Origin of the sequence: Paenibacillus alkaliterrae, from assembly GCF_021532375.1 — a bacterium.
GTDB lineage: Bacteria > Bacillota > Bacilli > Paenibacillales > Paenibacillaceae > Pristimantibacillus > Pristimantibacillus alkaliterrae.
Genome location: NZ_JAKGAP010000040.1, coordinates 1 through 57,671 on the forward strand (window position 1 = coordinate 1; position 57,671 = coordinate 57,671).

63 protein-coding genes and 4 pseudogenes (1 of these 67 running past the window's edge) are annotated in these 57,671 nt (G+C 47.6%); 54 read left to right on the forward strand and 13 right to left on the reverse strand.

All coding sequences use genetic code 11. The features are described 5' to 3' along the window. The 16 genes and pseudogenes from L1N85_RS16510 to L1N85_RS16585 all read left to right on the forward strand — a co-directional run. Positions 1–375, forward strand: a pseudogene (locus tag L1N85_RS16510) (IS1634 family transposase); the annotation flags it as partial. 302 nt (positions 376–677) lie between these two features. Further along, the gene (locus L1N85_RS16515) at positions 678–1,532 is read left to right on the forward strand and encodes a PHP domain-containing protein (protein WP_235240239.1); all 855 of its coding nucleotides are present in this window, start codon (positions 678–680) and stop codon (positions 1,530–1,532) included. Beyond that, a complete protein-coding gene (locus L1N85_RS16520) occupies positions 1,532–1,675 on the forward strand; it encodes a hypothetical protein (RefSeq protein ID WP_235240173.1) in 144 nt (47 codons plus the stop codon). The genes L1N85_RS16515 and L1N85_RS16520 overlap by 1 nt, the downstream gene beginning before the upstream one ends. Positions 1,676–1,682: 7 nt before the next feature. Further along, the gene (locus L1N85_RS16525; RefSeq protein ID WP_235240174.1) at positions 1,683–2,387 is read left to right on the forward strand and encodes a GntR family transcriptional regulator; all 705 of its coding nucleotides are present in this window, start codon (positions 1,683–1,685) and stop codon (positions 2,385–2,387) included. Positions 2,388–2,412: 25 nt separating this feature from the next. Next, positions 2,413–2,841 (forward strand): phosphonate C-P lyase system protein PhnG, encoded by a 429-nt coding sequence (gene phnG, locus L1N85_RS16530; protein WP_235240175.1) that lies wholly within the window; start codon positions 2,413–2,415, stop codon positions 2,839–2,841. Between the two features lie 13 nt (positions 2,842–2,854). Beyond that, positions 2,855–3,451, forward strand: a complete 597-nt coding sequence (phnH, locus tag L1N85_RS16535; RefSeq protein ID WP_235240176.1) for a phosphonate C-P lyase system protein PhnH — start codon at positions 2,855–2,857, stop codon at positions 3,449–3,451. Then, positions 3,451–4,575 carry a carbon-phosphorus lyase complex subunit PhnI gene (locus tag L1N85_RS16540; RefSeq protein ID WP_235240177.1) on the forward strand — a complete coding sequence of 375 codons (1,125 nt, stop codon included), beginning with the start codon at positions 3,451–3,453 and terminating at the stop codon, positions 4,573–4,575. Before phnH ends, L1N85_RS16540 begins: the two co-directional genes overlap by 1 nt. After that, positions 4,572–5,441: an alpha-D-ribose 1-methylphosphonate 5-phosphate C-P-lyase PhnJ gene (locus L1N85_RS16545; RefSeq protein WP_235240178.1), complete on the forward strand. Its 870-nt coding sequence runs from the start codon at positions 4,572–4,574 to the stop codon at positions 5,439–5,441. Before L1N85_RS16540 ends, L1N85_RS16545 begins: the two co-directional genes overlap by 4 nt. Beyond that, a complete protein-coding gene (locus L1N85_RS16550) occupies positions 5,434–6,279 on the forward strand; it encodes an ATP-binding cassette domain-containing protein (protein ID WP_235240179.1) in 846 nt (281 codons plus the stop codon). The genes L1N85_RS16545 and L1N85_RS16550 overlap by 8 nt, the downstream gene beginning before the upstream one ends. A 32-nt stretch (positions 6,280–6,311) precedes the next feature. Continuing rightward, complete coding sequence (gene phnM, locus L1N85_RS16555) at positions 6,312–7,493, forward strand: phosphonate metabolism protein PhnM (protein WP_235240180.1); 1,182 nt, start codon at positions 6,312–6,314, stop codon at positions 7,491–7,493. Positions 7,494–7,511: 18 nt separating this feature from the next. Beyond that, positions 7,512–8,228 carry a phosphonate C-P lyase system protein PhnL gene (locus L1N85_RS16560; protein WP_235240181.1) on the forward strand — a complete coding sequence of 239 codons (717 nt, stop codon included), beginning with the start codon at positions 7,512–7,514 and terminating at the stop codon, positions 8,226–8,228. 97 nt (positions 8,229–8,325) lie between these two features. Then, entirely contained in the window at positions 8,326–9,414 is a 1,089-nt protein-coding gene (locus tag L1N85_RS16565) for a PhnD/SsuA/transferrin family substrate-binding protein (protein WP_235240182.1), read from the forward strand. A gap of 48 nt (positions 9,415–9,462) precedes the next feature. Next, a complete protein-coding gene (gene phnC / locus L1N85_RS16570; RefSeq protein ID WP_235240183.1) occupies positions 9,463–10,251 on the forward strand; it encodes a phosphonate ABC transporter ATP-binding protein in 789 nt (262 codons plus the stop codon). After that, on the forward strand, positions 10,241–11,026 hold the full coding sequence (locus L1N85_RS16575; RefSeq protein WP_235240184.1) for a PhnE/PtxC family ABC transporter permease: 786 nt from the start codon (positions 10,241–10,243) through the stop codon (positions 11,024–11,026). Before phnC ends, L1N85_RS16575 begins: the two co-directional genes overlap by 11 nt. Next, the gene (locus tag L1N85_RS16580) at positions 11,027–11,893 is read left to right on the forward strand and encodes a PhnE/PtxC family ABC transporter permease (RefSeq protein ID WP_235240185.1); all 867 of its coding nucleotides are present in this window, start codon (positions 11,027–11,029) and stop codon (positions 11,891–11,893) included. Positions 11,894–12,018: 125 nt separating this feature from the next. Beyond that, a pseudogene (locus L1N85_RS16585) lies at positions 12,019–12,234 on the forward strand (cytochrome P450); the annotation flags it as partial. Between the two features lie 258 nt (positions 12,235–12,492). On the opposite strand, the pseudogene L1N85_RS28180 reads toward L1N85_RS16585, so the two are convergent. The 8 genes and pseudogenes from L1N85_RS28180 to L1N85_RS16620 all read right to left on the reverse strand — a co-directional run. Beyond that, positions 12,493–13,148: pseudogene (locus L1N85_RS28180) on the reverse strand (IS91 family transposase); the annotation flags it as partial. Positions 13,149–13,269: 121 nt separating this feature from the next. Further along, positions 13,270–14,910, reverse strand: coding sequence for a mercury(II) reductase (gene merA / locus L1N85_RS16595; protein WP_235240186.1), 1,641 nt, complete (start codon positions 14,908–14,910; stop codon positions 13,270–13,272). 63 nt (positions 14,911–14,973) lie between these two features. After that, the gene (locus L1N85_RS16600) at positions 14,974–15,186 is read right to left on the reverse strand and encodes a hypothetical protein (protein WP_235240187.1); all 213 of its coding nucleotides are present in this window, start codon (positions 15,184–15,186) and stop codon (positions 14,974–14,976) included. Between the two features lie 14 nt (positions 15,187–15,200). Next, positions 15,201–15,509: a mercuric transport protein MerT gene (gene merT, locus L1N85_RS27965; protein ID WP_407946463.1), complete on the reverse strand. Its 309-nt coding sequence runs from the start codon at positions 15,507–15,509 to the stop codon at positions 15,201–15,203. 5 nt (positions 15,510–15,514) lie between these two features. After that, positions 15,515–15,763 carry a transporter gene (locus L1N85_RS16605; RefSeq protein ID WP_235240188.1) on the reverse strand — a complete coding sequence of 83 codons (249 nt, stop codon included), beginning with the start codon at positions 15,761–15,763 and terminating at the stop codon, positions 15,515–15,517. Continuing rightward, a complete protein-coding gene (gene merR / locus L1N85_RS16610) occupies positions 15,760–16,185 on the reverse strand; it encodes an Hg(II)-responsive transcriptional regulator (RefSeq protein WP_235240189.1) in 426 nt (141 codons plus the stop codon). Before merR ends, L1N85_RS16605 begins: the two co-directional genes overlap by 4 nt. Positions 16,186–16,299: 114 nt before the next feature. After that, positions 16,300–16,497, reverse strand: coding sequence for an ankyrin repeat domain-containing protein (locus L1N85_RS27655; RefSeq protein WP_235240190.1), 198 nt, complete (start codon positions 16,495–16,497; stop codon positions 16,300–16,302). A 143-nt stretch (positions 16,498–16,640) separates the two neighbouring features. Beyond that, on the reverse strand, positions 16,641–17,474 hold the full coding sequence (locus L1N85_RS16620; protein WP_235240191.1) for a tyrosine-type recombinase/integrase: 834 nt from the start codon (positions 17,472–17,474) through the stop codon (positions 16,641–16,643). A 282-nt stretch (positions 17,475–17,756) separates the two neighbouring features. Here L1N85_RS16620 and L1N85_RS27970 point away from each other — a divergent pair, with 282 nt between their 5' ends. The 15 genes and pseudogenes from L1N85_RS27970 to L1N85_RS16690 all read left to right on the forward strand — a co-directional run bounded on the left by L1N85_RS27970 (position 17,757) and on the right by L1N85_RS16690 (position 28,144). After that, on the forward strand, positions 17,757–18,143 hold the full coding sequence (locus L1N85_RS27970) for an ATP-binding protein (protein WP_407946464.1): 387 nt from the start codon (positions 17,757–17,759) through the stop codon (positions 18,141–18,143). Between the two features lie 85 nt (positions 18,144–18,228). Further along, positions 18,229–18,591, forward strand: coding sequence for a hypothetical protein (locus L1N85_RS16630; protein ID WP_235240192.1), 363 nt, complete (start codon positions 18,229–18,231; stop codon positions 18,589–18,591). An 82-nt stretch (positions 18,592–18,673) separates the two neighbouring features. Beyond that, positions 18,674–19,507, forward strand: coding sequence for an electron transfer flavoprotein subunit beta/FixA family protein (locus L1N85_RS16635; RefSeq protein WP_235240193.1), 834 nt, complete (start codon positions 18,674–18,676; stop codon positions 19,505–19,507). A gap of 19 nt (positions 19,508–19,526) precedes the next feature. Next, positions 19,527–20,600 carry an electron transfer flavoprotein subunit alpha/FixB family protein gene (locus L1N85_RS16640; RefSeq protein WP_235240194.1) on the forward strand — a complete coding sequence of 358 codons (1,074 nt, stop codon included), beginning with the start codon at positions 19,527–19,529 and terminating at the stop codon, positions 20,598–20,600. Further along, complete coding sequence (locus L1N85_RS16645) at positions 20,584–21,894, forward strand: FAD-dependent oxidoreductase (RefSeq protein ID WP_235240195.1); 1,311 nt, start codon at positions 20,584–20,586, stop codon at positions 21,892–21,894. The genes L1N85_RS16640 and L1N85_RS16645 overlap by 17 nt, the downstream gene beginning before the upstream one ends. Then, entirely contained in the window at positions 21,891–22,175 is a 285-nt protein-coding gene (locus L1N85_RS16650) for a ferredoxin family protein (RefSeq protein WP_235240196.1), read from the forward strand. The genes L1N85_RS16645 and L1N85_RS16650 overlap by 4 nt, the downstream gene beginning before the upstream one ends. Positions 22,176–22,377: 202 nt before the next feature. Continuing rightward, positions 22,378–22,938, forward strand: a pseudogene (gene sigK, locus L1N85_RS16655) (RNA polymerase sporulation sigma factor SigK); the annotation flags it as partial. Between the two features lie 746 nt (positions 22,939–23,684). Next, positions 23,685–23,990, forward strand: a complete 306-nt coding sequence (locus L1N85_RS16660) for a DUF4145 domain-containing protein (RefSeq protein ID WP_235240197.1) — start codon at positions 23,685–23,687, stop codon at positions 23,988–23,990. Positions 23,991–24,040: 50 nt separating this feature from the next. Continuing rightward, a complete protein-coding gene (locus L1N85_RS27660; protein WP_328285233.1) occupies positions 24,041–24,142 on the forward strand; it encodes a hypothetical protein in 102 nt (33 codons plus the stop codon). Further along, positions 24,123–24,551, forward strand: coding sequence for a hypothetical protein (locus L1N85_RS16665; RefSeq protein WP_235240198.1), 429 nt, complete (start codon positions 24,123–24,125; stop codon positions 24,549–24,551). Before L1N85_RS27660 ends, L1N85_RS16665 begins: the two co-directional genes overlap by 20 nt. A gap of 97 nt (positions 24,552–24,648) precedes the next feature. After that, positions 24,649–24,903 carry a type I restriction-modification enzyme R subunit C-terminal domain-containing protein gene (locus tag L1N85_RS16670; RefSeq protein ID WP_235240240.1) on the forward strand — a complete coding sequence of 85 codons (255 nt, stop codon included), beginning with the start codon at positions 24,649–24,651 and terminating at the stop codon, positions 24,901–24,903. Positions 24,904–25,138: 235 nt separating this feature from the next. Continuing rightward, positions 25,139–25,402 (forward strand): type II toxin-antitoxin system prevent-host-death family antitoxin, encoded by a 264-nt coding sequence (locus tag L1N85_RS16675; RefSeq protein WP_235240199.1) that lies wholly within the window; start codon positions 25,139–25,141, stop codon positions 25,400–25,402. Further along, on the forward strand, positions 25,399–25,731 hold the full coding sequence (locus L1N85_RS16680; protein ID WP_235240200.1) for a type II toxin-antitoxin system RelE/ParE family toxin: 333 nt from the start codon (positions 25,399–25,401) through the stop codon (positions 25,729–25,731). The genes L1N85_RS16675 and L1N85_RS16680 overlap by 4 nt, the downstream gene beginning before the upstream one ends. A gap of 128 nt (positions 25,732–25,859) precedes the next feature. Then, on the forward strand, positions 25,860–26,996 hold the full coding sequence (locus L1N85_RS16685) for a DNA sulfur modification protein DndB (protein WP_235240201.1): 1,137 nt from the start codon (positions 25,860–25,862) through the stop codon (positions 26,994–26,996). Continuing rightward, positions 26,996–28,144, forward strand: coding sequence for a DNA sulfur modification protein DndB (locus L1N85_RS16690; protein ID WP_235240202.1), 1,149 nt, complete (start codon positions 26,996–26,998; stop codon positions 28,142–28,144). Before L1N85_RS16685 ends, L1N85_RS16690 begins: the two co-directional genes overlap by 1 nt. A gap of 209 nt (positions 28,145–28,353) precedes the next feature. On the opposite strand, the gene L1N85_RS16695 is transcribed toward L1N85_RS16690, so the two are convergent. Continuing rightward, the gene (locus L1N85_RS16695; RefSeq protein WP_328285229.1) at positions 28,354–29,217 is read right to left on the reverse strand and encodes an ROK family protein; all 864 of its coding nucleotides are present in this window, start codon (positions 29,215–29,217) and stop codon (positions 28,354–28,356) included. A 634-nt stretch (positions 29,218–29,851) separates the two neighbouring features. On the opposite strand from L1N85_RS16695, the gene L1N85_RS16700 reads away from it, so the two are divergent. The 18 genes from L1N85_RS16700 (at position 29,852) to L1N85_RS16780 (ending at position 49,922) form a co-directional block, all read left to right on the forward strand. Continuing rightward, positions 29,852–30,460, forward strand: coding sequence for a chromate transporter (locus L1N85_RS16700; RefSeq protein WP_235240204.1), 609 nt, complete (start codon positions 29,852–29,854; stop codon positions 30,458–30,460). Positions 30,461–30,473: 13 nt separating this feature from the next. Beyond that, complete coding sequence (locus L1N85_RS16705; RefSeq protein ID WP_235240205.1) at positions 30,474–31,016, forward strand: chromate transporter; 543 nt, start codon at positions 30,474–30,476, stop codon at positions 31,014–31,016. A gap of 148 nt (positions 31,017–31,164) precedes the next feature. After that, on the forward strand, positions 31,165–32,004 hold the full coding sequence (locus L1N85_RS16710; RefSeq protein WP_235240241.1) for a formylglycine-generating enzyme family protein: 840 nt from the start codon (positions 31,165–31,167) through the stop codon (positions 32,002–32,004). A 141-nt stretch (positions 32,005–32,145) separates the two neighbouring features. Beyond that, the gene (locus tag L1N85_RS16715) at positions 32,146–33,045 is read left to right on the forward strand and encodes a hypothetical protein (RefSeq protein WP_235240206.1); all 900 of its coding nucleotides are present in this window, start codon (positions 32,146–32,148) and stop codon (positions 33,043–33,045) included. Between the two features lie 217 nt (positions 33,046–33,262). Then, complete coding sequence (locus L1N85_RS16720; RefSeq protein ID WP_235240207.1) at positions 33,263–35,488, forward strand: helix-turn-helix domain-containing protein; 2,226 nt, start codon at positions 33,263–33,265, stop codon at positions 35,486–35,488. Positions 35,489–35,704: 216 nt separating this feature from the next. Beyond that, entirely contained in the window at positions 35,705–36,652 is a 948-nt protein-coding gene (locus L1N85_RS16725; protein WP_407946465.1) for an ABC transporter permease, read from the forward strand. A 12-nt stretch (positions 36,653–36,664) separates the two neighbouring features. After that, positions 36,665–37,540: a carbohydrate ABC transporter permease gene (locus L1N85_RS16730; protein ID WP_235240208.1), complete on the forward strand. Its 876-nt coding sequence runs from the start codon at positions 36,665–36,667 to the stop codon at positions 37,538–37,540. Positions 37,541–37,640: 100 nt separating this feature from the next. After that, positions 37,641–39,230: an extracellular solute-binding protein gene (locus L1N85_RS16735; RefSeq protein ID WP_235240209.1), complete on the forward strand. Its 1,590-nt coding sequence runs from the start codon at positions 37,641–37,643 to the stop codon at positions 39,228–39,230. 156 nt (positions 39,231–39,386) lie between these two features. Then, positions 39,387–39,776, forward strand: coding sequence for a PmoA family protein (locus L1N85_RS16740; RefSeq protein ID WP_235240210.1), 390 nt, complete (start codon positions 39,387–39,389; stop codon positions 39,774–39,776). 12 nt (positions 39,777–39,788) lie between these two features. Then, positions 39,789–40,112: a hypothetical protein gene (locus tag L1N85_RS27975; protein WP_407946466.1), complete on the forward strand. Its 324-nt coding sequence runs from the start codon at positions 39,789–39,791 to the stop codon at positions 40,110–40,112. A 154-nt stretch (positions 40,113–40,266) separates the two neighbouring features. Then, positions 40,267–41,016, forward strand: a complete 750-nt coding sequence (locus tag L1N85_RS16745) for an IclR family transcriptional regulator (protein WP_235240211.1) — start codon at positions 40,267–40,269, stop codon at positions 41,014–41,016. A 159-nt stretch (positions 41,017–41,175) separates the two neighbouring features. Beyond that, positions 41,176–41,949 (forward strand): SDR family NAD(P)-dependent oxidoreductase, encoded by a 774-nt coding sequence (locus tag L1N85_RS16750; protein WP_235240212.1) that lies wholly within the window; start codon positions 41,176–41,178, stop codon positions 41,947–41,949. Between the two features lie 25 nt (positions 41,950–41,974). Beyond that, positions 41,975–42,907: a fumarylacetoacetate hydrolase family protein gene (locus L1N85_RS16755; protein WP_235240213.1), complete on the forward strand. Its 933-nt coding sequence runs from the start codon at positions 41,975–41,977 to the stop codon at positions 42,905–42,907. 73 nt (positions 42,908–42,980) lie between these two features. Further along, positions 42,981–43,712 carry a phytanoyl-CoA dioxygenase family protein gene (locus L1N85_RS16760; RefSeq protein ID WP_235240214.1) on the forward strand — a complete coding sequence of 244 codons (732 nt, stop codon included), beginning with the start codon at positions 42,981–42,983 and terminating at the stop codon, positions 43,710–43,712. A 1,196-nt stretch (positions 43,713–44,908) separates the two neighbouring features. Continuing rightward, the gene (locus tag L1N85_RS16765) at positions 44,909–46,063 is read left to right on the forward strand and encodes a sugar phosphate nucleotidyltransferase (RefSeq protein WP_328285231.1); all 1,155 of its coding nucleotides are present in this window, start codon (positions 44,909–44,911) and stop codon (positions 46,061–46,063) included. Positions 46,064–46,223: 160 nt separating this feature from the next. Beyond that, entirely contained in the window at positions 46,224–46,679 is a 456-nt protein-coding gene (locus tag L1N85_RS16770; RefSeq protein ID WP_235240215.1) for a MarR family winged helix-turn-helix transcriptional regulator, read from the forward strand. A 93-nt stretch (positions 46,680–46,772) separates the two neighbouring features. Further along, entirely contained in the window at positions 46,773–48,164 is a 1,392-nt protein-coding gene (locus L1N85_RS16775) for an MFS transporter (protein ID WP_235240244.1), read from the forward strand. A gap of 129 nt (positions 48,165–48,293) precedes the next feature. Continuing rightward, positions 48,294–49,922, forward strand: coding sequence for an MDR family MFS transporter (locus tag L1N85_RS16780; RefSeq protein ID WP_235240216.1), 1,629 nt, complete (start codon positions 48,294–48,296; stop codon positions 49,920–49,922). Between the two features lie 25 nt (positions 49,923–49,947). Here L1N85_RS16780 and L1N85_RS16785 read toward each other — a convergent pair whose 3' ends face one another. Further along, positions 49,948–50,412, reverse strand: coding sequence for a MarR family winged helix-turn-helix transcriptional regulator (locus tag L1N85_RS16785; protein WP_235240217.1), 465 nt, complete (start codon positions 50,410–50,412; stop codon positions 49,948–49,950). A 185-nt stretch (positions 50,413–50,597) separates the two neighbouring features. Between L1N85_RS16785 and L1N85_RS16790 the strand changes: the two genes are divergently transcribed. From L1N85_RS16790 to dgoD, 4 genes are all read left to right on the forward strand, one after another. Next, positions 50,598–51,077, forward strand: a complete 480-nt coding sequence (locus tag L1N85_RS16790; RefSeq protein ID WP_235240218.1) for a hypothetical protein — start codon at positions 50,598–50,600, stop codon at positions 51,075–51,077. A 103-nt stretch (positions 51,078–51,180) separates the two neighbouring features. Further along, positions 51,181–51,357, forward strand: a complete 177-nt coding sequence (locus L1N85_RS16795) for a hypothetical protein (RefSeq protein WP_235240219.1) — start codon at positions 51,181–51,183, stop codon at positions 51,355–51,357. A gap of 154 nt (positions 51,358–51,511) precedes the next feature. Next, positions 51,512–52,216, forward strand: a complete 705-nt coding sequence (locus tag L1N85_RS16800; protein ID WP_235240220.1) for a FadR/GntR family transcriptional regulator — start codon at positions 51,512–51,514, stop codon at positions 52,214–52,216. 115 nt (positions 52,217–52,331) lie between these two features. Then, positions 52,332–53,480, forward strand: coding sequence for a galactonate dehydratase (gene dgoD / locus L1N85_RS16805; protein WP_235240221.1), 1,149 nt, complete (start codon positions 52,332–52,334; stop codon positions 53,478–53,480). 131 nt (positions 53,481–53,611) lie between these two features. On the opposite strand, the gene L1N85_RS16810 is transcribed toward dgoD, so the two are convergent. From L1N85_RS16810 to L1N85_RS16820, 3 genes are all read right to left on the reverse strand, one after another. Continuing rightward, a complete protein-coding gene (locus tag L1N85_RS16810; RefSeq protein ID WP_235240222.1) occupies positions 53,612–54,691 on the reverse strand; it encodes a Gfo/Idh/MocA family protein in 1,080 nt (359 codons plus the stop codon). Positions 54,692–54,828: 137 nt separating this feature from the next. Next, positions 54,829–55,848, reverse strand: a complete 1,020-nt coding sequence (locus L1N85_RS16815) for a CobW family GTP-binding protein (protein WP_235240223.1) — start codon at positions 55,846–55,848, stop codon at positions 54,829–54,831. Between the two features lie 130 nt (positions 55,849–55,978). After that, positions 55,979–56,815: a helix-turn-helix transcriptional regulator gene (locus tag L1N85_RS16820; RefSeq protein WP_235240224.1), complete on the reverse strand. Its 837-nt coding sequence runs from the start codon at positions 56,813–56,815 to the stop codon at positions 55,979–55,981. A 119-nt stretch (positions 56,816–56,934) separates the two neighbouring features. Here L1N85_RS16820 and L1N85_RS16825 point away from each other — a divergent pair, with 119 nt between their 5' ends. Further along, positions 56,935–57,671: the 5' portion of a Gfo/Idh/MocA family protein gene (locus L1N85_RS16825; protein WP_235240225.1), read on the forward strand. 265 nt of this gene lie beyond the right edge of the window; the window shows 737 of its 1,002 coding nt (coding positions 1–737); it begins with the start codon at positions 56,935–56,937; its stop codon lies off the right edge, out of view.

A 57,671-nucleotide genomic window follows, 5' to 3' on the forward strand; every position in this document is an offset into this window, starting at 1 on the left:
CGCTTCCGCTTGCTCAAGGATCCCACGATTCTGGATGCCATCTATTTGAAGCAACCCAAGCGGATCGAGGCGCTAGGAACGGTGTTTATCATGGCGTTGCTTCTCAACGGTCTTCTGGAATGGCGTGTTCGGGAGAATATGAAGCAAGAAACGGAGCCTCTCATTCTGCCGGGTAAACGCAAAAGCTTCAACCCAACGGCAGAGATGCTGCTTGCGATGCTGAAAAGTATTCAAGTCATTAGGGTACAGATAGATGGTCACACGATTCGAACCGTATCTGCCCATGTAAATGACAATGTGAAGCGAGTCGTACGGCTGGCCGGCTACGATATGGCTATCTACACCGCGCAATCTGTCGAAACAGCCGGTAGATAGAATCGCAGCAGGGCGGATTCCGCCCTGGCCCTGTCGAATTCAATCGCCATGTGTTGAAAAAACGCTAGAAATGACGATGGTGCGTGAATTCACGAATTTCATAAAAAATATTGGTTATTATATCTCGTCATGTCATATTTTTTCATGCGAAAAGTGAGCTGTAAGCGGAAAATCCGCTTGAGGCATCTCTTTCTTTTTTTGAAATTTACACGATCTTAATACTGGTTTTACACTGCCATAACCCTCAATACTTGGCACCAAGTTACGATAACAAAAAAATGTTCTTGGAGCGTGGGCCATTGATGAAAGTCGATTTGCATTGCCATACAAACATATCGGACTGTTCCTTGTCCTTCTGCGAGATTATAGATCTGGCCAAGCTGGAAGGCGTCGGTTGTTTAGCGATTACTAACCACGACACAACGCAAGGTTTGGAAGAAATGGCCGAAGCGGGAAAGAGAGAAGGAGTGGAGATCATTCCCGGAATCGAGATATCCGCCTACGATTTCAGCAGAAACAGGAGAGTACACATTCTCGGCTATTTTGTAGAACCGGGGCACCCCGCACTCGAGGAGTTGTGCGCTCCTCTGTTGGACATGCGCCATCATGCGTCTTATGTCATGGTAAACCGCTTGATCGAAGCCGGTTACAACATCACTTGGGAGCAAATCGCGAAGTATGCCTCCGGCGGAACGGGAGTTTACAAGCAGCACATTATGCACGCCTTGATTGACAGCGGCTACACAAGCTCGATTTATGGAGATGTGTATAGAAAGCTGTTCTCGCGCGGGCAGAATGGGGAAGCGCCGGGTATCGCATTCGTCCCTATGAAGTATGTGGATGCGCGGTCGGCGATTCGGGCGATTATACAAGCTGGAGGAATTCCGGTTCTCGCCCATCCCGGGCAATACGGCAATTTCGATGCCGTGCCGGAACTGGTTGAGAGCGGGTTGGCGGGCATTGAAGTATGGCATCCGTTGCACGGGTCCGAAGACGAAGCAAGAGCTAGGGAATACGCGGAGCAATACGGGCTGATTATGACGGGCGGCAGTGATTTTCACGGATTTTACGGCGAAACGGACGCTGCTCTCGGCTGCAAGGATCCGGGAATCGAATGTGTGATCGCCCTAAAAGCCAAGAAAGGAGTTGTCGTTTGATGCAGCATATTCATCTTCCCCGTGCGGAAGTCATGCTTTCGGCCGAGCCTCTCATTCATGAGACGAGCACTGTGTATAACAGCCGTATCTGCGAATGGACGTCCATCGGCGCTTTCAACAAAATTACGATGTCCGGGGAGTGATACGCCGATGCAGGACGAAGTCCAGGATATTGTCGATAAATTCATATTCGATATTCGTGCCGGAATTTATGAGCCCGACGATAAGCTTCCTTCCGAGAATGAGCTGGCGGATCTGTTCAAGGTGCCGCGGATGACGGCGCGCAAAGCTTATGCCACCTTGCAAGAGTTAGGATATATCTATTCCAAGCAAGGCAAAGGGAGCTATGTCAAGAACCGAAGGCAGCAAATCCCTCTTGTGCTCTCGGGGAATATGAGCTTCAGCAAAAAAATGACGGAGTTCGGTTATAACTATCAATCCCGCAACATTTTCTGCGAAAAGGTTCCGTATAACAAGAAGATCTACCAGGAGCTTGAAGTCGGCGAGGAGACCTGGGTTTACCGGATCGGAAGATTGAGGTTGATCGAACAGCGGCCCATCGCGCTTCATACCTCGTATGTGGCGGTAAGCAGTTTCGGCGATATTGCCGAAGCGGGCAGACACATTACATCGATGTTCGATTATTACAACAGCAAGGGCTATACCGAGCTCGAATCCAAAACAACCGAACTAAGCGTTGCGTTTCCTTCGAAGAACGAACGTGAGCTGCTGGAGTGTTCGAGCTTGGTACCTCTGTTAATGCTGGAATCCGGCTGCGTGGACAAGCGAACAGGCAAAATATTGGAGCATACAAAAACGTTATACAGAAGTGACTACTTTACCTATGTCATTTAGACCGGCTTATGAGGAGGAACTGGGAATGCAACGGAAGAGGCGGACCGAGATTTTAATTAACGGCTCCAGAGAGATCCCCGCGCGATTGGCGCAGCAAATCGCCGGCCGATACGAAGTGAACACGATCGAAGAGCCCAATAACGGTCTGGTCATGATCAAGGCAAGAGAAACGGCGAAGAAAAGCTTGTTCTATTTGGGAGAAGTGTTCGTCACGGAATGCAAAGTGCAAATCGGCGGCGCAATCGGTTTAGGGATCGTAAAAGGGCATGAGCCTGAATTGGCTTACCAGCTTGCCGTCATCGACGCAGCCTATCAGGCGGGGCTGGATGAAACCGGGCACTGGCAGGAAGTGTTGACAGCGAAAGAGCATGAGATCGATCAAAGGAGAAAGGCGCGACAAAGCAAGATTTTGCAAACGAAAGTGATTTTCGAAACGATGGACGACGGCGAGTAAAGGAGAGCTGCGGATGCAACTGAATATAGTTCATGACACACAGATCGCGTACAGGAAATTAGTCGACTCGATGTCCAGGCCCGGAACCATCTCCCATTTCGGAGAGCAGGCAAACCTTATCGGAATGGAAGCGGGCTGCTATGGTACGACGGTTCTTCTGGCAATGGTGCTGTTGGATACGGAAGTGACGTTCAAGATATGTTCGGAACGGGAAGAAGAGCTCGCGAAGCTGTTTAACCGGTTAACGTATGCGAGAGAGGCGGAGGCGGCGGCCGCCGATTTCATCTTCGTGCTTAACGATACAAAGCCTGATCAATTGGAACAGGCGCTTCATGCGGCCAAAACAGGAGATCTGGTCAATCCTCACGTATCGGCGACACTAATTGTGGAAGCGGAGACGCTCACGAATGATACGGACTTAGTGCTGACAGGGCCAGGCATTAAAGAAGCGAACGGGCTGCGGATCGTAACGGACGGATGCTGGCTGGAGCTTCGAAATGAGAAGAATAGCGAATATCCGACGGGCATCGATATGATCTTTGTCGACCGGGACAACCAAGCGGTATGTCTTCCGCGGACGACTCAAATTAGAAAGCGGGTGAACGATTAATGGGTTATGTTGCCGTCAAAGGCGGAACGCTCGCCATCGAAGAATCGATCCGGCGCTTGAAATACGAGAGAGTGAAAAAAGGCAAGGTGCTGGATGTCGAGTCGGTAGAGTGCGGGATGAGAGGGTTGATCGACCAGGTCATGTCGGAGAGCAGTTTATACGGTGAAACGCTTGCGGCGATCGCCATTAAGCAAGCTGAAGGCAACCCCGAAGAAGCCGTGTTTCTGATGAGGGCCTACCGGTCTACCTTGCCCAGAAAGCATTATTCCAGAACGGTTCATACCGGCGAAATGCGGGTCGAAAGAAGAATTTCAGCAAGCTTCAAGGATATTCCGGGAGGTCAGATATTAGGCGCAACGACCGATTTCATACACAGGCTGATCGATTTCGAGCTCATGAATGAAACGGAAGAAGAAGCGAAGATTTGGCTTTCGGCATTCGAGCGGCAGGTTGAATATGAAGCGGATGATACGGATCTGAACCGTTTGCCCAAAGTGTCGGATTATTTGCGCGCGGAAGGTCTGATCGCCGACTGCGGGAACGACGATCAAGAGCCGGATGATGTGACGAGAACAAGCTTGAAATTTCCCGCCAGCCGCAGCGAAATTCTGCAAGTGCTGACCAGAGGGCAAACCGGCGCCGTCACGGCTTTCGCATATGCCGTCATTCGGGGGTACGGGCAATTGCATCCGACCGTCGGCGAACTGCGCGTCGGAGACTTGCCGGTATGCATCGACGACCCGATCGGCCGGTCCGACCCGGATGACGCTTATTATATAGGCGATGTCAAAGTGACCGAGGTCGAAATGCTCATTCCGGTCACGGTCGAGAAGGAACACGGGAAGAAAGAGCTCGAGTTTGATATCGGATACGGCGTCTGTTTCGGACAGAATGAAACCAAAGCGATTGCAATGGGAATTTTGGACAACAGCTTGAGCGCGAAGCATCCCGAGTATCCGAGCCAAAACCAGGAGTTCGTCCTTTATCATATCGATTCCGTTGAAGCGACCGGTTTCGTGTCCCACCTGAAAATGCCGCATTACGTCACCTTTCAGTCGAAACTGGACAGTGTCCGCAAGACGAGGAAGAGTAAAACAGAGAGACAAGAGGTGGGGAGTCCGTGAAAATCGCTTACAACTTTGCGTTTTTTGATGAAGGGTCGAAGCGGGAAATCAGGCGTGCCACGTTAAAAGCGATCGCCATTCCGGGTTACCAGGTGCCGTTCGCCTCAAGAGAGATGCCGATCGCCCGCGGCTGGGGCACCGGCGGTTTGCAGCTGACGCTTTCTCTCATCGGTAAGAACGACGTGCTGAAAGTGATCGACCAAGGGGCCGATGAGTCGGTGAACGCGGTCAATATCAAGAAGCTCGTGACCGGAACGACAGGCGTGAAAACCGTGGAGGTCACGGCTGAAGCCACCTTGATTCAATCCAGGCACCGCATTCCGGAAATTCCGCTGAAGGAACATCAGATTCTGGTACTGCAGGTCCCGCTGCCGGAACCGCTGAGATACTATGAGCCGAGCGAATTCGTCACCAAGAGATTGCACGCGGAGAAGGAATACAGCGGTGCGTGGCTGATGCTGTTCGAGCAAATTATGAAGTACGGCAACATGTCTTCCGGCGCCGACCATCCCGTTATGGTGCACGACAGGTATGTCATGGCGCCGAGCCCGATTCCCCGGTTCGACAATCCGAAGATGAACTATTCGAATGCCTTGATTTTGCTTGGAGCGGGCCGTGAGAAGAAGGTGTATGCCGTGCCTCCGTATACGAAGGTGGTGTCCTTGGCTTTTGACGATTATCCGTTCGAGGCGGAGCGGTTTGACGGCATGAGCTGCCGGTTGTGCGGAGCCGCGGGCGTGTTCCTGGATGAATTGATTCATGAGGAGACGGGGGAGACGTACCATCAATGCAATGACACCAGCTTCTGTTTATCCCGGTTAAACTCAGTCTCCGCAAAATACCAGGAGGTGCCGCTGAATGAATGATTTTGAATCGCCGATTTTATCGGTCAAAAATCTGAATAAGCAATATGGCGCCGGATGCGGTCATTGCCGAACGGGTGATGAGGAACGCTTGATGAAAAATTACTGCCCGAAATGCGGCACCGTATACGCATGCCGGCACATCTCGTTCGATCTATATCCCGGCGAGGTGTTCGGTATCGTAGGGGAAAGCGGGAGCGGCAAATCGACGTTGATGCAATGCTTGTATTTCGATCAGGACGTCACCGGTGGAGAAGCGTATATCCGCACCTACAAGAACGGGGAAGTGAATTTGTTCGGGGAGTCCTCCCAGCAAAAGCGGCACATCCGCAATCATCAGATGGGCAAGGTGTACCAAAACCCCGTTCTCGGATTAAGGATGGGCTTCTCCTCGATCGGCAATATCGCGGAAAAATTGATTGCGGCCGGAAGCAGGAACGTCGGAGCTATGGAAGGGAGGGGACGCACGCTTCTCGAGCACGTGAATATCCCTGTCCGCCGAATGAAAGAACCGCCGAAAAATTTCTCGGGAGGCATGCAGCAGCGCGTTCAAATTGCGAAGGCGTTGTCGAACAACCCGCCGATTCTTCTGCTCGATGAAGTGACAACCGGACTGGACCTTTCCGTTCAAGCCAGCGTATTGGATTTGATCAAAAAGCTCCAGAGGCAGCTCAATATCAGCATCATCATCGTTTCGCACGATTTGGGAGTGATCCGGATGCTGGCGGACCGGACGATGGTCATGCTGGACGGCAGGGTCATCGAATACGGCTTGACGGACCAAATTTTGGAGGATCCTCAGCACCGCTACACGCAGCAGCTGGTTCATTCGCTGCTATGATTCACAGATGATCGAGGAAAGAGGGGGAGAACGTGTATCTCATAACGGGCGGACGAATCATTACGGAGGAAGCGGTATTGGACGGCTATGATTTGTTGATCGACGGCAATCAAATTTCCAGAATCGCCAGTCGGGGAGAGTTGGAGCTTGACGGCGGCGTGGAGGTCATCAACGCGGAAGGCGGGTACGTCTCGCCGGGATTCATCGATTTGCATTCCGATTATATTGAGCATATGGCCGCGCCGAGGCCCACATCGCTGATGGACTTCAACCTCAGCATCAGGGAGACGGAGAAGGAATTAATCACCCACGGCATTACCACCATGTATCATTCGCTCTCTTTATTCAAGGGCTCCGAATACGCTTATAAGCCGATTCGGGAGCCGGAGAACGTGAAACGGTTAATTGACATTATCGACCGGACCCACCGGAGCAAGCATCTGGTCCGCCACCGTTTCCATGCCCGGTTCGAAATCGACAATGTCGAAGAAATCGCCAACTTGAAATCTTTTATGGCGGAGAAGAAAGTACACCTCGTTTCCTTTATGGATCATACCCCGGGCCAAGGGCAATATCGCTGTCTGGAAGTGTTCCGCGCTACGGTCAAAGGGTATGACAATCTGGATGATGAAGAAATCGAGCGGATTATCGACAGGCATCAACGGAAGGAGAAGCTGACCATTGACGGGATCAGGGAGCTGGCGCAATTTGCCCGGGAGCATCAAATTGCGGTCGCCTCTCACGACGACGATTCCATTGACAAATTGGAGCTTGTGCAAAGCTTCGGGGCGGTTATCAGCGAATTTCCGATTACATTGGAGATTGCGATGAAAGCCAAAGAGAAAGGAATGCACACCGTCGCCGGCGCTCCGAACGTGCTCTTGGGCGGTTCCCACAGCGGCAATTTATCGGCGGCGGAAGCGATCCGAAAGGGCAGCATCGATATATTGTGCAGCGATTATTACCCGGCCGCCATGCTTCACGCCGTCTTTGAACTGCACCGGAATCACGGCATGGATCTTGCCGAAATGTTTAAGCTGGTGACGGTCAATCCTGCCAAGGCCGTAAAACTGGACCATGAAATCGGATCGATCCGGGAAGGCAAGAAGGCGGATTTGTTAATTATCGAAAAAATCGAGCCGGATTTTCCGGTGGTCACTTCGGTCTTTGTCGATGGAAGGCTCATACAAAAAACGAATTACCGAGTCGGTTGACGGAAAGCGGGAAGATCAATGAAATCCATACTGACGATAGAGAACTTGTCGAAGTCGTTCACGCTTCATAACTTGAATAAACATATCCGCGCCTTGGACCGCATCGATTTGGATGTGAAGGAAGGCGAATTTGTCGGTATTACCGGAAAGAGCGGCAGCGGAAAATCCACGATATTGAAGAGCATTTACCGCACATATGCGATCAAAGGGGGGGATATATGGTACGCGTCGAAAAAATTCGACCGGATCAATTTGGCGGAAGCGTCGGAGCGGCAAATCGTTTATTTGCGCAAGCATGAAATCGGCTGCGTTTCCCAATTTTTGAATGTTATGCCGCGCACAACCGCAAGAGAGTTGGTCGAACAAGCGATCGCGGAGATGGGGAGCAGCGAGGACGCCGCCATGCGGGAAGCGGAAAAAATGCTGGCGCATTTTGAACTGGACGAGGAATTGTGGGACAGCTACCCTGCGACATTCTCGGGGGGCGAGAAGCTCCGGTTGAATATTGCCATAGCGATGGCGAAGCGTCCGAGATTGCTGCTGCTGGATGAACCGACGGCAAGTCTCGATAATTCTTCAAAGATAAAAGTTAAGATTTTGATTGAGCAGCTGATGAAAGAAGGAACAACGATGCTGGGGATTTTTCATGATCTTGAATTTATGAAAAACTTGTGCACCCGGGAATACCGTATCCAGGATGGCAAATTTTTACCTGGCGGCAATGTTGTATCTTAAATAAAAATTTATATCCTACTAACAATGTGTTGATATAAGGCTTGTATATTTATTTTGTACAAAGAAATCGGTTGAAATAGGAGAGAGGAGATTTACTATGAAGAAATTGCATTTCCTTGCCATTGTTATTGCCTTATCCCTTACAGCAGTTATTACAGGTTGCGCCAGCGGTCAGAATTCTACAGATTCCGGGACTCCGTCCGAGGCTGCTCCTGCGCCTGCTCCTGTAGAAACCAAGGACACTATTACTATGGTATGGTATCCCAATGAATCCGGCGCAGATTTGAAAGATGCCCGGGAAGAGCTTGGAAAAGTTGTGGAGAACGCTACCGGCAAGAAAGTAGAGCACCAGACGACAACGGATTATATTATCGCCATTGAGGCTATCGCCAATGGGAATGCCGACTTAGCGTTCATGGGAGCTCAAGGCTATATTGAAGCAAATATCAAAAATAATACGATTCAACCGCTTGTCGTAAATTCCGGCGCTTCGGGCACATTGGATGATGCCATATACTACAGCTGGTTAAGCGTTAAAAAAGGAGAAGAAGATGCCTATAAAAGCGGCAGCGATTTTTCCATTGACAACATTGCCGGCAAAAAGTTCTCTTTCGTTTCCAACAACTCCACTTCCGGATTTAAAGTACCGTCTACGGGTATTGTAACCTATTTCAGCGCAAAAGATAAATTCAAGAGTTTAACGGCGGACGATTTGCTTCAAGGAGGCAATGACAAGTTTTTCACGGAAGTTTTGTTCGGGGGAACGCACCAAGGCTCTGCAGTGAACCTGCTGACGGGTAAAGCGGATGTTGCCGCGTTCTGCGATACATGTGTCAGCAACTATGTGGAATTGTCATCCGGAACGGCAAATAGAGCGGGAGCGGTCTACAAAGTTAAGCAAGACGCCGCCGAGCCGTTTAATACGCTTACCGGGAAAGAATTTGTACTCATTTCCGTAACGCCGGTTCTCAATGGACCTTTTGCCATCAACACTGGCACAATTAGCGCGGAAGACCAGCAGAAGCTTAAAGATGCTTTTACTTCCGAGGAAGTAAAAAACAATCCGAAGATTTTCCTGCCTGCAGACTCTGAAGACGCCGGTTTGTTTAAACAGAAGTCCGGGGATGAAACTTTCGTTACGGTGGAAGATGCTTGGTACAATCCGATCAGAGAGTTGTCTAAATAATAAAAATTCAAAAGCTATTCCTCAAAAATCAGACTATAGGAGTTAACCATGGCAACGTTATTGGAATTCAAAAATGTATCCAAGCAATACAGTAAGGATACCAAAGCGTTATCAGATGTTAACTTCGCTGTTAACGAAGGAGAGTTTGTTTCCATCATCGGACCCTCGGGAGCGGGGAAATCGACTCTCCTTCGATGCATTAACCGAATGATTGAAGCATCCAGCGGAGAGATCATATTTGATGGCGCCAATGTCACAGAGTTTAAAATAAGAGAATTAAAGAGGTTGCGAACCCGGATCGGGATGATCTTTCAACATTATAATTTGGTAAACAGGTTGAGCGTCATAGAGAATGTCCTGCACGGCCGGCTTGGTTACAAGTCCACCTTGGCGGGTGTATTAGGCATTTACAACGAAGAAGAAAAAAGACAGGCCTACAGCATACTTCGGATTCTGGGATTGGAAGATCATATTTACAAGAGATGCGACCAGCTAAGCGGCGGACAAAAACAAAGGGTAGGCATCGCCAGAGCTCTGGTGCAAGACCCGAAAATGCTGTTGTGCGATGAACCTATCGCTTCCCTGGATCCGAATGCGTCCAAAATAATTATGGATCATCTCAGAAATATTTCCTCTTCCATGGGAATTACCGTCCTTATTAATTTGCATCAGGTAGACGTGGCAATAAAGTACTCCGACCGAATCATCGGTGTCAATAAGGGAACGGTCGTGTATGACGGTCCACCAGAGGAAATTAAGGCGAATGAACTCCGCAGCATCTACGGTATTGAAGCTGAAGAACTCCTGGTGAATCAGGGGGCAAACCATGCTGGATAAATACTTTGCGAAAAAAAGAAGAGACTCGCTCATTTTCTGCGCAATCATGATTTCGTTGACTTTAGGCGCAATAATCATTACAGAATATGACGTGGTCAAAGGATTTACTTCGATAGTCAAAGCGGCAGAATGGACATCTTCCAACTTTTATCCTGATGAGAAAGCCATGAATAGACTCCCGGATATATTAGACTCGCTGACGGAAACCGTGCTGGTGTCGATTGCTGCTACAACCGTTGCTGCTTTGTTTGCCCTTCTCTTTGCGATGCTAGGGTCCAGTACTACCGGTGTGAGTGGAGTGTTCAGCTCTTTAAGCAGAGGCGTCGCGAGCCTGTTCCGGAACATCGATGTCGCGGCTTGGTCTATGATTTTGCTATTTTCTTTCGGACAAAATGTATTGACTGGTTATTTCGCGTTGTTTTTCGGATCCTTCGGTTTTCTGACCCGCGCATTTATGGAAGCGATCGATGAAGTGAGCAGCAGCTCGGTTGAGGCTTTAAGAGCTACGGGGGCAAGCTATTTCTCGATTATTTTCCAGTCCGTCATCCCTACAAGTGTTCCTCTGCTCCTTAGCTGGATACTGTTCATGGTTGAAACGAATATTCGGCATGCTACTATAGTAGGAATTTTGACGGGAACGGGCATCGGATTTTTATTCAGTTTGTATTACAAGAGCCTGAATTACAGCTCGGCCAGCTTGCTCGTGATCGTCATTGTCATCACCATTCTATTAATTGAGTACATTTCGAATTATATAAGAAGGGTGATTTTGTAAATGAGACCTGAAGAATCCGTCAGTTATGACAAATCCGGATATAAGGAAGCGTCGGCTGACAACATAACTGTCAAGACGAAGCCCTTCAATAAAGCGTCTTTTGTTATACAAATGACTTTGATCGCGCTGGCGGCATTGACCCTGTACGGCTTCAGCAGCTTCGATTACAAGGACATCAATATATTCGAAGCAATCAGCTCGAGTTTCAGCACGGTCAAAACGATGTTTCTTGAACCGCATTTTAATCACTTCACTTTTGGAGAGGCGCTAATGCAAGTCTCCATTACTCTCGGGCTTGCATTTTTAACTACCTTGTTCGGTGCTGTCATCGCGTTGTTTCTTGGACTGTTGGCAGCCCGAAACTTATCGTCGAACACGGTTTCCTACATCATCAAAGGACTGGTCGCCTTTATCAGGGCCGTACCGACGGTGTTATGGGTTCTCATATTTGCCGTAGCAGCCGGGCTCGGGAGCGTTGCCGCCGTCATCGGCATGACCTTTCACTCCGTGAGTTATTTGGTCAAAGCCTACTCGGAGTCTTTCGAAGAATTGGATAAGGGAGTTATAGAAGCGCTCAGGGCAAGCGGCGCGAATTGGTGGCAGATTGCTTTTCAAGCCGTCATACCTACTTCTATCACCTATATGATTTCCTGGACGTTCATGCGGTTTGAGATTAACTTTGCCGTATCGGTCGCCATGGGGGCTGCTGCAGGTGCCGGCGGGATCGGGTATGATATGTTTATGGCAAGCGCGTTTTATTATGACCTGAGAGAAGTGGGGGTAATTACCTACTTAATTTTAGCATTTGCCGTCGCCTTGGAGATCTTCGCCGGCAGACTAAAACGGAAATTAAAAGTAACCGTATAACGTACCGTTTCGACCAACGTGACGCTACAAGGTGCTTGATTGAAAATAGCGGAACTGCAGGGACTTATTGATAGGATTCCGGGTATTTCCCCCTGAAACATTTAGCTGTTCGCAGAGCCGGATGCTTTGATATTACCCGGAAGGCCAATACCAATATCGCCTTCGGCAAAGGGGTTCATTATTGCCTTGGTGCGCCTTTGGCCCGATTGGAGGGTGAAATTGCAATCGGCACGCTGCTTCGCCGAATGCCCGATCTGCGATTGAAGACAAGCAGAGGTAACCTGGAGTGGCGTCAGGGGATGATTATCCGGGGACTAAAAGAGTTGCCTGTCTTATTCTAACAAGGAAATCATAATGCCCGATCGTACATGAGTTTTTTAACATACATCGCGAGTAACTACAAGAAAAAGTAAAAGCCCACCCCAAGGTTGTCGCCAAAGGTGGGCTCTTATTCATTCCTGACTATAGAAGGGATAAATAACTTCAGCGTATTTTCAGACATATCCATTGAAACGCAGGGTTAAGTCTCACTCCGAGGCATACTTTCCCCCTCCCCAACACGGGCCTGTATGCAGTCAGTATCCTGTGTTCGTACGCTATCATCCCGAAAGCGGCGCGATTGAAAGCACCTGACACCAATTGCCCCCACAGGAGGGACACTTCGAAATATCTTTGCCCGTAAGCTTCATAATAAGCTCCTTCGCGGAAAGCTTCACCTTCGGCTTGATGGCCGTATGGGTCAGGCGCAGGCATGTTTGAAGCTTGGTTTTTCGGTTGCGGTTGCTAAGAAAGCCGTAATAACGGATCCTCTGAAAACCCGAGGGAAGCACGTGCTGGATGAATCGGCGTATAAACTCCATTGCATCCAGCGTCAAGGGCTTCACCTTGCCATTATCCTTGTAATCCCGGTACTGGAACGTGACGGAGTCCTATCCATCACCGCCAACCGGTTATTGGAAATCGCGGTCTTGTGGGTGTGCCGGCTCAAGTATTTGACCACATGGTAGGGGCTCTTAAACGACTTTTTGCAGTAGACCACCCAATCAATCGCGTACAGAGTGCTAAGCAATGCAGTAAAAGCTTCTTCCTCCGCAAAGGGCAAGGAAGTGCCGGCAAATGTCAATGCTTGCTTGGCGTATGCTTTTTTCAACAAAGCAAGCAGCTTGCCGCGGAACACTCTGGACAGAACCTTAACCGGGATGAAGAACTTTTTCCTCGAACGCACAAAGGAGCACCCGTCCGAAGGCTTAGCCCCAAAATCACAAGGACAAAGCTAAAAGACCAGCATGAATTCCCGTTGATGGTTTGTTGCTCCCTTTTTTAGTTTCATCAACATAGGGGATCACAGTTCATTGTTTGTCACGCTTTCACTTCCTTTAGCCAGCACAACAGGATAATTTGGATACATCCTTATCAAATGTAAGAGCGGCCAATTTTAATCCTTCGGCCATCGTTAGATATGGTGCAAGGCTTTCCCGTAAATCTTGAACTGTCAGCCCATATTTCACCACCAATGTTGCCGCGTATATGACATCGCCTGCATTTTCAGCAACAATATGAACCCCTAGTACCTTTAACGACTTAGAATCAGCAACTATTTTAAAAACGCCTGTTGTTTCGCGATTCACAAGTGCTCTAGGCACCGCATCCAAAGGGAGAACGGAAGTTTTAACTTCATACCCCTTTGCCATGGCTTGCTCTTCCGTAAGTCCTACGGTAGCAACGGAGGGAGAAGTGAATGTCACGCCAGGAACAGCTTCAAGATTCACTTTCCGCTCTAATCCTCCAATTGCATTATCCGCCGCGATACCGCCTTCATACGCTGCCACATACACAAATTGCGGACCCATCGTTACATCGCCTGCGGCATATATTCCAGGGTTTGATGTTTTTAAGAAATCATCGACCATGATTTCGCCCTTAGCACCTAAATTTACGTTTGCGGCAGGTAGATTGAGTACTTCGGTATTCGGTTTTCTTCCGGTAGCAATAAGCAGTTGCTCGGCTTCGATGACTTTCTTTTCACCGTTTACCAAAATATAAACTTGTTTCAGGTTGCCGCTTGTTTCAATGCGATCATAGGATACACCTGTAATCAGATTCATTCCTTGCTCGGTTACTGCTTTTGTAACGGCTTCGGAAATTTCAGGGTCATATTCTTTTAAAACCCGAGGACTTCTTTGCATTAGCGTAACTTCTGTACCCAAATGATGAAACAGCTGCCCCAATTCCAATGCAATATACCCGGAACCGATAACGGCAAGGCTTTTGGGCAATTGTTTAAGATCCAGGAGTGACGTGCTTGTTAAATAGTCGGAGTCTTTTAATCCTTGAATATCCGGAATAGAAGGAGAAGCCCCGGTGGCAATTAAAAATCTTTTCGCGGTAAGCTTTCGCCCATCGACTTCAATGGTTTTTTCATCAAGAAACTTTGCTTCTCCGCGAATGAGTTCAAATCCATACTCACCAATTAAATCGATATACTTTTGTTCACGCAGCTGAATGACTAGCTCATCTTTTTGCTTCACCAACTCAGCCAAATCCACCGTTCCTGCGGATGTAGTTAGCCCCAAGAAAGGGTTGTTTTTGGCTAAGTGATTGATTTCAGCGGCACGAAGCAGTGTTTTGGATGGCACGCAGCCAATGTTTACGCAAGTTCCGCCAACGGTTCCTCGCTCGATGATCGCCACTTTTGCCCCATACTCAACCCCTTTAATCGCGGCGGAAAAAGCTGCCCCTCCGGAGCCGATAATCAATAAATCATAATCACCTTCATCGCCAAGAACCGGAACGTCATGAGATTCAAGAACTTCCGCATCTCCGGATTGATATTTTGCCTCGTTGATGGCTTTTTGGGCTGTTTCAATCTCCACGTCATCCTGTAATTCAAACGTGGCTTCTTTGCGGAGGAAGCTCGCCTCAATATTTACGGCTCCGATATTTTCAAGTGCTGTTGCAACGTGTTCTTCACAACCCGAGCAAGTCATTCCTTGTACATGTATTCGGTATTTTTTCATTATTCAACGAACACCTACTTTCTTAATATATGATTTGCAAATTATTGGACACCATACCCCAAATCAAGAACATTCTACACGCTGAATAGCAGTTTTTACAACAAAAGGGCAGCTTGCACAATACATGCCAGTTACTTTAAACGATGCTCTTTCCATGTTTTCTGAAATTATAGTGCTGACAGCGTTTGCGCTTTTCTCCTGACTGGCACAAGCGGAAATCATCAACGCAAAGGACAATATCATTACGAAAAATAAAGTCATTTTGCTTTTTTTCATTGCGATCACCTGCCTTAAAAGTATCCATTAGCTAAAAGTGTATAAGAAAACATGCCCAAAACCAAAACGGTCGATATCCATAACGTGATGACGGTGCTTTTCTTTTTACATCTTCGTCCATACACCAAATAAAACGAAACACCAAGAAATAATAACGTCATGATCATAAGAAACAGTTGGTACTTTATTGAAAAAATCGCGAGTGTTCCTGCAAATCCCGATAATCCAAGGGGGATGAGAATTAAGGGTCCGAGGCAACAGCCGGACATAAGAAAAGCGGATAATACCGTTGCCAGGCTAGTCATTTTTTCTCTCAAATTCATTCACCTCATTTTCGTTGCGGAACCGAGCAGCAATCATGCTTTGCATCCGTTTTTGCTTGTTTGACTCGATTGAAAATCATCAAAATGGAAATCACAAAAACGATTCCCAAAATAACACTAGCGGTTGTTTGATGGGCAGTAAAAAACGCACCAAGCGTGGTTCCTGCAAGCAAAGGGAGAATCAAAACGAGATGACAAGGACAGGCAAGCAGAGCTAAAAAGCCCCATCCCAATTTTTTCGCATTTTCTTTCACAGGATTTCCTCCTTTTCCTTTTGATTGTTGTCAATCAACGCTTCGATGATCGGACATTCATGTATCGCTTTTTCGTCAGGACAACGATCTTTTAAATCCTTTAGCATACATTCGATTCGTTGAAGATCTCTAATTTTTAACTGAACATCTTCAAGCTTTTGAACAACGAAATCATTCATATCGGCACATCTCACATCGTCCTTATCAACGACACCAAGTAATTTATCAATTTCGGATAAAGTGAAACCAAGCTCCTGTACGCGTTTAATAAACAAAATCCGGGTTACCGTATCTTCCGGATAAAGCCTGTAGCCCGAATCCGATCTTACCGGTTCATGAATCAGACTTTTTCGTTCGTAATATCTCAATGTTTCTTTATTAACGTTACACAATTTAGAAATATCTCCAGAACGATACTCCATTTCGTCACCTCCAATTAAAGTATAAACCCTGTACCAAGGTACAGGGTCAAGGAGATTTATATTATTTTTTTCCTTTAGCAAGTTTATACATTATTGCCGGTTGCTTAGTCGTCGTTACTGGCAGTCAAACCATATTTTACAGTCTATTACACCACCGCATAGTATAAAGGCGTGCCACAGGCAATGACCGCAACCGTGCTTCTCGATGTCGGCACCGGCATCGAGAAGCACGTCAAGCATTTCGAGATCATCGCTGCTTGCGGCCCAATGAAGCGGCGTTTCGGTGTGCGGACCGTTGAAACGAGCGTTCACCTCGGCACCGGTCTCAATAAGTGCCTAGTTTGATTAGATAATACGTTTCATATTTTCAACAGGGCTGAATTTTTTGTGCTGTTGCTTAATATCACTGCTGAACAGCTCGATATAGTATTCTACCATGTCCAGCGTGGCGTGACCTAAAATACGTCGCAGGGTGAAGGGGTCACCGCCGTTGAGAATATAAAATTTGCAAAGGTATGGCGAAACGTATGACAGGAACATTGAACACCTTGGATTTCTGCCGCTTTGCAATACCGGGAGATCATCACACGGATACCTGAATCTTCAAAAGGCTGGTTGTCCAAATTCACCCAAAGGCGGTCGTGTTCCAACTTTCCTCGTTCCTGCAAGTAGTGATTTAATTGCAAGACGCAGGTATGTTGAATGGGCACGATACGATGTTTTCGTCCTTTGCCCTGTAGAATGCGGATCGTTTGCTCTTCAAAGTCATTATCCGTCACCCGAAGGTTCGTAAGTTTCTTCAAACGGATGCCGGTATCGAATAAAACTAGCATCATGACGTAATTGCGGTATCCGGTGAAGATGGAACGATTTGGCTGTGCAAATAAGCGTTGCAGGTGTCCATCCGTGAAGGTATGTGTCGAAGATTGCAGAACTTTAAACGGTCTCAAATCGGCTACTATATTAGTTTCCATCCAGCCTTCAGTTGCTAGAAATTTAAAAAACTCTTTCAGAATGCAAATGTTGCAGTTCACCGTTCGAAGCGACAATCCTTCATCGAACATGCCAGGAATGATGCTGTGGGTTAAGTCCAACGCAGTTAGAGTAGTCATATCCTTATTGCTTGCTTCGAGAACGTGATGGAACTTTTTAAGCCCGTTGCGATAACGGCGGAGGGTCTCTTTCGTTAAGTTACGGACTTTGCAATCTTGCAAAAAGTGGTTGACGGCATCGTTAAATGAAACAGTTGGATGGTTGTCTTCGTTTAGCTGATTTGGATTGCTGATCATAGTGCATTGCCTCCCTTGGAGGCAATGCGCGGAACAAAGTTATGCGATGGAGTGATGGGGGGCGCGTATTACTTTCCGATATACGATTACGTATTACTCTGCAAAAAAAACGGGTTATTTGCGCCTTGTCGGATAGGTTCTTCAAACCCTTGAAACCCTTGGTGTATAAGGATTCGCGGCATTTCGGAGGTTTTTTATTTCCTCCTTTCACTACGTATAATACCGTATTCGCGCATTGGGCCATATGGCCTTCGGTCCGGCAGATGAATTTCGAGGAACTGGATGCAGCCGGACACATCCGACTGTCGTCGGCTCTCGATTATCACCGAAAGGAATGGGGATAAAATAACCATCAAGGTGAATGATACGGGGAAAGGCATGCCGCCGGAAATGCTGAAGCAATTGTTCACGCCTTTTTTTACGATGAAGGAAAACGGGACAGGATTAGGCCTCGTCGTATGCAAAAGTCTATGGCAGGCTATGGCGGAGAATTACATATTGAGAGTCAGGCGGGCATCGGCGCGGAAGCAATCATTCAGATGCCGCGCCTTCAGGAAGTCTTGGGATTGCATGCATAGTTTTTGCGGAAGACACCTTTGCGGGTGTCTTTTTTGCGTTATGGAAGAACGAAAGAAAGATTTCCCCGGTCCCGCATATAATGAACTGTAACCTTTACCACGCCAAGGTAAATATGAAAGCGGTTAATAGCCTTAATCGTTAAGCTCGGAATAAAAATGGCGAGGGGGCTGTAAGCATGGGCCAGTTCCTGAATCTGGAGAGCTTTTTCCAAAGGCCGCATATTCCGATCGGGCAGCGCGACATGGAACAGTTGGGCGAGATCTACATCCGCAATGACGGGAAGCGCCATGCATTCGCGAACTGGCTTATCGCCTTGATATGGGAAGAGGATGAAATCGACGCCGGCTGGAAAACGATCGTTTACCCGGTGGCGAAAGGGAGGGTCTTTTGGCTCGTTCCTCCGCTCTTCTATACGACGGTCCCCTCAACCTTTGACAAAGCATGGAGACTTTCGGAAGCGATCAAAGCAAGCTCCCGTAACGATGAGCTGATCGAGAAGTACGTTCATCCGTACTGGGACGACTGGGCGAAGATTTGACTTATGCTTCCGAAGCGAGTTTTTGCTCGTTCATGGAAGTCGATTCAGTGAAGCCGAAAAACTTTTAGGAGGTGTGCGACGAGTGCTGCATATTATCGTTTGCATCAAGCAGGTTCCCGACAGCCGGGAAATCCGGATCGATCCCGTCAACAATACGTTAATCCGCCAGGGCGTGCCGAGCATCGTCAATTTCTACGATCTGCACGGCCTGGAAGAGGCGCTGCGCATCAAGGATGAGCATGACGCCAGAGTCACGGTCGTCACCATGGGGCCGCCTCCTGCCGAGAAGGCGCTGAAGGAATGCATTTCGCTCGGCGCGGACGAGGCCGTTCTCGTCACCGACCGGAAGTTTGCAGGCGCGGATACGCTTGCGACTTCTTACGTGGTGGCGCGGACGATCCGCAAGGTAGAGGAGCTGTGGGGGAAAGCGGACATCGTGTTTTGCGGCAAGCAAACGCTGGACGGGGATACCGGGCAGGTCGGCCCCGGCATTGCGTGCCGGTTGGACCTGGAGCAGCTGACGTATGTGGGAAAGGTCGCCGATGTGAACCCCATCAGTCGGAAAGTAACCGTTCACCGGTATTTGGAGGACGGGCTTGAGGTCGTCGAGTCTTCCATGCCGCTGCTTATTACCGCGCTTAAGGAGCTGAACAAAGTCCGCAGAGCTTCGCTGCCGGGCATGATCCGGGCTGCCGGTTACAAGCCGTACATATGGACGACCGCCGATTTCCCCGATCTGGACAACGCTAAGATCGGCTTGAAAGGATCGCCGACGATCGTCAGCAAAACCTGGGTGCCCGAAGTCAGAAAAATAAACGGCCAAATCGTAAGCGGCGATACTCCCGAGCAAGTGGCCGGGGAGCTGGTAGGTAAGCTGTGGGAGAGCGATCTGCCGGAAAGATTCGGGTGGGCGTAACCTTTAGGAGGGGATGCAGATGACTGCTGCAAGAGATGCGGAACAAACGTCCGATTGGTCCGATTACCGGGGCGTGCTCGTTGTCGTGGAGCAGCGGGACGGGGAAGCCAAGAAGGTTTCCTGGCAGCTGCTGGGGGAGGGGAAAAGGCTCGCGGAGAAGCTGGAGGTTCAACTGATGGCGCTCGTCATCGGGCACGAGGTGGGGCATTTGGCGCAGGAAGCGATTTATTACGGTGCGGACAAAGTATTTTTGAGCGAGGCGCCCGAGCTGAAAGCGTACCGGACGAGGCCTTATAGCCGTGTCGCGATGAAGGTCATCGGAGAGGCCAAGCCTGAAATTTGTCTGTTCGGCGCGACGGGCACCGGCAGGGATTTAGCCGGCGCGATCGCCACCCGCCTGCCGACCGGACTGACTGCGGATACGACCGAATTGGATGTCGAGCCGCCGCCGTCGCGGCTGCTGCTCGCTAGCCGCCCCGCCTTTTCGGAGAAAATGATGGCTACGATCTTGTGCAAGCAGTATCGGCCTCAGATGGCTACGGCCCGCGCGGGCGTGTTCCAGGCGCTGCCGCGCGATGCCACCCGCGAAGGCGAGGTCATCCGCATCGCGAACGCGATGACCGAGGAGCAAATTGCGACGCGGGTGCTGGATTTCATCCAGGAACGCGACAAAATCAATCTGGAGGAAGCGGAAATCATCGTCGCCGGCGGCCGGGGGCTGGGAGGACCGGAGCCTTTCGCCATGCTGAAGGAGCTGGCCGACGCTCTCGGGGGAATCGTCGGCGCTTCCCGGGCGGCCGTCGATGCGGGCTGGATCAAGCATGAGCATCAGGTCGGGCAAACCGGCTGCACCGTAAGACCGAAGCTTTATTTCGCCATCGGCATATCCGGAGCGGTACAGCACATCGTCGGAATGGCGGGTTCGGACGTGATCGTGGCGATTAATAAAGATCCGGAAGCGCCTATTTTCCACACCGCTCATTACCGCATCGTCGGGGATTTATTCAAAATCGTCCCTGCCATCACGGCCGAAGTGAAGAAGAAACGAGCGCTTTCGCGGGAAGAGGTGAAGGATTATGAACGAAAAGTTTGATGCTGTCGTCGTCGGCGCCGGACCGGCCGGCGCAGCCGCCGCGCTGACGATGGCCCGGGCAGGGCTGCGCGTCGTGCTGCTGGAGCGGGGCGAGTTTCCCGGCGCGAAAAATATTTTCGGCGGCGTGCTGTACCGGAAGCAGCTGGAGGACATGATCCCCGAATTTTGGACGGAAAAAGGGTTCCCGATGGAGCGTTACATCGTCGAGCAGCGGGTATGGATGATGGGCAAGGAATCTGTGACTACGTTCGGCCACCGGAACGAAGCCTACAAGGAGCCTTATAACTGCTTCACGGGACTCAGGGTGAAGTTCGACCAGTGGTTTGCCAACAAGGCGGTCCAGGCCGGGGCTATCCCGGTCTATCAAACGGTCGCGGTAGATTTGCTTAGAAAAGACGACCGCGTCGTCGGCGTGAAGACGGATCGGGACGACGGCGATCTGTACGCCGACGTCGTCGTCATTGCGGACGGCGTCAATTCCTTGCTCGGCAAATCGCTCGGCGTGCATAAGGAATGGCGGCCCGACGAGGTATCGCTCGCGGTGAAGGAGGTGATCGCCCTTCCGAAGGAGAAAATTCAGGACCGGTTCAATCTGGAAGGCGACGAGGGCGTCACGATCGAGTTTATCGGTGAAACCTCTTTAGGGATGGCGGGGATGGGATTTTTGTATACGAACAAAGAAACGCTCTCGCTGGGCGTCGGCGTCATGGTCGATCAGCTGAGGGAGAAGCGGATCAAGCCGTACGCCGTGCTGGAGGCGGCGAAACAGCATCCGATGATCCGCAAATTGATTCAGGGCGGGGAGGTACTGGAATATTCGGGGCATCTCATCCCCGAAGGCGGCTATCATTCGATGCCTCCGCTGTCCGGAGACGGCTGGGTAATCACAGGGGATGCGGCGCAGATGGTCAATCTCGTTCACCGGGAGGGCACGAACCTTGCCATGACATCGGGGAGGCTGGCAGGCGAGGCCATCGTGGAGGCCAAACTGAAGAACGATTTTTCACGGGAAACGCTGCAGCTGTACGACCGGAAGATCCGAAGCTCGTTTATCGAGAAGGATTTGAAGAAATATAAAGGGATGCACGAGCTGCTGAAGGAACAAGATCCGGAGCTGCTGTTCGACAAGCTGCCGTCGGCGCTCAATGAAGCCGCTTATCAGATGTTTCTGGTTGACGGGGTCTCCAAGGCACAAAAACAAAAAATGGCCGTAAAATTAATTAAGGACGCTGCCGGCGGGACGATGAATTTACTGAAATTGGGCTACAAAGGCTGGAGGGGGATGAACGGATGAGTGATTCGATTTCCGACAAGCTGTTTACGATCCGCTACAAGTGCGACGACGTATCCCATCTAATCATTAAGGAACGGGACAACTGTCTGAAATGCGCCAAGAAGGACTGCAATTATTTTTGCCCGTCCGATGTGTACGATTGGGACAAAAAGCAGAAGCTGACGACCGTCGCGTATGAAAACTGCATCGAATGCGGCACGTGCCGGATCGCATGCCCCTACGACAACATCGATTGGGTTTACCCAAAAGGGGGGTACGGCATCACCTATAAATACGGCTGACTGCAGCATTTCCAGCCCGCACCGGACCTGTATCCGGGCGGGCTTTTTGCATGGATGGCAACAAATGAGGTTTGGCCATTTTGCGGGGTAGTGTTTGGCTCTTTTAGTTGTTAGAAGGACAAGGGTTCTTCACTCTTGGAAGCATAAGCTTGTCAAAGCGGCAAACATATGAGTTAAGTGACATTTGTACTGATAAACTTTTATGAAGTGTAAGGTTACCCATCATGGAACCAAAACTTTTACATCGGGTTGTGTCCACAACGTCAAAAAATTTGACAATACGGGTGAGGATCTCGAGGACCTGATTTCGATCGGAACGATTGGATTGATAAAGGCAATCGAAAGCTTTCAAACTGGTAAAGGCACGAAGCTCGCGACGTTTGCTGCTCGTTGTATCGACAACGAAATACTTATGCATTTGAGATCGTTGAAGAAGACTCGGAAGGATGTTTCCCTTCACGATCCGATTGGAACCGATAAGGAAGGCAACGAAATTACACTAATAGATATCCTCGGCACGGAGGCCGATGATATTGTCGATAAGGTGCAGCTGAAAATTGAGAAGAGCAAGATATATAAGAATCTTGATATATTGGATGACCGGGAGAAGGAAGTCGTCATCGGCCGCTTCGGACTGGAGCATGGCGGGGATGAGCGGACGCAGCGGGAAATTGCGAAGAAGCTTGGAATATCGCGGAGCTACGTGTCGCGGATTGAGAAGAGAGCGCTGATGAAGCTTTATCATGAGTTTTATAAGGCGAAGAGATTACTTAAGGATCTGACCTCATCTCTAGCAGCGATGAGGTCAGGGGTTCGATCCCCCTAGGCTCCACCAAACACAAAAAACACGCCGAATTCAGGCGTGTTTTTTGTGTTTGGTCGAGCCCAACAGGGGGCGAACCCCGGGGCTTCCGTCCACGCGGACGGAGTGTTTGGGATGATTTCAATGAAATACTACAACGTAGGAGCACGGCGTCTGAATCTACCGCTAAAAGTCCTCGTCGAATGCTACGTCAGCTATTCAATCAAAGATTCGGACATCCCAATGATTTGACGAGTTAAGCGATTCTCTGAATCATGGGCAACGGACACAGCGTACGCTATTACAACAGAAACGTCTCTTTTCTAATTTTAAAGGACACCATCGCACTTATTCACCTTGGATTGTCGTTTTAGGTGGATAATTATCGTAAATAGCAGCACGTATGTCCATTAGAAATCTTTGCGGCAAGTTATAGTAAATCTGTCATCGCATTGCCAAGTGTAAACAAAATAGATTTGTTTCGTAGTGTTGCCGGAAAATTACCATTGTCAGACCCATTTATCAAAGAAGTTCTGCATTCAAGAATGAATGAAGAGGACCGAGATACATAAAGATTAGGTTGTCGTTGCGTACTTCCTTGTGCCAGTTTTATACGAGTATTAAGAATAATGAGCCATTTTCCAAACTGAGAGGTGAACCTAATGCCTGCAAACTTTGATTTTTTATAGGGTCAAACGGAATATACTTTGTTTGCGACCGCCTGCATTGAGGCGGAGCGGGTGCTTGCCACCTTTCCCGCCATGGCGGCGGTGGGCAGCCGGAAGGCCTTTGAGCTTGCAGTAAAATGGGTGTATGCTGCGGATAACACGATCACGATGCCCTATAAGGACAATTTGCAGTCATTCATTCACGAGCCATCCTTCCGATTCGCAATGGAGAACCAGACATGGGGCAAGCTGCCCTATATCATCAAGCTTGGAAATCTCGCGGTACATACCGATAAAGCAATTAGCCGCACGTGCTTTACGGAAAAGACGGTTTGCGTTTATTAAGCAATAAGGATGATAAGACTGCTTGTATTGTATTTTCAACTTATCCGACGATGCTTAACGCCATTGACAAGGCTAAGAGTGATGACGGCAAACGTCTGTTTACTCCGGCCCATTTCGACCTGATTGTGGTGGATGAAGCGCACAGCAGATAAGGAACGTTTTGAAGAGGATTTTACGGACGAGGATGGCGATATGCCTGATTTTATTCCCTCACCTGCGGTTAATGAATTTATTTTTAACCAAGCTACCGTTGATCGGGTACTGGAAGATTTAATGACCAAGGAATTGAAGGTGACAGGCGGCGACAGGCTGGGAAAGACGATCATCTTCGCGCAAAATAAAAAACATGCGCAATATGTCATCGAACGGTTTAATAAGCTGTATCCGCAGTATAACGGCAGTTTTGCGAAGCGAATCGTCTCTGATGTCAGTTATGCTCAGAGTATTCTTGATGACTTTAAGGTTGCTGGCAAAGAACCTCATATCGCCGTATCCGTGGATATGCTGGACACGGGCATTGACGTGCCGGAGATGCCTATGACTTTGAGGATTATAAGCTGAAGGTCAACCGCTATATTGAATAAAACCGCGACACTCTTGTTATTCACAAGCTTCGCAACAATATTCCGCCGCTCTCGACTACGAAGGCTTAGAAAAGATTTTTACAGGGGAGCTTGGTACAGCAGAGGATTATAAACGGGAATTTCAGGATACACCGTTCGGCTTGCTGGTTCGCAAAATTGCCAAACTGGAATATGAAGCGGCGATTGTTGCGTTCTCTGAATTTATCAATGACCAATCGCTCAGTCAGGTGCAAATCGTTTTTGTCAAAAAGGTAATTGATTACATTGTGCAGAACAGTTATATCGCCAATATATCTGAACTCACGAAGCTGCCTTTCGATAAACCATAGAGCTTTATCAAGCTGTTTGACGGTACGAAACAAAGGCGGCTTGTAGAGACGATTGCACAGATTAAAGAGAATGCGGTTAAGATCATAGGATAACTATGGAATCGATGAGATAGAAGAAATCCAGCTTCGGAATGTACATATTTGTATGCCAATAAGTGTTGGGGATGTATAGGGGATTGAACTTATATCGTTATTTCGATAAAATAATGATACATTGATGCTAAGGAGGATTGACATGCCTACTATTCGACCTAGCTCTGACTTGAGAAATAAGTACAACGAGATATCCGAGATTTGCCATAAATACGACGAGCCTGTCTATATCACGAAAAACGGACAGGGTGATCTGGCTGTCATGAGTATTGAAACGTATGAGAAGTTGGTTGGCAAATTTGAGTTGTATAAGTTACTGGATGAAGGTATGGAAGCGGCGCAAAAACACAAGGTGAGACCTTTTCGAGATGCGTTATCAGACATCGAGAAGGGGATTCAGGAGTGAACAAAGCCTATCGCCTCGTGATGACAGAACCAGCAGAAAAGGATTTGCGGGATATCGCAGATTATATCTCTAACGAATTATTGGAGCCGGCGATGGCTAGAAAAATGGTTACCAAAATTGCGGATGCCATTTTTGAATGGGAACAAATATCTTTTAGGAATGGTCTGGTTCATGATGAACGATTGGCCAGGCAAGGTATACGTAAATTGCTGGTGGATTCGTACATTGTGTTTTATGCGATTTCGGATCGTGAAGAATCGGTCACCATTATCCGGATTCTTTACGGAAAAAGGCATTGGAGCAGCTTGCTTGATAGCACTAAACTGTAAGCGAAGACCTCAGTTGCCAATGAGCACCAAGGACTTCGCTTTTTCGGATTCGTGGGTTTACAGCTTGAATTTAAGTATATATATAGTAGAATTATGGTATGAAGTGATCATAGATGAGGAGGAACTCCATGGAACCGGTTCAATCGTTATCAGACTTATTTACTAATCATCGAAGTACATCTCATGTTGAAATTGGAGGAAGCTTATCCAGAACGTTTGGACAATCGACATTTATTACAACGCTTCCGATAGGCAAGCTGATTGGCCTCTATGAGGTAGATTTGGAGGTTCAGCGTAATATTATCCCGCAAAATTTGTCCAAATTGATTGACTATATTCTGCTGAATTTGGATCATGGGCAAAGCATTTATTTCCCCGGCATTATTTTGTCGGCCAGAGGAGCAGGCGAATACGACCTTGAAAGTCTGACATACCGTATGTCTCCGATGGAGAAATGTTATGTCGTGGACGGACAGCATCGCCTGGCCGCATTCCGCCGTGTCATAGAGACGCTGCAAAGCAACATGGCCCGTGCCAAGGATCGCCGAGAATATGAGAGAATGGAGGAAATAACGAGCAAGCTGCGCCGCGTCTATGATTTTCCGATGTCGGTCATGATCTATTTGGACATCGATGCGAAACAGGAGCGCCAGTTATTCTCGGACATTAACAAGCTGCCGCGTAAAATCGGCGGCAACCTGACCGCACTTCGAGATCAGCGCCGATTCTACCATGTTCTCGCTTCGCGGTTGGTGGAACAAGCATCAGTAATGAAAGCGCTGCCGGTCGATAGATTTACCGAGCGGGGCAAAGGGCCTGAGTATTTGTTTTCCTACCATTTAGTCATCGAGATTCTGTCCGCTCTCTTCGAGGGCCGGTTGAAATCGGCTGCGCGGAACAACGGTTATTATTTTGCTGACAGCGTTGTGGAAGAGCATTTGGCGCAAGCGTCGTTTTATTTCGAGAGGCTTCTTCATTATTTGCCGGAGCCCTCTAAGGATGAGTTGTGCTGGTCAGAAAATTTACAGATCGCCTTGGCGCTGTTCTTCCACGAGGAGGCGTACAAATCACTCCAATTCAATAAATATAATATAGAATATGCGATGAAAATATTGCAGCATATCGATTGGAAGGCCATTTATCAGGGCGATGAGAAGGACCGGTTGCCTCGGCGTTCGCGCATAATGAAGGCGTACAATTTCGTCCGCGAGTTTTTCAAAGAGCAGAACGTTTTGCTCATTGTAGATAAGGAGGATGTTGGCTAATGGACGGATTGCGATTGCATATGGAGATTCATACGTACTGCGACCGGTACGGTCTGTCGACTCTGCCGCTCCGGGTACAGGATTTACTGAACTATACGGCTATCGATCCGATGGTGCAACGGAAGCTATCGGGCGGACAGCGCCGAAAAATAGCTAATTATTTGCAGGAAAGGGAGCTGGATCGCGTATTCTTCGGTCCGGTGACATTGTCACTCCGCGACGTTACGCAGCTGTACAAGGAACAAAGCGGGTTTGTGCTCCGGCATGGCTCGAAGCTTAGTATTCTGGATGGTCAGCACCGGATACTCGCACTCGGCTATGTAAACGAACAGTTGATGAAAGAAGTGAAGAAAATCGAGAAGAAAACCGCTGCACTCAAAGTCAAATGCCGCAGGTACCCTGAAGATTCAGGTCTGTCAGAGGAGTTGCAGCAATTGGAAGGGCTGATGGAGCAGATTGAGGCGCGTCGGCTGGACTTGTTGGAAAGCGAGCTTTCCGTGCAGTTGTACATTGGGCTCAGAGAAGAAGAAGAGAAGCAGTTGTTCGGCGATATCAATTCCAAGGTCCAGCTTGTCAGCAAGGAGCTGGGTCATTCGTTCGACTCAACGGATCCCATCAACCTTCTGCTGCAGCAAGTTACCGACCATAATTCGTACTTGAAGACAGCGGGGGTAGAACGACGAAACAATTTGACTGCATATAACAAAAACTTTACCTGCTTTAGTTGGCTTTATACTATGGTGTCGCTGTTACTATCCGGAACGATGCAGCCTTCTTATGAATTGATGCGCCGTGTCCGGAGTGATGTATCGGCACATGTGGAAATTTTGCATCAATTTCTCAATGCCGTTCTTCCTCATATGCCGGAACAGCCAGGTATATCGCAGTTTGTATCAGCTAACCGGATGGTGCAGGAGGCGATTGCCTTGTATGCTCATGAGTTTTTGTACTTAGATGGCAAATACAATCCGCAATGGGCGGATTGTATTCAAGTGCTCGAGGGCTTAGATTGGACACATGACAATGCGGAATGGATTGAACTGTTCGGTACGCTTGATAATGGCAAGCTGAACCTGGTCCACGAGAAATCGCTGCGCAAGCATTCGAAGCTGGTGGAGTATTTGCGCGAACGGCAAGCGGTCTCATAGATTTGTATTTTTTCTAGTGGAAGGAGGCCTGCCCGGGCCTCCTTTTCTTAGAGATTATATAACTAAAGCTTTTGTTAAAGCCCACTGTACTTGGTTTTAGATTTACAATCTCATTCTGCATGCTTGGGTATTTGCTTACAGCCTGTTACGTATCATCGTTCACCGATCACTCGGCGGTCCCTAGTTTATATGAAACACCTGGATAAAAGCTATATATCCATCGCTTTCCATACCATTAGCGCCGCGCCTGTCGCAACAGCATCCTCTTTAAGCAGCCCCTTGGAAAATAAAGGAACATACTCCGGATAGTAGTACGTATTTTTCTGGGCAACCTCAATGGCTGTCTGGAAAAAACGCTCATGCGAATTGACCAGCGTGCCGCCAAGAATAATCGTTTCGGGGTGAAATACATTGATTAGATTGGCTAGACCGATGCCGAAATGCCTTGCAGCCCGAAGGAATAGCTCTAATGCGTAAGGGCTATCCTGTGATAATTCTCTCAGCAGCATGTCGTACTGAATCTTATCGGGAGCGGCATGGTAACGCGATACAAGCTCATCTCTTCCCATTTTGGCCTCAGAACGCGCTTGCTTCTCGAGCGCCTGTACAGAAACAAAAGCCTCCAATGCGCCATAGTTTCCTTGCTCCTGCAATCTTGGGCCATCTGTTTGTATAATCATTTGACCGATAGAACCTTCCATATCGACCGTTCCGTGAACGATTTGTCCGTATGACATCATAGCCGATCGCAGGCTGACTCCTGCGTGTACGTAAAGCATATGCTGTAATTGCTCATGGCGCATGGCCCAATGCTCGCCCAAGAGAGCTGTATTCGCGCCGTTGTCCAAATAAGAGGGAATGCCGGTCGCCTCTCTCATGAGGCTGCAAATCGATATGTCCGTCCAACCTTTAGCGGGAAAATAGAGCGGCTTCAGAATGATTCCCTTTTCCCTGTCGAGAGGTCCGACTGCGCCTATGCCGATACCGATGACCTGTTTCATCTCCAGTCGATGATCGTTTAAGAGTGACCGTATATGCTGCGAGACATGCTTGACGAACTGCTCTGGTGTCATGTCCTCGTCCATCCTCCATCTTATGAAGGATTTGGGGTTCATTTGCATATCGAACAAACCCAAAGAGGAATAAAACCGAGATATTTCCAATCCAAAAAAATAGCCATAAGAGGGGTTGATCTGGAATAGGATAGGTTTTCTCCCTCCTTTAGAGGGTCCGAGTCCAGATTCCTCGATAAGGTTTTCCTCAATCAGCTCCTCCAGTAAACGATTCATCGTACTCGTTGTTATATTAATGAAGGACAGGAGGTCGGCTTTCGAGACGACTCCCTGTTCCGCTATGTGCAGATAAACCATTTTTTTTGAGGTATGCTTAGACGGCTGGTTATCCATTATGTTATCCCTACTTATCCAATTCAATTTAAGGGGAATGCCTATATGTCCTTATCATAACCTAAATTTTTATTAGTAGCTATAATGAACGAATTTTAAACATCTTTTTATCAAAATAATAAAAAGTATGTCATTCCGCATTAATCCGATCTGTAAATTAATGATATACTTTGAAATGTATTCGCTTATAGTTGCTATAAACTTATTTTATATTTATTAGCAGAAAAACATAATTCCAAAATGAAAAAAAGATGCTATAATGGAGATGGCTTAAATGTTATGCTGCAGAGGGGATTATGAGATGAAAAAGAATGGTGAATTACTATGGTCAATCTTCATAACTTTTCTGAAAATCGGACCGGTTACCTTTGGAGGCGGCTACGCGATGATACCCGTCATCGAGAGAGAAGTGGTGGAGCGGCGCAAATGGCTGCAAACCCAGGATATCGCGGATATTTTTGCGGTAGCGGAATCGGTTCCAGGAGCAATTGCCATTAATTCGGCCACTTTCATCGGTTATCGGATTGCGGGAATCAGAGGCGCGCTCGCTGCGATGTTCGGAATTTTGCTGCCGACCTTTTGTATTATAGTTCTTATGTCAATCTTTTTCCTTCAACTGAAAGGTCATCCCAAGATGGAAGCCGCATTCGTAGCCATTCGGGCGACAATCGTGGCATTGATCGCATATGCCGCCATAAAAATTGGAAAAACCGCCGCAGTGGATATAACCTCAGTTGGCTTAATTGCTTTAACGGTCATTCTTATGTACTTCGGTCATTCGTTTATCCATCCGGTGCTCCTTATCTTCGGCGGAGCGATTGCCGGCATTGTCATTGTTCTCATTAGACAAAAGCTTGGCTGTAAAACGCACTTAAAGCAAAAGGAGCAGGTGTTTGATTATATGATTTGAAAGGATGTCCGTTATGCTGCTGCTTGATTTATTTTTTACATTTTTTGTGATCGGTTTCGTATCCTTTGGCGGAGGCTACGCCATGATCCCTCTTATTCAAGAGGAGGCCGTTCATCGACATGGGTGGCTTGACGCGCAGCAATTTACAGACATTATTGCGGTTGCGGGAATGTCTCCAGGACCAATTGCGACGAATATTGCCATCTTTATCGGTGTACAGGAGGCTGGATTTCTGGGCGCTGTCGTTGCTGCTGCCGGTATGGTGCTGCCTTCTCTTCTCATTATCCTTGGCGTTGGAATGGTGTTCTTTCGGATTTACCAGAACAAGTGGCTGCAGTCCTCCTTCTATGGCCTGCGTTCCATCATAACGGGGCTTATCATTTATGCCGCTATTATTTTCGCCGTAAATAACGGGCTGGTCTCCTCTCTGTCCTGGTTTACGGTCAGCCAATTGCTTATTTTCATTGGATCGCTTGCAGCGCTGTTGATCTTTCGTAAACACCCCGTATACATTATTATAGTATCAGGACTTGTCGGCATAGCCGTCTACGGCTAGATGCACACTTCAACACTTGGGGGTCAGGCAGTTGGACAAACTACCATCATGCTGCGCAGCAGCCAGGGAATCTTCGCAAGCGCAAGAAGAAAAGATACCGTTGCAGATCAAGAAGACGAAAGCCGTCAATAAACCGTCTTGGGACGACATGATCACGATTCCAAAGGGGACGTTCACGATGGGTACCGATGCTCGTGACGGATTTCCTGCAGACGGAGAAGGGCCAATACGTCAGGTAACGGTCGATGAGTTTCAAATATCTCCTTATGCGGTTACAAACGCCGATTTCCAGCTTTTCGTCGATGCCACCGGGTATGTGACGGAAGCTGAGCGTTTTGGCTGGTCTTACGTTTTTCATTTGTTAGCTTCAGATGAGACGAAGGAGCGTGTCGCTGACGTGCCGCAGGGAGTGCCTTGGTGGCTGGTTGTCAAAGGTGCTTATTGGGCAGCGCCGGAAGGATCGGATTCCGCTATCGCTGATCGGATGGATCACCCTGCCGTTCATGTTTCATGGAACGATGCGGAGGCCTATTGCCGCTGGGCGGAGGTGCGTTTACCGACAGAAGCGGAGTGGGAGTATGCGGCTCGCGGAGGGCTGGAACGTAAAACCTATCCATGGGGGGATTTGCTGAAGCCGGATGGCGAGCATCGATGCAATATTTGGCAAGGGAAATTTCCGATTAAGAATAATGCAAGCGACGGCTATGTGGGGACCGCCCCTGTACATGCCTTTCAGCCGAACGGCTACGGTCTCTACAATATGTCGGGTAATGTGTGGGAATGGTGCCGGGATTGGTTTAGTCCAGCTTATCATCGACAAACCTCCGCAACGAATCCGCTGTTCAAGCAGCCTACAGGGAAACGTTCGATGCGCGGGGGGTCGTATCTTTGTCACCGTTCCTATTGCAACCGATACAGGGTAGCGGCGCGAAGCTCGAATACGCCGGACAGCTCGACGGGAAATTGCGGATTTCGGGTTGTTCGTTAGAATATGAACCAAGAGCGGCTAGCGTAACGGGCCTGGAATCGATCGCATATACATAAAGGAACTTTAGTTGCAAAGGATGAAGACGGAATATGGAAATGAGCAGATTGCGTGATCGAATGAATCAGATGAAGCAGGGGGGATTTGGAGACGACCGCGGAGGCCTGTTACGCTCTCCTATGCGCCGGGTATTATCAGCAGTCCGATCCTCGAATATTGCTGGCGAAGCGGTTTATCCGATCTCGAGGCGGCTTGTCTGAAGCCCTCAGCTTGTTTACGCAGGTCATATTTGCCGCAACCGGCCAAGCCGAATGGCCGCGGCAGCTGCGGATCCCATTAGATTTCTTTTTCTCCAAACTCGGAATCGGTCCCGACTTGTTCTCCCTTTCCGGCCATGCTCGCGTTCATCTTATCCCGACTTTGGTTATGGCGAATCGGCAATTTGTGTGTCGCAACGCGATGATGCCGGATTTATCCGACCTCTTTATCAGCAGCTCCCGGGTATTCACGAATGATGATACTTGGATATCCGCACTGAATGAATTTCTTTCCTCACTGCCGTTAGCAAGCTTGCTGTCCTTTGGGTCCTCAACAGCGATGGAGCAAGCTGAGGCCTTCATGCTCGAGCGGCTAGAACCGAACAGCACGCTCCTCACTTACTCAACAGCGACTGTACTCATGGCATTTTCGCTCTTAGCGCTGAATTATCCCCCCGACTCTCCCCTTATAAGCCGACTTCTGCTTGGCATTCAATCGCTGCAATGCAAAGATCGGGCGCATATACAAATAGCAACGGCCGAGGTATGGGATACCGCTTTGCTTAGCTATGCGCTTCGGGAAGCTGGCATGCCTGCTGATTCATCAAATTTAGAAAACGCGGCTGTTTTTTTGGCCGTTAGGCAGCAAAACAGATTAGGCGATTGGTCCAAACGCAGTCCTCATACCGAGGCTGGCGGCTGGGGTTTCTCCGCTGTAAATACGATTTACCCCGATGTAGATGACAGCGTGGCCGCTCTTAGAGCGATTCTATACTCCCCGAGATAACTATGTTTGGCCGCTGCTTACTATGTCTGCCTTTCTGAAGAAGTACAGCACATGACAGGAGGTGTCAAGTGCAATAAGCAAATATTAGATAAGGTATTTACTGCTCTTATCAGGGCTTTTTGCATTTTTGAAAATGTTGATTTTGTAGTTATTTTATTCTGAACAGGAATGCTTCTTAATGGTATAATGCAAGGAAACATTGTGGGGGAGTTTTCGTATGAGAATAAACTGGTATAATCGTATGTTGCTTTCTTATGCACCTATTTTCTTTGTCGTTATCTCCTCGCTGATCTTTGTTTTCTTCACGACATTGAATAGCTCTTCTCAAAATAAATATATTGAAACGAATGAAGCGATTTTTCAACAAATGGTACAGTATACAGATGCTAACTTACAGTTGATCGAGCGGAATGTCGTAAGAGAAATTTATAAGAATAAGACGTTGCAATCTTTTTTCGACGATACTCCGAAAACCGTATACGAGTATTATTTCATACAGGAAAAATTGAATGAGTTTGCGTCATCCTTTCCTTTTCTGAATTCAATGTACTTGTATAGCGAAACGACCCAACAAATTTTGACTGGATCAGGCAAATTTCCGTTGGAGGCTTTTGCAGACGCATCTTTTTTTCTTGAGGCCTATGAGGAGCCGGGTTTAAAGGGATGGTCAACCCCGAGAGAATATCGAGAATCCGTTCTTGATCAGAACAAAAAAGTCATTTCACTAATCAAATATTATCCGTACGCTTTCGGTAAGGAAGGGGCCGTTGTCATTAATGTAGACGTCAAATCGATTATGGCGTTTTTAAATAATTTAGATAACAATGGTCACAATGTTATTCAAATTTTAGACGAGAACAAGCAGCCTTTTCAGACTATAATAGAGCCAATTAGTACGAAACCAATCTATGCTACATCGAAATATACCGGATGGTCTTTTTATTTTGACAGCGTCTATGCTGACGAGTTTTCGATCCTTTCTCTATTATCCAACATATGGATCATATTAGGCATCTTCATCATAGTGCTCGCCATCGTTTGGTTTACGATCATCACTCATATTAATTACAAGCCAATTCAAACCATTATGGGCAAAATCGATGATTATACGGCACGCAAAAGTGATGAACTGGGAATAAAATCCCCACGCAATGAGTTGAAGTTCATTGAGAGCGCTATTGACCATTTTCTGAAAAAAACGGTGGACTACGATACTTTGCACAAAGAAGATATGCTGCTTCGGAAACGCAACTTATTTAATGAACTCCTTATAGGCCATAAGACGATAACCGAATCGGAGTGGGAGAGGCAGATGGCATCATTTGGCTTGTCCCATTCCTATGAGCGGCTCGGAGTAGTTGTGTTTGAAATCGATCACTATGCTCAGTTTACCGAGCGGTACAGTTCAAGCGATCAATATTTACTGAAATATATTATCCAGACTGCATTTCAGGAGCTAACGCAGGAAAAGGAATTGTTGATTTGGCATACGTGGATTCAACCCCAACAGATGTCCGTTGTTTTTCATTTTCATAGCAACCACGAGCCATATCAAGATACGTTGCAGCAAATCTGCGAAGAATACCGAAAGTGGATTAACACGAATTTGGAGTTGACGTTATCGGCAGGGATCGGCAGGGAAACCGGGTCGATCGGCCAAATCGCGGAATCTTACCGCAATGCAAGTGAAAACGTATCCTATAAAGCTGTGTTCGGAACGAACTCGCTGATCGACAATCGGTTGAAAGGCACGAAGGCGAATGGGGAGAAGTTTAACTGGTTCCAAACTTTGCTGGAGATGGCACATTTTTATCGTTTGGATGATGAACAGTGGGTAGGCAAATTTAACCACATCTTTACGGAAATACAGCAAATGTTATTATCGAAAGCGGATATCGAAAATTTTGTAAATAATTTAGCACACCAATTACAGAAGGAGATCAACACACTGTCTCCAGAAATTCAAGCTTTGTGGCGAGATGAATATCAGGAACAATTCTTTAAGATTGCAAACCGTACGGAAACGATGAATGAGATGAATGAACAAGTATTAACGGTCATGATCAAGTTGGCCAAAGAGATCGAGCACGAACGGATAAGTAGAAAAAATCATAGCATCGCCGTTCAAGTCAAGGCGTATATCGATCGTAATTACGCAGATTCAAACCTTTCCTTAAACCAAGTAAGCGATTTGTTTGGTGTTAGTCCGAAAAGTATTAGCAATTTGTTCAAGGAAGAGCTCGGTGAAAAGTTTTTCGATTATCTCGTCAAGGTACGGTTTGATCACGCCACACAATTGCTTCAGGAGACAGATGAGCCGATCCAGTTTATAGCGGAAAAAGTAGGATATGTACACGTCATCTCATTTCATCGGGCTTTCAAAAAAATGTTCGATCTTCCACCTGGTGAATATAGGAATTTACATCGATTTCATCATGAATAAGTGAATGATCGCTTATCCAATCTGCTGTTTTCGCAGCAGATTTTTTTTTCGTAAAAAAAGTTAAGGATAGGAAATATGTTAATTGGCTGTACTGCTGCGGTTTCCCTAAATGTTAAGCGCAAGATTATTGATAATTTCCGAATCTGCACCGAGATGATAAATTAATAACTGAAAGCGGTTGCAAAACAAATTTAAAGACTAAGGGGGGGATTACTCATGCGGCTTGCACCAAAGACTATTCGGCCATACAGTAATGTGTCGCGAAGTACTTGGAAATCTATTATGCGCGAGTGGCAATTGTATCTGTTGTTATTTGTGCCCATGGCGTATTTTATCATTTTCAAATATGTTCCGATGCTAGGCGTCGTAGTTGCATTTAAAGATTACAATATTTTTAAAGGGGTTTTGGACAGCCCTTGGATCGGATTTGAAGCATTTCGAGAAATCTTTCAAATGGATGCATTTCACAACGCAATTCGAAACACCTTTTTATTAAATATATTAGACTTGATCATCGGTTTTCCGATACCCATCATTTTAGCTTTGCTATTAAATGAACTTCGCGTCAAATGGTTTAAAAGAGGCGCCCAAACTATCCTGTATTTGCCCCATTTCATTTCATGGGTTATTGTCGGCGGAATGGCGACTCAACTGCTAGCGACCAACTCCGGCGGTGTTAATAACTTCTTAAATGCAATCGGCTTGGAAGCGATCCCGTTTTTGTCAGAACCGTTGCACTGGGTAATTACCTACCTAGGGTTAGGGATTTGGAGAGAGGCTGGATGGGGAACGATTTTATATTTAGCCGCATTGACCGGTATCAACAAGGAGTTATATGAAGCAGCCGAGGTGGACGGGGCGAGCCGCCTTCGGAGAATGTGGCATATTACGTTGCCAGGCATCAAACCGACCATTGTAATTCTTCTTATTATTAATATCGGACATATGGTCACCATCGGCTTTGATCGGCCTTATATATTGAGCAATCCGCTTGTTACCGACGTTTCGGAGGTGATTAGTACTTATGTATACAAGGTCGGGATTCAATCGGCCCGCTATACTATCGCGACCGCAATCGGTCTGTTCCAATCGATTGTTGGACTAATCTTCTTGTTATCGGCTGACTTTATTTCCAGAAAAGTTAACGACCAAGGCATTTGGTGAGGAGAATGAACAATGAATAGCAAAGCCAATAATATAAGATTTATTGATGGATTTATTATGGTGTTGATTGGTATTGCAGGGTTATTATGCTTGATGCCAATGGTTCACATCGTAGCTCTTTCGCTAAGTTCGAATGGGGCCATCATGGCGGGGAAAGTAACCTTCTTCCCCATCGAAATCAATCTGGCAGCTTACAAAGCCGTATTCCAACACGCAGCAATGGTTCGTTCATTAGTGTTCACCATATTCATGGTCACTATCTTTACAGTGATCGCCATGATCATGACCGTTTCTGCTGCTTATCCGCTTACTAAACATAGATTAAAGGGCAGAAATACGTTTCTGACAATCATTGTACTCACCATGTTTTTCAGCGGCGGTCTCATACCTGATTATTTGCTGATGAGAAATTTGAATCTGCTCGATACCCTATGGGTACTCGTGCTGCCCGGATCGATCAGTGCTTTCTACTTAATTATTATCAAGACGTTCTTTTCCAATATTCCAATTGAGCTTGAGGAATCGGCCCGTATGGACGGGGCAAGCCATTTCAGAATATTGTTTAATGTCGTTCTCCCTTTATCGCTGCCAGTCATCGCGACTTTGAGCTTGTTTTACGCAGTAGGCCGATGGAATGGTTTCCAGGATGCTTTGATTTATATCACAAATCAGAATCTGTATCCGATCCAGCTTAAACTATATGCGATGGTCATTAGCGGTCAAGCTAACGATATAGCCATTATGGAGGCGCAAAATATTTCAGCACCCGTTCCGGAGAGTCTGAAAGCAGCATCGATCATGTTCGGAACGTTACCGATCCTTATCGTATATCCATGGCTTCAGCGGTATTTTATTTCCGGTATTATGCTCGGAGCGGTAAAAGGCTAATAGACACAAGTAAAATAGTTACTCTTCATTGGCATAACGTATTTAAGATTTTGACTAATGAAGATTACTATATAAAAAATATCAAAGGGAGTTGAACAAGTTGATAACAATTTCTCGCAAATGGTTGTTGAGCATTCTCGCAGTCGTAATGATCGCGGCGATGTTGGTTGGTTGTTCCGATAGTAATTCTGCAAAAAATGAACCCGCGAAGAGAAATCCGGCAGATAACCAGTCGAAAGACGAAGTGAAGAAACCACCGGTTACGCTCAAAATTGAGCTGTTTGATCGGAACAATACCCCTGCAGGTGCACCACCGATTACCGACAACTTCTTCACCAAGTACATGCAAGAAAATTTTGGTGATCCGAACAATATCAAATTAGAATTCGTTACGGTTCCTCGTTCTGAAGAAGTCGATAAGCTGAACGTATTGATGGCTGCCAATCAAGCGCCAGACCTCGTCTTTACGTACAACACTCAAACGGTCGAAAAATATGTAAAAGACGGCGGTTTGACAGATCTCGGGCCTTTATTGGATGAATTTGGTCCGAATCTGAAGACCTTATATGGCGACGACGTGCTCAGCTACGGTGTATTCGAAGGCAAGCAATATGCCATTCCTGCCATGCGGGTTATCAAGGCACAAAGCTCGACTTTCATCCGTCAGGATTGGCTCGACGAGCTGAATCTACCTGCCCCTGCGACAACAGACCAATTTTACGAAACGATGAAAGCTTTTAAAGCGGCTAAACCTAAGGCATTTGCTTACGGAGGACAAATCGATTACTTCCATATGCACCCACTCCAGTATTCTTTCTGGGATTGGGCGAATATTTCGGATGAAGACTTGTACGCGAATGTGGAGTGGTTGATGCCTGGCAACAAAGAAGCATACCGCTTCCTGAATAAAATGTATAATGAAGGCTTAATGGATCCCGACTTCCCGTTAAGTATGGGTAAAGACAACAACCTATTTACTAAGTATTTGTTGAACGGTCAAATTGGTGCCGCTACAACGAATACGAACGAACCTGTATATATGGGATATTTGGCCGAGTTGCAAAAGGCCGATCCGAACGCCAGGTTGAGCGTGATCGACCCGTTCACGGATGTTAACGGCAAAACGCCGAAACCCGCTTACTCGCCTCTTGGAATTTATATGTTGGTACCGAAAGCAAGCGAACGGGCTGAAGAAGTGATTAAGTATTTGAATTGGATGGCAGAACCTAAGAACATTCTTGTGTTGCAAAACGGTACCGAAGGCGTAACGTATACGATGAATGACGGAATTCCTGTTACACTTGACAACGACGAAGCTAAAAACTTGCTGTACAACTACTTTGATTATTGCATAATTCTCAACGGCAAATATGTTAGCTTTACGGATGAAAGACTGAACATTGCAGCCAATGCTTCCGATCCGAACTTTAGAGACTTCACGGTGAAAAGTGTCGAGACGGGAAGTAAGGATAGCATCGTTAAACCGCGGGTTCTGACACCAATCGAATCAGATATCAAACACGCGAACACTTTGAAGAAGAAAGACGAAGAAATTTTTGTTAAAGTTATTACTGCGAAACCTGCTAACTTCGATAGTGTTTATGATAAGGAAGTTGCCGACTACCTGAAAATCGGCGGTCAAGAAGTTATGGAAGAGAAGAGAGCAGCATACAAAGCAGAATATAAGTAAGGTTTTCGAAAGCAGTCCCCCATTCTCCGTTCACGATGAACGGAGAACGGGGGACTCTATTATGCAGTCGAACCATTTGTAAAAATAATCGTGATCAATTTGGATGAATCCACTTACCAATGGCTTGAACAATGGGCTGGTGATGAGGACATTTATTTGAAGGAAGAAACGTCCGGGCTGGAGATTGCTTGCCAACTCAATCATCAAACCATGTCGGCAACACCGGTAGGTACGTTGACAGAGCATGTGCTGTATCTGTTGCTCAAGGAATGGCCATCTGACAGTCCGCATTCCTTGTTAACCTGTTCGTTAATTAAAAAAGAAAAGCAAGTTTCCGTGCCTGAGGATAGAAAATATAACCCTTGGCGTAACACGTACGGCGTTTTTCTGGACCATCAAGAGGAGAATGCAAGGGTTATCGTCAGTATTGAAGGAGCCTTGGCCACACGTTATATGTATTCCCCACATGTGCCGAAGCCTTACTACTATCCGTTGATAGGTCCCAAAGGCCAAACGCTGATTCAGGATGCTCCTGATGATCACTAACATCATCATGGCTTGTGGTGGGTACATGACGATGTAAACGGCCATAAAGCCTACCACGAATTCCGCAGGGAGGGTAGACAAACGCACCGCAGGTTTCTTGCGCTTATTAGTGGACCAGTATTCGGTCAAATAACAGCTCTTATCGATTGGGTGGATTACAGTGGTAAACTTGTTAACGTAAAGTGGGAAGACGGAGTACCGAGCAAATCGATGATTGATGTGGGAATTGCAATGTTCACGCATCCGGATAATGAAAGATTCGCAACTCAATGGTTTGTCCGGGATTCCGGAGCGTTTACATCCGCGAACTTTCACTTCAACGGGGAGCGACTATAAAAGCGATGATAAATAAATAACCTCTCGGAATTAGAGGACGATGTAAGGGGAAAATAGCCGGAATTGAATCGTTTATGCTGAAAGAAAAGAGGAATTGAGTTTTGCACCCGGCATGATAAAATAGGTTTATTATGATAAACAGGAGTCATTGTAAATGGAACGAAAATATTGGGTACCTGCAATAGACAGGGCTAATGCGGTACTGACGAAAATCGCCAGCAATCCTTCCAGTCTGAAATTGATGGAATTGAGTGCGCAAACAGGCATTAACAAAAGTACGATGTTTTCTCTGCTGCAAACATTAGAAGCTTTAGAATGGGTGAAAAGGGATCAGGGTGATACGTATTCGCTCGGCGCTGCATTTGCGTTTTTCGGTAACGCCTATTTCGCGAGCTTTGACCTGGTGAAGCAATTTTTAAGCTTGGCGGCTGAATATGTGGAACGGATCGGCGAAACGCTTCAAATCGCTAGGCTTGAAAGGGGCGAAATCATTTATCTCGCCAAGAAGGAAGCGCCCTCTCCCGTCAGGCTCCTGTCAGAGCCGGGCATGAGGATGCCGGCTTACGCAACGGCCATGGGTAAAATGCTTCTGTCTGCGCTTTCGGATAATGATATCGCCGACCTTTATGGTAACGCCCCTTTCCAGGCTTACACGGCGAACACGTTAAGTACCGTTGAAGCTTTGACCGATCATTTGAAAACGGTTCGCGCATCGGGTTTTGCTGTCGACTCCGAAGAAATAGTGCCCGGCTTCGTATGTGTGGCAGCGCCCATTTACGATCGCGCCGGTAATATAATAGCCGCTACCAGTTTCTCGATGCCTGCCCATCATTGGGAGGAGAAACGGGAAGCGGCCATTGCAGAGATCGGTAATTTTGCACGTCGCCTTTCAACCTCTTTGTAATCCGATACTTCTTTTTTACCTGTACTGTCCAAGCGCTATGATAGCTGCTCCGGGCAGTTTTTTTATAAATTGACGTAAAAGCGAGCGGGATGATAAACTGAATTTAGTTTATTAATATAAATTAAGTTTATTATATTAAACTCGAGAGGAGGATCCGCTGTGAGGCTAAAAAATAAAGTCGTTTTAATTACGGGCGCCGGGTCGGGAATCGGCAGAAGCACCGCTTTTTTATTTGCAAGCGAAGGAGCTGCTGTCATTGTCAATGACCTGGACGAAGCCAAAGGCAGGGAAACGGTCGAGACAATCAAGGAACTGGGAGGATCGGGATTGTTCCTTCAAGCGGACGTAACATCTCCTGAATCCGTCGATGCTATGGTAAAGGCCGCGATCGCTGAATACGGCGTGATCGATGTACTGTTCAACAACGCAGGCATCAGCGGAGTCGGGGCGCTGCACGAAATCAGCCCCGAACAGTGGGATAAAGTAATGAATGTCAACATTCGGGGGGTCTATTTGCCTTCGAAATATGTCGTTCCGCATATGATGGAACGCAAATCGGGCAGCATTATCAACATGTCCTCCTGCATTGCAGAAATGGGCCTTGCCAGACGAGCTTCATATTCCGCTACCAAGGGGGCCGTTCTGGCCTTAACAAAATCGATGCAGGTCGATTATGCAGCGTATAACATTCGCGTCAACGCTCTGCTCCCGGGAACGATATTTACGCCATTTGTCGAGCAGTATTTGCAAACTTCGTATGACGACCCGGCAGCGGCTATTGCCTCGTTAAAAACAAGACAGTTAAGCGGCGATACCGGCAAACCGGAGGATGTAGCCCATGCGGCCCTGTTCCTCGCATCGGATGAATCCAAGTTCATGATGGGCTCGCCGCTCTATATTGACGGAGGAGTCGTTTTCGGCAAAAACGCTTGATTTCATTTAAAGGAGATGAATGACCATGAAACTGGTAACGATAGAGTCAAATCAAACGATGCGTTTGGGCATTAAAGTGGAGGATCGCCTGTTTGACGTGGAGAAAGCGCTTGAAGTGGCCCCCCAAGCCGAGATTCCGACAGATGTGATGCAGGTGATCAGCAGCGGAGAAGCGGGAATTTCGGCATTGTCCCGGTATATGGAGCGAGTGCTGGAATCCCATCCAGATCATTCTTCTTTTATAATTCCCGAATCCGAAGTCAGTTACGGGCCTTGTGTCACCCGGCCCGGCAAGATTATATGTGTCGGACTTAATTATCGGAAGCACGCCGAAGAGACGAAAGCCCCGATTCCGCAGTTTCCTATTTTATTTAATAAGTTCAGTAATACTTTGACAGGCCACAACAAGGATATCCCATTGCCGGTTAAAGTAACGAAAGAGGTAGATTATGAGGCGGAACTCGTTATCGTAATCGGCAAAAAAGCAAAGTATGTCAAGAAAGAAAAGGCATTGGAGCATGTTTTCGGCTATTGCGCTGTAAATGACCTATCCGCCCGCGACCTTCAAATGAGAACGCCGCAATGGCTGCTCGGGAAAACATGCGACAGCTTCAGCCCGCTTGGCCCTTATTTGGTTACTGCGGATGAGGTGGGGAATCCGAACCGCCTTGAGATCAAGGCGGTGGTCAATGGCGAAGTGCGCCAGCATTCCAATACGTCGGACATGATTTTTTACTGCGACGAGATTGTGAGCTATATTTCCCAGCACATGACGCTGATGCCTGGAGATATTATTTTGACGGGAACGCCTGAAGGCGTTGTGCTTGGTTATCCCAAGGAGAAACGAGTCTATCTTAAGGATGGAGACTCCGTTACGATCGAGATCGAGAAACTGGGCAAACTGACAAATCGGATGATTGATGAGAGATCCGAAGAAATGCATACTTTATCTGATTGAATGAGAAGTATATAAACTCTCCCTCCGTTATGCTTACAGCAAAGTTAAATAAATCATTAACGGAGGGTCATTCATGACTGTCGGCACATTGTCTGAGCAAGCGGTTCAGTTTTATAATCAAAACGGGTATTCTCTTTACAAGAAGCAGGTTTTCAGCAAAGAGAAATTGAGCGAGCTCTCGGCTATCTTTGAAGAGCAATGGGAAATGGTCGGCAGAAAACTGAACAGCGAGCTGGATACGCCTCATTTCCGCGACGAACGTCTGCTTAAGTTTTTGCTCAGCGATGAAGTGCTGGATTTGGTTGAACCCGTTATCGGGCCGAATATTGGTTTATGGTCCAGCCATTTTATTTGCAAGGAGCCGGTTATCGGCAAACAAACGCCATGGCATGAGGATTCGGCTTATTGGAAAGGCCGGCTCAGCAGCTTCGATAAGATCGTCACGGTATGGCTCGCAATCGATCGCAGCTGGAAGGAGAACGGTTGTATGCGCGTCATCCCGGGCACGCACAACAACGGTTTTTCCGAATACGAAGCGGTAGACGGCAGGGAGAATATTTTCGAAACGGAAATTAAATCTATCGACGATTCAAAAGCGGTATATTTTGAGCTGGAGCCGGGCGAGTGCTCGCTGCATGATTCCCGAATCATTCATGGCGCTTCATCTAATTCAAGTCCTTACCGCCGCTGCGGCTATACGATGCGGTATTTTTCAACGGAAGCAAAGGTCTATCCGGAGAAAAATGCAAATCATAAAATTTGGCTGGCAAGAGGAAAGGATATTGCAGGAAATCCATTTGTTTAAACATAATTTACGGATGGAACGGAGAGAGAAGGTTGAATAGTCGGAAAACGCCTGAACGATTATTGAGTAAGCATTTTATGAACTTGACATCGCCCTTTCGCATCTATCAAATTTAGCCGAGAGGACTCCCACTTCTACAAAGTGGTGAGGTGAATCGGATCTTCCTGAATTAGCAAAAAAGATCTTTGCTTTTAAAGAACAGTTTGGTAAAATGAAAATTAAGAACACATGTTCTTTGACAACTGAACATATGCGGTTGTAGCAGGTATAACTGGCTCTGCTACGTAAAATGTTCAAGCCTCCGAAAGAGCCGAGATTCTTAAGAATCTTACAATAGGCTCATACGTACTCCCAAAGGCATAGCCAATGGGATAGAGGGGTTGGACGGTAACCAATCCGTCAACGTGTCAACTCCACTGGTGTTAAGCATCCTGAAATAAGTCAGGTTGATACACCAGAAACCCCCACTTCATCCGAAACGTCAGTGTAGGTAAGTGGCGGGAGTGTTCATAAACATGTCATCGACCAGCGAGTAGGAAATAAGCTATGCTTCCGGCTTTAATACGTTTCCGAACTTTGAAAGGGCCTTCAAGAAGAAGTATCATCTTTCCCCAAGAGAGCTTCGAAAACAAAATTAATGAATAAGCAAGCGCATGCCGATACCTTTGTTCAGAAGCGTTTTTGGAGTTTTATATAAGTATTCCGAATTTCTTTAATTGACGATAGCCTGACGGCGTGTTTCCGGTCATCTTCTTGAACAAAGTGATTTCCATTTGCTCGCCTCCATGAACAGTATAACCCGAAAAATGAACGTTTGTACTCATTATAAAATGTAAGAGCAAGATAATGAAATAAAAAAATTGTAAAGGATAAAATGGTGGTTGGGAAGACCGCTTTTCGATTTAGCGGTCATTTTGATGCCCAAAAAAGCGGTAAATTGGTATAATTATCCTAAAATTAATGACATTGTCGAATAATCTGAGTCGAATTTTTGCATATTTCGTAGACAAAAATATAGGTATTCCTTCCTGAGATCGTGCAAAATCCGCGCTGCGTCTTCTTTTTCCTTTGTCGAAAAATACTTTTCCTGTTGCACGAGCTTCTGACAAACATCGTACGAAAGATTTGGTACGATCTTTTTTGAGTTTCTCTTTATGGCTTAGGAGCAAACTAAATGAATAGAGGGGATGATCCGTGTGACTCAAACGAAATGTATGGCTATGCTTCTAGCAGGTGGCGAAGGAAAACGGCTTGCTCCGCTTACCCTAAAGCTCGCTAAGCCGGCGGTGCCGTTCGGAGGGCAATACCGAATTATCGATTTTCCGCTCAGCAATTGTGTCAATTCGGGAATCAACACGATAGGCGTGTTGACCCAGTATAAGGCGGAATCCTTGCATTCTCATATCAATGACGGGGGCTTTTGGTCAAAAAACAAAGATACAGACATTGGTTTGCTCGAGGCCAATGAGCTGGGCTGCGGCCTGTATACAGGAACAGCAGATGCCATCTATAAAAATATGGCGTACATACAGCAGCAAAATCCTGAGCATGTGTTGATTCTTTCAGGCGATCATGTTTATCAGATGGATTATAATGCCATGCTCAAATTTCATGAGGAAAGCGGAGCGGAAGCAACGATCTCGGTAAAGCGGGTACCCTGGAAGGACGCGCACCAATTCGGCATTATGAATGTGGATGATTCGTTTAAGGTAACCGATTTTCTTGAGAAGCCGTCCAATCCAGAAAGCAACCTCGCTTCAATGGGCATATACATGTTCCGCTGGTCGTTCCTTAAACGTTATCTGCTTTTGGATGCAGCGAATGAGTCCTCGAGCCACGACTTTGGCAAGGATGTCATCCCTCGGATGCTGGCGGCTGACTGCCACGTATATGCTTATCCATTTCAAGGCTACTGGCGCGATGTAGGAACGGTCGAGAGCCTTTGGGAGGCGCATATGGAGGTTCTCGACGGTGATATCGTTTTCGACGCCGAGAAATGGCCGATGTATACGAACGAACGGCTAAGGCCTTTGTCAGCGAACCTCTGCCCGGCTGCTGAGTTTGGGCATTCGTTGATTCATCCCGATAGCGAAATTGAAGGATCCCTGACACGCTCATTTGTTTTTAGTGGAGTACATATCGGTGAGGGAAGCGAAATTCACGAAAGCATTATTATGCCGGACGTCAAAATTGGAAATCATGTCACGATCTATAGAGCGATTATCGGCGAGGGCAGCGTGATAGAAGACGGCGCAGTAATAGGGCAGCTTAATGGTGAGATTACCGTAATTGGTATCGGAGATTTCGTAACCGCAATTTCTTCGGATGTCTCTGAAATTATGACAGCTTAAATACGGTTGACGATGAACCGTCTAAATATGGACAATAAAATTGCCGATCAGGATAGCTGGGCCTGCTCGGCTGTTTTATTTTTAATCTATTTGAATTGACAAGAAAGGGGCTACTTTGTATAATTTGTTTGAATTCAAACTAAAAAAGAGGAGGGGCAACTTGAAGCAATCAACTAATTGTCCTACTCGGTTTCCATGGGAGCTTGAAGATAGTAATACGGTACTCATTAAGCTTGTCTTCATGGCTATACGCCGCAAAATTGAAGCCGCATTGCGTCCGCTAGGGCTTACCCCACAGCAATCCCAATCGCTCCATTTTCTTGCATTGAATCCGGGTGTCACGAATGCGGATCTCGAGAAGCAGCTCTTTATAGATAAATCCAGCGTGACGAGCCTTATTAACGGGATGGTGAAGCGCGGGTGGGTGGTACGGAGAGAGCACGCCCAGGATGCGAGAGTGAAGCAAATTTTTTTGACGGACAACGGGCAGGAACTCTTCGAAATTTCTTCGGAAGCCGTTAAGAAGGCGAAGGATCTAGCAAATGAGCGGTTGACGGAGGAAGAGTCCCGCAACTTGCAAATGTTATTGCGAAAAATTCTTAAGTCCTATGAGTAAGCCGTTATTGCAACGGTTATTTTTTTGATTATTTAGTTGGAATTCAAACTAATAGATAAGGGAGAGGGAAGGTGCTTAAGGACCATGGATACCATGAACAGCAATAATAATGGCGATAAGCTGATGAAAATCTTAGCGTTTACTTTAGTTTTTTCGGTTATGAACGCTTCAATGTTTAACGTCGTCATGCCCGTTATCAGCAAAGAGTTCAGCATTACGCCTTCGCAGGTGAGTTGGTTACTAACGGGCTACATGATTGTATATGCCGTAGGCTCCGTTACATACGGAAAGCTCGCAGACAAATACCGGTTGAAGGATTTATTGACCTTCGGATTGATTTTCTTCGCGCTTGGCTCCATCATCGGGCTTACAGCATCGGAATATTGGATGATCGTCCTTGGAAGAATCCTTCAAGCAAGCGGCGCCGCCGTTATTCCAGCTACGGCGATGATTGTGCCGGTACGTTACTTCTCTCCCGAGAAAAGAGGCAGAGCCTTAGGCACGATGGCTGCAGGGTTAGCGTTCGGAACAGCGCTCGCGCCAATCGTCTCCGGTCTAGTCACAAGCTTCGCCAGCTGGAGGTTTCTCTTTTTGTTATCGCTCATGCCGCTGCTTGCGCTGCCGTTCTTCAGAAAGTATTTAAACGACGATAGGGGAGCCGCGCAAAAAATAGATTTTCCGGGCGGCATATTGCTTGGAGGCTCGGTGGCTCTGTTGCTGCTGTCGATCTCGCAAGGCAATTGGTTATTTGCCATAGCCGGTATCGTATTGCTCGGTTTATTCGTCATAAGAATTCGCACGGCCGCTGAGCCGTTTATTCAGCCGAAGCTGTTCGCCAATAAAAAATATTCCTTCGGACTCGGCATAACCTTTCTCGCTACCGGACTTAGCTTCGGCATGCCTTTTCTTACTCCGCAATTTTTATTCGGCTTGCACGATCTTACTCCGGCGGTTATTGGTCTTGTTATGTTCCCGGCGGCGATCACCTCTGCTTTAATGGGACGAAGAGGCGGCAAACTGGCGGACGAAAGAGGAAATTCGTTCTTGGTATATACGGCTATTTCGCTTTGCTTCGTTTGTTTCGTGCTGCTATCGGTGTTTGTGGGCGCTTCGCCCTACTTCATCCTGTTTTTTCTCATATTCGGCAACGTTGGCCAAACCTTTATGCAAATTGCAATGTCCAACACGATTTCCACGACGCTGGCGAAGGAGCAAATCGGCGTTGGCATGGGGCTTATGTCCTTGCTTAACTTTATTTCCGGCGCTATGACCACGAGCGTGATCGGGAAAATGCTTGACGCGAAGGAGACTTCCTTGCAGCTTAATCCCTTTGCGGTGAATGAAGGCGCTAATTTGTACAGCAATATCTTCCTCGTATTAGCCCTTTTAGCGATGCTCGTCGGCGGCTTGTACTTTGCTTCGTTTAGTCTGGCCGGCAATAAAGTGAAGCTGCAGCGGCAACATAGAGGCGTGAAAGAAATGTAACTGACAGTTGCTTTAGCACTAAAGTTATTGTATCATCTAAAAGTAGGTAGGCAACCTAACTTTTGTTCGATCATTGGTTTTGCTGCTGACTGAAAATGATATATTAAAATGATTAGGAGTGCAGGCCTAATGGAGCAGCTGACACACAAGAAGAAACTAACGATAATGATGGCACTGATGTCAGCCATGTTCTTCGCAGCCATTAACCAGACGATCGTAAGCACGGCAATGCCGCGTATTATTGCGATTCTGGGCGGTATTGAATATTATACATGGGTAATCACCATCTATATGCTGACCTCGACGATCGCGACCGTATTGGTTGGCAAGCTGTCAGATATTTATGGGCGTAAGCCGTTTTTGCTGATAGGTATCGTATTATTTATAATCGGCGCTTTTCTGTGCGGAACATCCGACACCATATTTCAAATGATTACGTACCGCGGCATTCAAGGGATCGGAGGCGGCATTCTCATGTCGGCGACGGTGACGGCAGTCGGGGATTTGTTCGCACCCAGGGAGAGGGCGAAATGGACCGGCGTCATGATGGCTGTTTTCGGTTTCTCCAGCGTAATCGGGCCGACGCTCGGCGGCTTCATGGTCGATCATATCGCTTGGAAGTGGATCTTCTGGATCTTTCTCCCTTTTGGTTTAGTCGCTTTCGGAATGATCTGGTCCATGTTTCCGAAAACGGCGCGCAAGACGACCGAATCGATCGACTATATGGGTTCGTTGTTTTTATCCTTGACGCTTGTTGCGCTTCTTCTCGGCTTCTCCTGGGCAGGTACAAAGTACGAGTGGACATCCCCGGAAATCATTGGACTGCTGGCTGCATCGGTTGTGTTCCTCATTATATTGCTTCTGATCGAGCGGAAAGCGAAAAGTCCCGTTTTGCCCTTATCCATGTTCAAAAACAGTATCGTTGCGATTTCCAATTCGATCGGTTTTCTTATGCATGCAGGCATGATGGGAGCGATGATGTATCTTCCGTTTTTCGTGCAGGGCGTTCTGGGCATTTCGCCTACCAACTCGGGCTTCGTCAATATGCCGATGTCGATCGCGATGATCGTACTGAGCACGCTGTCGGGCCGCTGGATATCGAAGTCCGGCAAATACAAACGTTTTGCGATTTCCGGAATGCCGTTCATGGTTGTTGGCATGCTGATGATGGCATTCATGAACAACGTTGGCGTCGCGGTAGCCGCGATGATTGTGTTCGGCATTGGCCTAGGCATCTCGATGCCGTTGTTTACATTAACGGTTCAAAATGCGGTAGCGCCGTCCGAGCTGGGCGTTGCTACGGCAACCGCTGCGCTGTTCCGTAACTTAGGCGGTACGATCGGCATCGCGGTCATGGGTACCATCATGAATTCAACGCTTTCGAATAAGCTTGAGACGGCGGTGAAGACGGGACAAGGTCCGGATTTATCGCAGCTGGAGCCGGAAACCGCAGAACAGCTATCCAGCTTTCTGAATCCGCAGATGCTTCTCGATCAGCCTAAGCTCAAGGAGCTTCACGAGACGCTGCCTGAACAAATTCAGCCGCTATTCTCGCATATTATCGAAATGGTACGTGCCGTGCTTAGTGATTCGTTGACCGTCGTTTTTCTGTTCGGCATGTCCTTGCTAATCGCAGCCTTTATTCTTGTCCTGTTCTTAAAAGAAATCCCTTTGCGTTCCTCTAACGATATGAAAGCAAAGGCCGTGGCTGATGCGATCCAGATAGATTTAACGAAAAAAGAGCCGGCTCTTCCATAACAAGAGCCTGCTCCTCCATTTTCTATTAGGGCTCATCGTAGTTGCTTTGAGCCTGATGCAGGTAATGAAAAACCTGGTTTAACAGGACGATAAGCTGGTCGCTTTGTTCTTTGCCCAGATGATCAATCATGCCGGTAAATAAAGCATGGTAGCGCTCCGTCGCTTTGTTAGCAAGCTGCTCGCCTTTGCCGGTTAACGTAATTTCCGTAATCCTTCGATCTGCCGGATCGGATGAACGCGCCACATGCCCTGAAGCTATCAAGCTGTTGATCATTTGAGTTACGGTCGGCGAAGTGACTTGAAGCATTTTGCTGATCTCCGAAACGGTCATGCTTGCCGCTCCTTTATCATTACCTTTCTTCACGCAGACGAGGACGCGAATTTCACTGGCCTTCAATCCCCACATCGTTTTTTTTCGCCATTCTCCCTTGCCGAAGCGTTGAAAGACCTCTATAAGATCAGCGACATTTTCATATGGATCAGCACTCACTGGATTCACCTCGGTGAATTATTTTTAATAATTAATCAGGTCACCTACGTAATTATAGATTTTATGGGATTATGCAGTCAACAATGCAAAAATAACAGTCGTGAACCGCCCGGCTCCAACATACAGTTGAAGTAGTGAATTAACGCTGCCGAGCTGACGTTTGGTTGAAGGGTGGGCATGCCGAGATGGTCATTTCGAGCTTGGACGATTTTATAACAGTGTTTGGATTATCGATTTCCATGAGCCTGATCGGAGGTTTGATCGGCCATTTTGTTAAAAATGGCATAGTCGAAATGCCAAAGCTGGTCATAGAATATGATGAGGATGGTTTAACGCTCTCTTCGAATTGGCTCGTGAAATGGATCCAGCGCATTTATTATTTTATCATCTTCGTCGTTGGCTTTCGGGACCATCGCAATGCGAAGAAAAAGATCTTCTTCGATCTCGGCTTTCTGGGCGATCTCCTCATTGCGACAGGTACGGGAATCCTTGCCAAAACCGCACTTGCGATGGCGAACACGAGCGATAATTTTGCGGTCATCAGCAGCTCCTTGCTTGCCGGCTACGCGGGTTTATCCTATTTGAAGGGGTTGCAGAACAGGGAGCTTGCCGATCTGTTTCCTGAAGAAATGGAGGATCAAAATCCACGAATGCCGCAAAAATAATCAGGTAATTTCGCTGGCTGATTGCGTACAATAAAGATATATGTAAGATTATTCCTGCGAGGTTCCGGGATTATTAAAAAATTCGTCGAGGAGGGTGGATCGCATGGGGAAAACAACGGTCAAAGTGACACCTGAGGAGATGCAGCAGCTCAAGAAATTAGCAGAGATAGTCAAAAACACGCATCTTCCGATGTCGGAGAGGCGCATAGCCAAGACCCAGTATGAGTCCATCATTAATTACGCGAAAAACTGCAACCGCGGCTTTATATCGTCTGTATAAATCGAATGCCAAGCCAATGGAGGCCGCTCTTAGCGTGAGCGGTTTTTTTGTTGTCTGTTCTGAATCGTCCCTTCTGCGCGCGAAACCAGTAGACAACCGATAGTGACGCCCTTAAGATAAAGCTATCTGTATCAAAAGGGGGATGGGTAATCGGATGCGTAAACCATTAACCTACGAAGCTGTATACGATGAAATAAAGCGCCGAATCCGTGATGGGGTATGGATGCCGGGCGACCGCTTGCCGACACTTGAGGAGCTGGCCGCGGATCTGAATGTCGGGATATCCTCCGTAAGAGAGGCTGTCCGTATTTTAAATAATCAGAAGGTTTTGCTGGTCGAGCAGGGAAGAGGCACCTATGTGAGAGAGGAGCTTCCAACAGGAGATATTCTGGATAAGCACCTTCATTTTCTTGAACAGGCTTCCTGGCTTCAGCTTACTGAGGCGAGATTGGTTATTGAGCCTGAGCTTGCTGCCCTTGCTGCCGAGAAGGCGACAACAGCCGAAGCGGAAGAAATCGTGCTAACGGCGAAACGGATGCAAAAGAAGCAGCAAGCGGGGAAAGATTTTTTAAAGGAGGATCTTGCCTTTCACCGGCTAATCGCAAAAGCCTCCCATAATGAGGTCATGGTGAACATGATTCGGGTGATTGGAGACATGCTTCTGGATAGCAGAAGATTGACGATGGGTTTGCAAGGGATGGATGAGAAGGCCGCATCGTTTCATACGTTAATCGCGGGAGCGATAGCGGGACGAAATCCTCTGCAAGCGAGAGAGCTGATGAGGCTGCACATCCAGGACATGATTCACGAGCAGTCGAACGCCGAAAATCATAAATCTCTGAACGGCCATAAACCGTAATGGAAGGGCGGCTTATTCTAACTAAGGAATGAAAACGCTTATTTATTCTTTGTAATTCATATGATATATTATAGATAATTATATATTCATCATATGAATTTAAGGAGGCTCATGTATGAGAATACGTACAATGGAATTGTTCAAGGTAGCGCCGAGGTGGTTGTTTTTGAAAATAACGGCGGATGACGGCACGGTAGGCTGGGGGGAGCCGGTCGTCGAGGGACGGGCGGATACGGTTGCGGCCGCCGTTCAAGAGCTGAGCGAGTATTTGATCGGTAAAGAAGCGGGAAATATTGAGGATTTATGGCAGGTGCTCTACAGGGGCGGATTTTACCGGGGCGGACCGATTCTGACGAGCGCGATCTCCGGAATCGAACAGGCGTTATGGGATTTGAAGGGCAAACGGTTCGGCGTTCCCGTGTATGAGCTGCTTGGAGGCGCGGTGCGGGAGAAGGTGAAGGTTTACGCCTGGATCGGAGGCGATAGACCCGCCGATACCGCTGCCGCTGCGAAGCTGCAGCTCCAGGCCGGTTATAAAGCCGTTAAATTGAATGGAACGGAAGAGCTGGATTGGATCGATTCGCATAAGAAGGTGGAGCATGCCGTACAGCGAATCGCCGCTATCCGCGAAGCCGTCGGGAGCGAACTGGAGATCGGCATCGATTTCCACGGCCGGGTGCATAAAGGGATGGCGAAAGCGCTGGTGAAGGAGCTGGAGCCATTCAAGCCGATGTTTATCGAGGAGCCGGTGCTGTCCGAAAATAATGAGGCATTAGCCGAAATTGCGAGATACAGCTCCATTCCGATTGCGACCGGAGAGAGGATGTATACGCGCTGGGGGTTCAAGCAGCTGCTGACCTCGGGCTGGGCGGATATTATCCAGCCGGATTTAAGCCATGCGGGCGGAATTTGGGAAACGCGCAAGATCGCCGCGATGGCGGAAGCGTTTGATGTCGCCGTAGCTCCCCATTGCCCGCTTGGCCCGATCGCGCTTGCCGCCTCGCTGCAGCTTGATTTCTGTACGCCTAATGCCTTTATTCAAGAGCAAAGCCTGGGCATTCATTACAATGAAGGATCGGATTTGCTCGATTATTTGGTCGATCCCCATGTTTTCGATTATGAAGACGGGTACGTCGCCAAGCTGACGAAGCCGGGACTCGGCATTGAAATTAATGAAGCAAAGGTTCGCGAAATGGCGGATATCGGCCATAATTGGCGAAATCCCGTTTGGCGGAATGCGGACGGCAGCATCGCCGAATGGTAAAATCGATCATGCATGCCGTTGGAGCATGATGATGCCGGTCGTTCAGAAGAAGATTGATACGGATGCATAGCGCAACGCCACAAAGCCGCAAGGGAACCCCCTTGCGGCTTTGTGGTCCAGCTATAGGTTATTTACGGCAATTCAATCGTAACTTCCCGTTTGCTGGCGGCAGAACGAAGCACGCCGTCGATGATGGCTTGATTGTATAATATTTCACCGCCCGGGATTGGAGCGGGGCGGTCGTCCTGGATCGCGGCGACGAAATCCTTCACTTTCTCGTCAAACAGATTCAAGCCGTGCTCAATAACAGGGATTGTCGATTGGATATGCTGATTGGCGATATCATTGTACAAAGTCATGCTGCCCACGCTGCCGTCCCACACGCCGCTCCATGGACCCGTTCCTGCAGGGGTAACCTTTAGTCCGGCATCGGTTCCGAGGAACATGGTCGCTCCCAGCGAATCCATGTGCATAGCCCAGCTTATTTTATAATTAAGAACAATGTCTCCCTCAAGTCTAATCATCGCCACACCAAAATCTTCCACGTCAAAGTGCGCCGCTTCTTTATGGTATTTCGGATTGGTTCCAAAATGATTCGACGTATAAGCCGATACTGTGAGCGGTCTCGGATAGCCCAAAGCATGAAGGGCCATATCGAGCGAATAGCAGCCGATATCGGCCATAGCGCCGGCCCCGGCGAGCTCCTTGCGGATGAAAGTGCCTCCAGGCATGCCCCGGCGTCTCCCGCCGCCCGTCTCCACGAAATAAACGCTGCCCAGCTTCCCGGATTGTACGATCTCTTTGATTAACGACATATTCGGGTCATACCTGGGCTGAAAGCCTACCGTCAACATTTTTCCGCTGCGTCTTGAAGCGTCGACCATCTCAATGGATTGCGACAAAGTTACCGACATCGGTTTTTCGACCAAAACGTGTTTGCCGGCATTTAAAGCATTCACGGATGTCTCGTGATGGGCAAAGTTGGGCGTGCAGACGCTAACGCCGTCAAGCTCCAGCTCAAGCAGCTTTCTGTGATCATCGAAGGGCGCTGCATTCAGGAGCTGTTCCTGCTGAATGAATGCTTGTGCTTTCCCCTCGATACTGTCAGCTACCGCCACAATTTCCACGTTTGAAAGCTTTCTATAAGCAGATGCGTGCGCGCGCGCGATTCCGCCGCTCCCGATGATTCCAATTCTTATCGTTTTAGTCATGGTTTGCTCCTCTTTTCGTTGTGTTAGCTTTACTTTAGCACAGTGAAAACAGGCTTGAAATCGCAAGAAAAGGACAAATGGACTCTAAAATCATGACAAGCCGCTGTTCAGGAATCCGATTGCGAATCGTTGTAAGCTTATTGCTCCAGCCTTCTCCATTGCTGCTCGAGTTCCCGGTCATTTAAATTTATGCCGATAAAGACGATGTAAGGCTGCCCTTCATGCGCAGATTCCGACCAAGTTACCCGATTCCCTGCGAATTGCAGCAGCAGAGCCGGGCCCTCCGGATTAAGGCGTATATAGCCTTTGGCACGCAGCAGCCGGTTTTTAAATTTATGTAGAAATTTTTCGATATCCTTCCGGCTATAGGAAGCCGTCCGGGCTAGCGCAAGCGAAATCGTTTGGACTCGCGAAAAAGACGGCGCTTGGCCTTTCTCGAGGCGAGTCTGCTCCACCGGCTGATTAGGGGCGGCATGAGCAGCTGCTGCGGCTGGCTTCACCATTGGAAAGGCAGAAGAGACCGCAACCGCTTGCTTGGCCTGCTTAACTACATCGGATAGAAGCAAACCCAGATCAATAATGCTATGAGCAGTTGGGATTAAGACAGCCGCATCGTTATATTTGGGCAGCAGTTGGCCGATCTTTTTACGTTTTGCATCGTTTATGAGATCTGTTTTGTTCAGCACAAGGATATCGGCCGTTTCGATCTGGCGCCTAAGCGTACGAATGAGCTGGGCATCCGATTCGAAGAAGCTGTTGTAATCCAGCACATGCTCGGCATCGACGACCGTTACGATTTGCTTCAGACGAACGAGCTCGATTAATGCCGGATCGGTTAACGCATCGGCAATTTCTTCGGGATTCGCGACGCCGGTAAGCTCGATCACGAGCAGATCCGGCTTATTTCGCAATACCGTACGGATGCTTCCGGCGAGCTCGCTGCGTTTGCTGCAGCAGACACAGCCATCCAGCAGCTTCTCAACCGGCAAATCCGATTGCTCTCTCAAAATATGGCCGTCGACATCAAGCTGTCCAAGCTCATTCATAATGATGCCGGGCCGAAGGCCCTCAGCCTTCGCTTCTTGCAGCAGGCGCAGGAGCAAAGTAGTTTTTCCGCTGCCGAGAAAACCGCTTATGACGATCACAGGGACTTTCAATTCTAATCCTCTCCCATCCAAATAAATAGGTTTGCATAGTAGACTGCCATTGTAGAAGTATATGTCGAAAAAACGTAATAATTACGATTTGTTTCGGGCGTCATAACGGAGCAAGTTAGATCTTGCTCCGTTATAAACCATATAACTGCCTGTAAACCGTAGGAGTCATGTCCTCATGCTCCATGAAGCGTTTGTTGAAATAGCTTACGCTGGGATAGCCGGCATCCGCTGCGATTTGGCCAATAGGGGTCTCTTTACGCTCAAGCAGCCATTGCTTCGCCATTTGAAGCCGGCAGCGCGTAATGAAATCCATCGGCGTCATTTCCATAACGCTGCGGAATAATTTGCAGAAATAGTGAGGGCTGACGCCCGCGAGCCCGGCCCAATGCTCCAGGATGAACGGCTGCGCCGCCTCCTGCTGCATCAAAGGTAGGAGCTCTGCGATCCGATTGGAGGATGAGCTGGATTTGCTGCCGGATATGGGAATGGCTTGTTCGACGAAGACAGCCAAAATGGCGTAGGTCAGTGCCGATAACCGATTTGGATGAAGCATGCGATGCGTCTCTGCCTCGACGAGCAGCTCCTCATGCGCTTGCTCCCAAGCGGCCCGATTCCGAATCGTCCAAAGCTGGCTTTTGTGAAAGCCGCGTTCAATCATATAATCCTGCAGGCCATTTCCATAGAAATGAACCCATCTAATATCCCAAGGATCCTCTGTGCTGCTGTAATAATGCTGCCTTTGCAGCGGAAAATAAAGAACAGCCTCCCCCGCCTCCAGCGTATGCACCTCCCCATCCCATTCGACGCAGCCTTTCCCGGAAGCGACATAATGGATATTGAAGTTATTCAACGCTCCGGCCTCTCTTAATGTGTAATGCTGCGGATGGTTCCAGTAATTTCCGACGGATTCAGGAAAGCAAAAGAATGGGTTATGCGGCAAAGTAAGCAGGTGGCTTTGGCGCTGCATGATGATCACCTCGATGACAATATTGTTTTAATGGATAACAAAATAATATTATTTTAATTTTAAATCGTTCGTCTTATAATCGCAATATAGTCGTAAAAAAAATGATGAGGTGATAAAGTATGTCGATCAAAAAGCTGAAATGGGGCATTTTGGGCTGTGCGGGCATCGCGAAAAGAGCGGTCATTCCGGGACTCCGTTTATCTGAAATAAATGAGGTTGCGGCTATCGCCAGCCGCGATTCGGACAAGGCCAAGAAAACGGCGGAGGAGCTCAACATTCCCACGGCTTATAGCAGCTATGAAGCACTGTTAGAAGACGATTCCATTGATGTTGTGTACATCCCTTTGCCAAATCATTTGCATAAGGAATGGACGATTCGCGCTGCTGAGGCAGGAAAGCATATTTTGTGCGAGAAGCCTTTGGCTTTAACAGAGAAGGAAGCGGCAGAGATGGCAGAAGCATGCGCCAAAGCCGGCGTTTTGCTATCGGAAGCGTTTATGTATAGATATCATCCTCGTTATGCGATGATCAAAGAGGTAATAGCCGCTGGAGAGATTGGAGAGATTCGCGGCATTCGCAGCGCCTTTACTTTCAACGGCGCTGCCAATAATGCCAATGTCAGATTCCGCAAGGAGTGGGGCGGCGGCTCTATCTATGATGTAGGCTGCTATCCGATTAACGCCGCCCGCCTGCTGCTTGGCAAGGAGCCGGAAGCGGTGACGGTGCAGGCGATGTTCTCGCCGGAGCATGGCGACGTCGATATGATGGCATCGGGGCTGCTGGAATTTGAAGGCTCCGTCTCGCTCTCATTTGATTGCGGCATGTGGGCGGCATTCCGCAACCCGCTCGAGGTGCT

Bases quoted from the DNA above. Each gene is read 5' to 3' on its own strand.
- L1N85_RS16700 (WP_235240204.1), top strand. From the start codon at position 29,852: ATGAAAAAGAATGGTGAATTACTATGGTCAATCTTCATAACTTTTCTG.
- L1N85_RS16725 (WP_407946465.1), top strand. From the start codon at position 35,705: ATGCGGCTTGCACCAAAGACTATTCGGCCATACAGTAATGTGTCGCGA.
- L1N85_RS16690 (WP_235240202.1), top strand. From the start codon at position 26,996: ATGGACGGATTGCGATTGCATATGGAGATTCATACGTACTGCGACCGG.
- L1N85_RS16710 (WP_235240241.1), top strand. From the start codon at position 31,165: ATGATCACGATTCCAAAGGGGACGTTCACGATGGGTACCGATGCTCGT.
- L1N85_RS16745 (WP_235240211.1), top strand. From the start codon at position 40,267: ATGGAACGAAAATATTGGGTACCTGCAATAGACAGGGCTAATGCGGTA.
- phnC (WP_235240183.1), top strand. From the start codon at position 9,463: ATGGCAACGTTATTGGAATTCAAAAATGTATCCAAGCAATACAGTAAG.
- L1N85_RS16560 (WP_235240181.1), top strand. From the start codon at position 7,512: ATGAAATCCATACTGACGATAGAGAACTTGTCGAAGTCGTTCACGCTT.
- L1N85_RS16795 (WP_235240219.1), top strand. From the start codon at position 51,181: ATGGGGAAAACAACGGTCAAAGTGACACCTGAGGAGATGCAGCAGCTC.
- L1N85_RS16810 (WP_235240222.1), bottom strand. From the start codon at position 54,691: ATGACTAAAACGATAAGAATTGGAATCATCGGGAGCGGCGGAATCGCG.
- L1N85_RS16705 (WP_235240205.1), top strand. From the start codon at position 30,474: ATGCTGCTGCTTGATTTATTTTTTACATTTTTTGTGATCGGTTTCGTA.
- L1N85_RS16515 (WP_235240239.1), top strand. From the start codon at position 678: ATGAAAGTCGATTTGCATTGCCATACAAACATATCGGACTGTTCCTTG.
- L1N85_RS16760 (WP_235240214.1), top strand. From the start codon at position 42,981: ATGACTGTCGGCACATTGTCTGAGCAAGCGGTTCAGTTTTATAATCAA.
- L1N85_RS16820 (WP_235240224.1), bottom strand. From the start codon at position 56,815: ATGCAGCGCCAAAGCCACCTGCTTACTTTGCCGCATAACCCATTCTTT.
- L1N85_RS16720 (WP_235240207.1), top strand. From the start codon at position 33,263: ATGAGAATAAACTGGTATAATCGTATGTTGCTTTCTTATGCACCTATT.
- L1N85_RS16800 (WP_235240220.1), top strand. From the start codon at position 51,512: ATGCGTAAACCATTAACCTACGAAGCTGTATACGATGAAATAAAGCGC.
- merT (WP_407946463.1), bottom strand. From the start codon at position 15,509: ATGAATTTGAGAGAAAAAATGACTAGCCTGGCAACGGTATTATCCGCT.
- L1N85_RS16520 (WP_235240173.1), top strand. From the start codon at position 1,532: ATGCAGCATATTCATCTTCCCCGTGCGGAAGTCATGCTTTCGGCCGAG.
- L1N85_RS16630 (WP_235240192.1), top strand. From the start codon at position 18,229: ATGGGCCAGTTCCTGAATCTGGAGAGCTTTTTCCAAAGGCCGCATATT.
- L1N85_RS27970 (WP_407946464.1), top strand. From the start codon at position 17,757: ATGCAGCCGGACACATCCGACTGTCGTCGGCTCTCGATTATCACCGAA.
- L1N85_RS16580 (WP_235240185.1), top strand. From the start codon at position 11,027: ATGAGACCTGAAGAATCCGTCAGTTATGACAAATCCGGATATAAGGAA.
- L1N85_RS16665 (WP_235240198.1), top strand. From the start codon at position 24,123: ATGAAGCGCACAGCAGATAAGGAACGTTTTGAAGAGGATTTTACGGAC.
- dgoD (WP_235240221.1), top strand. From the start codon at position 52,332: ATGAGAATACGTACAATGGAATTGTTCAAGGTAGCGCCGAGGTGGTTG.
- L1N85_RS16730 (WP_235240208.1), top strand. From the start codon at position 36,665: ATGAATAGCAAAGCCAATAATATAAGATTTATTGATGGATTTATTATG.
- L1N85_RS16565 (WP_235240182.1), top strand. From the start codon at position 8,326: ATGAAGAAATTGCATTTCCTTGCCATTGTTATTGCCTTATCCCTTACA.
- L1N85_RS16550 (WP_235240179.1), top strand. From the start codon at position 5,434: ATGAATGATTTTGAATCGCCGATTTTATCGGTCAAAAATCTGAATAAG.
- L1N85_RS16695 (WP_328285229.1), bottom strand. From the start codon at position 29,217: ATGACACCAGAGCAGTTCGTCAAGCATGTCTCGCAGCATATACGGTCA.
- L1N85_RS16755 (WP_235240213.1), top strand. From the start codon at position 41,975: ATGAAACTGGTAACGATAGAGTCAAATCAAACGATGCGTTTGGGCATT.
- L1N85_RS16645 (WP_235240195.1), top strand. From the start codon at position 20,584: ATGAACGAAAAGTTTGATGCTGTCGTCGTCGGCGCCGGACCGGCCGGC.
- merR (WP_235240189.1), bottom strand. From the start codon at position 16,185: ATGGAGTATCGTTCTGGAGATATTTCTAAATTGTGTAACGTTAATAAA.
- phnH (WP_235240176.1), top strand. From the start codon at position 2,855: ATGCAACTGAATATAGTTCATGACACACAGATCGCGTACAGGAAATTA.
- L1N85_RS16675 (WP_235240199.1), top strand. From the start codon at position 25,139: ATGCCTACTATTCGACCTAGCTCTGACTTGAGAAATAAGTACAACGAG.
- merA (WP_235240186.1), bottom strand. From the start codon at position 14,910: ATGAAAAAATACCGAATACATGTACAAGGAATGACTTGCTCGGGTTGT.
- L1N85_RS16600 (WP_235240187.1), bottom strand. From the start codon at position 15,186: ATGAAAAAAAGCAAAATGACTTTATTTTTCGTAATGATATTGTCCTTT.
- L1N85_RS16640 (WP_235240194.1), top strand. From the start codon at position 19,527: ATGACTGCTGCAAGAGATGCGGAACAAACGTCCGATTGGTCCGATTAC.
- L1N85_RS16525 (WP_235240174.1), top strand. From the start codon at position 1,683: ATGCAGGACGAAGTCCAGGATATTGTCGATAAATTCATATTCGATATT.
- L1N85_RS16620 (WP_235240191.1), bottom strand. From the start codon at position 17,474: ATGATCAGCAATCCAAATCAGCTAAACGAAGACAACCATCCAACTGTT.
- L1N85_RS16540 (WP_235240177.1), top strand. From the start codon at position 3,451: ATGGGTTATGTTGCCGTCAAAGGCGGAACGCTCGCCATCGAAGAATCG.
- L1N85_RS27660 (WP_328285233.1), top strand. From the start codon at position 24,041: ATGCTTAACGCCATTGACAAGGCTAAGAGTGATGACGGCAAACGTCTG.
- L1N85_RS16790 (WP_235240218.1), top strand. From the start codon at position 50,598: ATGGTCATTTCGAGCTTGGACGATTTTATAACAGTGTTTGGATTATCG.
- L1N85_RS16775 (WP_235240244.1), top strand. From the start codon at position 46,773: ATGAACAGCAATAATAATGGCGATAAGCTGATGAAAATCTTAGCGTTT.
- L1N85_RS16780 (WP_235240216.1), top strand. From the start codon at position 48,294: ATGGAGCAGCTGACACACAAGAAGAAACTAACGATAATGATGGCACTG.
- L1N85_RS16575 (WP_235240184.1), top strand. From the start codon at position 10,241: ATGCTGGATAAATACTTTGCGAAAAAAAGAAGAGACTCGCTCATTTTC.
- L1N85_RS16650 (WP_235240196.1), top strand. From the start codon at position 21,891: ATGAGTGATTCGATTTCCGACAAGCTGTTTACGATCCGCTACAAGTGC.
- phnG (WP_235240175.1), top strand. From the start codon at position 2,413: ATGCAACGGAAGAGGCGGACCGAGATTTTAATTAACGGCTCCAGAGAG.
- L1N85_RS16685 (WP_235240201.1), top strand. From the start codon at position 25,860: ATGGAACCGGTTCAATCGTTATCAGACTTATTTACTAATCATCGAAGT.